Below are 49,812 nucleotides of genomic sequence, written 5' to 3' on the forward strand. Positions count from 1 at the left end.
CGGGCCATGGCGAACCAGCGGCACGCCAGCCTGAGGCGGCTGGCCCGCAGGGCGGCGCCAGGATGACAAGTGCAGGGCGTTGTCTGGCGGGGCGAGTTCTGCCAGGGCTTGTTGGGGACGGTGGGCTGGCGTAGCGGCGTGCAACAGCACCATCGCGGTATTGAGCAGCAGATCGATCAGCGCCAGCTCGCGCGTGGTTGGGGCCGTGCTCTGCAGACCCGCCAGGTCCTGCTCCAGGCTGCTGACCAACACCAGCAGCCAACCGCTCAACATGGCCGGGCCGCGTGCCAGGGGCAACAACAAGGTGTTGAACAGCAACCAGGCGCCTTCCATCACAATGGCCCAGCGGCTTTCGCTGTTGGACACCGACGCGCGATCCGCCAGGTCCACCAACGCCCGTGCGGTGCTGCCGAACAGGTGGTTAGGCAGTTGGCCGTTGATCTGCGACTGCAGCCACTCTTCGGCGCCTTCATCGACGGCCAGCGACGCGGGCAGGGGCTGTTCAGGCGGGGCGAATTCATCCCCGGGCAGGAAGCGAATGATGTGCGGCTCGGTGAAGCCGCCGTGGTCGTAGACCGGCCGGGCCCTGTCGCTCAGCCAGGTCAGTACACTGGTCTGCAACTCTCCGGGGGCGGCCAGCGCATTGAGCAAGGCCTGGCGTGTCGGGTATTGATACAGGGCATCGGTATACAACGGTCGATACAGCAGGTGCGGGCCAGTGCCTACGTCGCGGGGTTCGATGATGAAGAAATTGTTCACAGTGTCCGGCGCGGCACCGGTCTTGCGGCACAGGGCCAGAGGGCGCAGCACGATCTCCTGATCGTCAACGACTCTGTCTGCCGGGTTTTCGCTCATCAAGGCTTTTACATACCGATAGCCGGTGGTGGTAACGCCGTATTGCTGCCTGATCGCATACTCCAGCGCGAGCATCGGCAGGTGGACCTTGAGTTCCGTGGTAAACAGGTGTTCTCGTCGGCGCGCCTCTACCGTGTCGGACAGCAGCAACTCCTTGATCTTCTCTGGGTAGCTGGTGCCAATGTCGACGCGCTGGATCAAGCCGTGGCTGCCCAACAGGTAGTCTTCGCTCAGCCAGGCGGGAAGCGTCGCGGTGCTTTTGGAGGACAGCGTCAGTGTGCCTTTGGGCTTGCCGGCGAGATTCTTCAAGGCCAGTTCCGTCAGTGACAGACGCACATGGTCGATAATGCCGGTGGTGCCTGGATAACCGGCCGCTACGGCGAAGTCCAGCATCAGGTCATCGGGGTCGTAATCCCCATGGTCGGTGTGCATCTGCGTGCGCAATGCGTCGCGGCTGAAAGTGTGGATGTTTTCAATGCCCTCGTTGAATGAGCGGCCCTGGTTGTTTTTCAACACCTGCGCCATATCTTGCAGATGGCGGTGGTAGGCAAAACGGTCATCGGCCTTGGCTTGCTTGAGCCATCCGGGCAGTTGGTGATCGATCTCTTGCAACTGCGCCGCCGGTGCCTCGGGCAGTTGGGTAAAAAGCACAGCGGGGTCGGTGAGTTTATCCAGGGTACGCGTGAGCACTTCTTCGCCTTGACCTTGAAATGACACGCTCGCCAGGTCCTCCAGTTGCTGGTTGAGAATCAGCCCGGCCTGTTGTTCGAACACGTTGCCGTCGGGTTCATTACGCCGCCAAGTGAGGCTGTCGAACTGGAACCGGGCCTGCATCCGCGTGCCCCAGGTTTCACCAAAGGCATCCAGGCAATCAAACGACTCGACAGCGCCGGACACGCTGCACAGCAGCACCTGCCTGTCGCGTACCAGCAGCAGGTCTGGGGTCAGCAGGCGTTGTTCGTTTCCGCCTCTGGACAGCGTGGTCTCAATGAAATAGGCATACGTGGCGGGCGTGGAGCGGGGCAGGCGTTCCCGGCTTACGGGCCAGGTGGCGGCGGTTGCCAGCATGTCCCGTTGGGCGTCGCTCAAGGTGGAGGGGCGCGTGGCGGCTGCGCTCATTTGCCCTTGGAGAAACTCGCCAAGCCATTGCCAGCGGCTGCTGCCGTGGCTGTCGAGGGCGCTCCAGTAGTCCGCCAGGTCCTGTTGCCAATGCAGGTAAAGCGAGCCGGGTAACTCGTCGATGATGCGCGCAACCACCTGCATGTCGATGTCGGCCAGGCCGCTTCCGGGTGCGGGCGAGAGGTAGTACGGCATTTCGCCGCGGGGTTGCAGGTCCAGCAGCTGAGGGTTGAGCACATGCGCTATGGCGACGTTCACCAGCAGCGGGAACGCATAACTGCCGGTCACGGTGGGGCTGGCCAGCTTGAGCGTGAGCAGGTCCGGTTTCAGATCCGGGTAGCGTTCCAGAAGGCCCGTGCGCAGTGCCTTGAACAACACTGAAAATAGGCGCGGGCGAGTGGCGAAATGGGCATGGATGGCTTGGCTGGGCAACTGGCTCAGGGCCATGGGTTGAATGGGCATGACGAATTTCCTTTTTTTCTGTAGATAACCCGGCATTGGTGGGTTGCCAGGTCTGCGGACCGATGGTCGGTGCGCAACAGCAAACTCCATTCAGTCGTGATGGCCGCGGTAACGGGATACGCGCAGCGCTAAAACACGCCGGCACATATGCACCACCGATTGCGGTAAGCGTCGTGATGCTCTGTCACTCCCCTTTACCCGGAGCGACACCATGACTGATTCACCGCCCCTTTGCGCCGCTGGAAAACCACCCGCTGCCACCCGAAGTATTCATCGCGAGTTTATTGAAAAGACCGTGCCCCAATGGCTGGTGGACGCGACACCTGCCCGCAGGTCAGCGCTTGAAAACACCCCGTCGGTGTTGCCGCAGGAATACAAAAAGTTTTCGCCGGCACACCGCAAGGCCGTCAATGCGAGCGTCAAGGCCAGTGCGGCCGCCCAGGTCCAATTGGACAGCACGATGTCGACGTTCCTGGACGTCGATGCATTCGCCAGGCCGTTGCTGGTCAAAGCCTTGAAAGACCAGCACCAGGTAGAAGTCGATGTCGACAAGACCTTCCTGTGCCTGCGGCGCGCGCTGGCGGTCAGTGTGCTGGAGGTGGAAGTGGCGTCTTTCGAACTCCTCAAGTTATCGATGCTGCAAGCCGCCTTGCATAACTTTGAAGCCTGGGAGTGCGAAGCGGGTGCTTACCACAACACCTCGGGTTATGTGCTGGAAACCGCTACTGCCGGCAACTATGAGCCGACGACGGTCAACCTGACGGTCAGCCAGTTCATGACGTTATGCCGCAGCCTCGATATCGGGGCGCAGTATCAGATTTACCTGAAGGCGTTCTTTGCACCGGTCGACGCCAGCCCGATACCGCCCCTGCGCCAACACTTTATCGCCAGTCAGAAGGCAACCCTGCAGGCCGCCGCCGACTACGCCGTAGCGACCGGGGATATCGAGGTGGCGGATCACGCCATGATTGTCTCGGTGATCAATGGCAGCCTTTATCCCACGCTCGGCAACAAAAAGGTCTGGTTGCTCGACATGAGCCTGATGGGGAAAAGACTGACCGGCTGCGTCTATTTTGCAATCGGCGATCAGCACAGCGACGCGTTGATTCTCTATATCCCCCATGACCCGGCGCATCCGCTCAAACGCTACACCAAGCAACAAATGCGCAACGAGTTCAAACGCCTGTTCACCGCCCGCGCGGGCATGGCCGCCGACGACCCTGCACCAACGCCCTATCAGCAGTTTTTCAGCCAGTTCGTGGCTTATGACCAGCGGCCGCGCTACTTCAGCCAGTTCACGCAAAAGTCTGCCGACTCACCCGTTGATCCGTTGAGCTCGCCTTGGCGATCGGCGGTGGAATTCCTGCTCGGGTTGTCAAAGATCTTGCGTATTAAAGAACTGCCGCCTGCAAAACCGGCAAAGATGGAGCCGGTAGCCGACCCTTACCTTGCACCCGGCAGCATGATGCCGTTTCGCAGCGGTGGTACTTATTCCGGCCTGCTCGACCTGTGGCCCTTTCTCTATGAAAAGCACCGCGACAAGGTGCTGGCCGACGCCCGCGCCCACGCGGTGCCGACTGCCGACGTCGACGTCAAGGCGCGGGAGGCCAAACTGGCACACTTGCTGGAAGTCGGCATGCTCGCGCTCAACCTGGTGTCTATGTTTGTGCCGGTGCTGGGCGAGGTCATGCTGGCGGTGATGGCCGAGCAATTGCTCTCCGAGACGGTGGCAGGCTCGATCGAGTGGGCCGAGGGCGACAAGCTCGCAGCCAAGGAACACCTGATCGATGTGGCTGAAAACCTGGCCCAGATTGCGCTGATGGCGGGTGTGGGGACGGCCGTGAGCCGGTTCAGGGCCGCCAACGCAGTGCCGGTGCTCGAAAACCTGAGCCCCGTCACCCTGCCCAATGGTGAAACCCGCCTGTGGAAGCCGGACCTGACGGGCTATGAAAGCCCCGAGACGCTGGATGCCGGCACGGCCCCCAACGCGCTGGGGCAATACACGCTCAATGGCAAGACCTATATGCGCCAGGGCGGTCAGCTCTACGAGCAGGTGTTTGATGAGTCGATCCAGCGCTGGCGGATCAAGCACCCGACCAATGCCGACGCCTACCAGCCGGTGCTGCACAGTAACAACCGTGGAGCCTGGCGCCATAGCTTGGAGCGGCCGCTGGAGTGGGACCGCCTGACGCTGTTGCGGCGCATGGGCCATACCACCGAGGGCTTTTCCGATACCGAGCTGATCAAGGTGGCGGATGTGAGCGGCGTCAGCGACAACGCCCTGCGCAAGATGCACATGGACCACGCGGCACCGCCTCCGGAACTGACGGATGCCATGCGCCTGTTCAAGGCCGACGCAGACAGCGGCCAGGTGATCGAACAACTGCGAGGCAGCCAGCCGATCGATGAGCGTTATCTGTTTGCGTTGCCGCTGGTGGCCCAAATGCCCCGCTGGCCAAAAGGGCGCGTGCTTGAGGTGTTCAAGGGGGCAGAGCTCTCCGGTGACTCGTTGAAGTACGGTTCCGAGCACGCGCCGCGTGGCGCGGTTGCCAAGACGCCGATCCAGATTACCCGCGCCGATGTCCTGGGCGGGCGATTGCCGGCGGTCATTCTGGCGGCATTGGAGGAGCCGCAAGTGAACTACCTGCTGGGCAGAGAGAGCGCGCGCGTGCGTGACTTGAGGCCGCAAGAGCTTGGCAAGCAACTCGCCGACTTTGCCCAGGCCCGCAAAGCCGCCATTTTCGACAGCCTCTACGCCGGCACCGAGCCGATGGACAGCCAGGTTCGCCGGCTGCAGCGTGTCTGTCCGGGGCTCAGCGAGGCTGGCGCCCAAGACGTGCTGGCCGATGCCCGCCCCGATGACCTTGAGCAACTGCACGCCACCGGCCGGGTGCCGTTGACCCTGCTGGAGGAGGCCCGCTGGTACGCCCGGCAAGGCCGCCAGACCCGCGCGTATGCCGGGTTGCGCAGCGAAACCATGGCCTTGAGGGACAGTCGCCGGTTGGCGTTGCATACCCTGGAAAAGCTACCGGGTTGGCCGCAAACGTTGCGCCTGGAGATTCGCGAAGACAGTGGTAGCGGCCCCTTGCTGGACAGCATCGGCAGTGACTCGGCACGAGACAAGAGGTATCTGGTGAAAAAAGGCCCGCGCTTCCAGGCGTTCAATGAACGAGGCGAGGAACTCAATAGTCTGCCCACACAGGGCGATAATTTTTATGCTTCGTTGATGCATGCCATGCCCGATGAGGCGCGGCAGGCGCTGGGTGTACCGCACGTAGGTCAGAGCGCGCAACTGCAAGAAAAAATCATCGAGGCTGCCGACCTTCATCGCAGTGAAACAGCGCAATTGCTGGAGCCGCAACGGCAGTGGTTCAAGCCGCCTGTGCGGATCAATGACAAGCAGGTGGGGTATTACGCCAGTGGGCGTAGTCCAGGCCTGAGAGCCAACCTTGCGGCGCGAGCGAGAGCGCTTTATCCGGAGCTGAGCGATGAACAAGCCACGGGTTATATTCGGCAGTTGCAACAGAGCAAGACCGACAGCGCCATACTCACCCTTCTGCAAAACCGCGGGCGCGAATACGCAGCGTTTGCCTCGGCACTCGACCAATGGGTAGGCCAGCCCCCGGTGGCGGCTGATCCATTCAGTGGCACACCCGACAGCTCGGCGTATCGGCACAAAACTCAAGTGGCGCAAATGTTCAAGGCGCTGTGGGGGCGCGCAGCGCTGGCTGGGGAAGTGAGCTTTTCCGATCGTCTGGCCATTATGATCAATGAGCCTTTGCCGCCCCTGACCACTGATTTTCCCCATATCCGTGAATTGTCGGTGGGTGGGCGCGGTATGAACGATGCCAATGCCGATAGTTTTCTTGCGCGCTTTCCTGACGTTGAAACCCTGTCCATTGGTGAAAACGGCCGCGTATGGAACGCAAGCCTGCTCGGCAGGCCGTCTCTGACAACGGTGCCCGTGGCCGTGAGCGCGATAGCGAAACTCAAAAGCCTGACGTTCAAGGCCGATGCGGGGACGTTGGCTGCGGACTTTTCCTCAAAACTCAATGCACTGACTGCGCTTGAGGAACTGCATATTCATTGCACCGGGTTTTCCCCTACCGCACTCAATAAACTCGATTTGTCCGCGTTGGTAAAGTTGAAAAAATTGCAGTTTGACGCGCCTCATACGCTGTCGCAGTGGCCTGCCTACGTTGAAGGTTTTACCCAGCTGGAGCGCCTGGACCTGACCAATACCAGCATTCGCGCACTGCCTGAGCGCCTGTATGACGGGCATGAAAAGCTGTGGGCCGGCCTGTCGCTGGACTGGTCAAAGTTCCCCCGCGAGGCGTTCAAGCCCGCGTATGAATACGTCAGAAACTATCGGGGAGGGAGCAGGCATTTGGCTGACTTGAACCAGATGGTCAGCGGCTACGCCTCGGGTGAGTTGCAAGCGCTGATGGGTTCCTCTCTGCAAACCACCGCGTTAAGCGAAAACATAATGGCGACCTGGGATACCCCTGAAACCAGGTTTGCCGCTATCGAGGCTCTGGGTGTCGAGCAAAGTGGGCTTTTCGGGGCGTTCTATGGCCCGGCGACCCCTGAGTTGCGTTTCAGGTCGCGTTTATCACCCTGGCAGTCGGGTCAAAATGCCGAGGTGATCAGCGCGCTTGAAACCAGCTGGCGCGGGGCAGTAGCCCAGCGCTATGGGGGGCAGGCGGATGTATCGGTGTTTGAATTGCCGGCGCAGGATGTGCAAGTGATCGCCCCACTTTACCCTGGGAAAGCCGTGACGCTGCCCGCTCTGCCGGCCGGGACGTTTTCCCATGTGCGCACGCTGCGCCTGGGTTGGTCGGGTGAGTCCACCGCGCAGACGCGCAGCTTCATCCGCGCCTTCAGTGGCACCCAAACCCTTGAACTCAACGGGCTTGGCTTGAGCGAGATACCCATTGGCGCAGATGATCTGCCCAATCTGAACCGCCTCGACCTGGCCAACAACGGCCTGGTGGCGACGCCCGCGGTCCAGGCGCAGCTCAATGGTCTTGGCAGCCTGGAGCTGTTGGACCTGGGCAATAACTCGCTCAATGGCCTGGATGTCAGCGCGTTGACGCAGCTCAAGGTGTTGAACCTGCGGGGCACGCGTTTGCAGGGCTGGCCAACCGGGGCCGAAACGTTGCCGCAATTGAACTGGCTCGACCTGCGGGACAACCAGATAGCGACATTGCCATCACCGGTACTGGCGAACGATGCGCTGTTGATGAAGGTCAACCTGGCCGGTAACCGGTTCAGCCCCACGGGTGAAGCCGCGCTGAAATCGGCGCGCCAGCGGGTTGAAAACGCCCAAGGCTTGCCCGAGGGTACGCTGCAGCGCTTTGAGCAGGAAGTGGTGCCGGCGGTCTTTGCACCGCAGGAGACCGATCAATCGATGGCTCGCTATTTGTTGCCATTGCCCGAGCCTGTCGCTGGCCCGCAAGGTGTCGCGGGGTATGCCAAACGTTTGCAGCAACTGCATCCGGCGCTGACCGAGGAGCAGGCCTTGCAACGGCTTGCGCAGCTGCGCAAAGACGGGATGAGCGATGCGCAAATCGATGTGCAGCTCAATAGCGGGTATGCGCAGTACGCGTCTCTGACCCGCCAGCTCAATGGCTGGCTGTATACCCGTGAGCTGCACGGCCCGGACGTGAGCGTGGTGGCCCAAGAGCGTCAGATGGTAGCGATCAAGATCCGCGAGTGCTGGCAAGGTGGCTTGGCGACCGAGCCCGCTGCTGAACTGAGTCTGCACGGCCTGCAAGCCGACACTCTGCCGGCATTAGACCTGCCGTTTGCCCATGTACAGACCCTGGACCTGACCGGTGTGCGGGTCTCGGCGCACGGCGCCGATGGCTTCCTCAACAGCTTCCCGGCACTGCGCAGGTTAGTCCTGGGCGGCAACGACCTGACGGCGGTGCCGCAGGCGGTGGCGCGGATGGACCAGCTTGAACAATTGGAGCTGTCGGCCAACGCCATCAGCGACCCCGAGCCGCTGTATCGCCAATTGGGTGGTGCGCGGTTGCGCCGGCTCGACCTGAGCCACAACAGCCTGAGTGAGTTCAGCACCCGTGCCTTCAGTGGGCTCCAGACCCTGGACCTGAGCTACAACGGCATTACACACTGGCCCGACGGCGCACTGGAGGCAACGCACCTGACGAGCTTGAACCTCAGTGGCAATACTCTCACGATGTTTCCGGATCGCTTGCTGGACGGTAATCACGATCCGTTGGTGCTCGGTCTCGACCTTACCGACAACCATCGGCTCTCACTCAACAGCTTCGAGCAGCTCAGGCACTACAGCGATACCCACCAAGGCGGTGGTGTGGCGGGGTTTACGCGCCACGACATTGACTCGCGGATTGCCGCCCTTGAAAGTGACTCCGAAGCAGACTCAAGCTCTGGTTCCAGTGATGATTCGGACGGTGACTCCGACGGTGATGGCGGGGAGCCGTTGGAAGTCATCCCCGACCTGACGGATGAGACGGGTGATGCGGCAGCGCAATCCTGGCTGGTGAACACGCCGGCCGCGCTGGCAGCGTCCAGGCGGCAATGGTGGCGGCAACTGGCCCAGGAGTCAGGCCATGGGCCGTTCTTTCATTTGCTTTCCCAGCTACGGTATACCCACGAGTACCGATACACCCGCGCCGATCTTACCCGGCGTGTCTGGGACGTGATCGAGGTCGCTGCCGCCAGTGCGCAACAGCGCAGGTCGTTGTTCCAAGCGTCGAAAACCCACAGCACCTGTATCGACGGGCGCATCCTTTCCTTCAGCGAAGTGGAGGTGCTGGTGTTCGAGGCGAGGGTGCTGGAGGGAGTGCCGGCGCACAATTTGAGGCTCAAAGGCCAGCGGCTGCTGGACTTGTCCCGGCAATTGTTCCGGCTCGACCAGGTCGACCTGTTGGCCGGGGCCAATGCCCGTGGGCAGGATCCGGCCGAAGCGCGTTTGGAGTATCGGATCGGCATGACCAGGGGGTGGCCTGATAGGCTGGAACTGCCAGGGCAACCCTCGTACATGGCGTTTGGCACGCCGCTCAGCGGGGCCGCGGTGACTGCGGCGCGCGCTTCGGTACTCGCGGCCGAAGCGTCCGATGGGTTTTATGAAAGCCTGATCGCTCGGGAGTACTGGCTCAATTACCTGCGCGAGCGCTATCCCGACGCGTTCGAGGCCCTTGAGCAAAACGCGGCCACGCGCCAAGGGGCGCTGGAAGACGAGCACAGTGCCAGGGAGCTGGGCACCGAGAGTCAGGAACGCTACATCGTCGCGTTGAACCTGTTGGAGATCGAGCTGGGTAGCGCACGGGCACAGAAACTGCTTGAACTGTCGCGCAGGGAAGTCGCGGATCTGTCGGCGGGCAGGGTGGCAACATCACCGCCGGGCTCTGGGTCGCCCAAACCCGGTCCTTCCTCGCGCCCGTAACTCATCAGGTGCCACTGCCCGCAGTGCGAGTTCGTCGTGCGGGGCAGTGGCGGGCATTCAGCTGGGTCAGCGTTCCAGGCCAAGGAACCCCTGATGGCCCAGGGACGCTTTGATCCTGCTTAGTTGTCATACCCCAGGTTCGGCGCCAGCCAGCGCTCGGTCACGGCCAGGTCCTGGCCTTTGCGGTTGGTGTAACTGGCCACCTGGTCCTTGTCGACCTTGCCCACGGCAAAGTACTGCGCCTGCGGATGGGCGAAGTACCAGCCGCTGACCGCCGCCGCCGGGAACATCGCGTAGTGCTCGGTGAGGAACACGCCACTGCGCCCGGCGTGCATTTCGCGAGCCTCGGGGTCGAGCAGTTGGAACAGCTGGGCTTTCTCGGTGTGGTCCGGGCACGCCGGGTAACCGGGGGCAGGGCGGATGCCGCTGTATTGCTCTTTGATCAGCGCATCGTTGTCCAGCTGTTCGTCCTTGGCATAACCCCAATGCTCTTTACGCACTTGCTGGTGCAGCCATTCGGCGCAGGCTTCGGCCAAACGGTCGGCCAGGGCCTTGACCATGATCGAGTTGTAGTCGTCGCCGGCGTCCTGATAGGCCTTGGCGACCTCTTCGGCGCCGATACCGGCGGTGGTGATAAAGCCACCAATGTAGTCGGTCACGCCGCTGTCTTTAGGCGCGACGAAGTCGGCCAGGGAGAAATTCGGTTTGCCGTCGGTCTTGATGATCTGCTGGCGCAGGTGATGCAATTTGGCGATCGGCTGGCCGTCGTCACCGTAGACTTCCAGGTCATCGTCCTGCACCTGGTTGGTCGGCCAGAAACCGAATACCGCACGGGCGCTGATGAGCTTTTCATCGATCAGCTTCCTGAGCATTTCCCGGGCGTCGGCGTACAGCGCGGTAGCGGCTTCGCCCACCACTTCGTCGGTAAGGATGCGCGGGAATTTGCCGGCCAGGTCCCAGGAGATAAAGAACGGCGTCCAGTCGATGTAGTCGGCCAGGACATCCAGGTCGATATTGTCCAGCACCTTGGCGCCGGTAAAGCTCGGTTTGATCGGGGTGTAGCTGCTCCAGTCGAACTGCGGCTTCTTGGCAATCGCCGCCGGGTAGCTCAGGCGTTCAGTGCGGGCGCTGCGGTTGGAGGTGCGCTCACGCACGTCGATGTATTCCAGGCGGGTCTTCTCGACGAAGCCAGCCTTCAGTTCCTTGGACAGCAATTGAGTGGCCACGCCCACCGCACGGGAGGCATCGGTGACGTAGATCACCGCATCATTGCTGTACTTGGGCTCGATCTTCACCGCCGTGTGCGCCTTGGAAGTGGTGGCGCCACCGATCATCAGCGGCAGGTGGAAGTCCTGGCGCTGCATCTCGCGGGCCACGTGGACCATCTCATCCAATGACGGTGTGATCAGACCGGACAAGCCGATGATGTCGCACTTCTGCTCCTTGGCGACTTGGAGGATCTTCTCGGCGGGCACCATCACGCCCAGATCGACAATGTCATAGCCGTTGCAGCCGAGCACCACGCCAACGATGTTCTTGCCGATGTCGTGCACGTCGCCCTTGACCGTGGCCATCAGGATCTTGCCCTTGGCCTCCGGCTTGTCGCCTTTTTCCAGCTCGATGAACGGGATCAGGTGGGCCACGGCCTGTTTCATCACCCGGGCCGATTTCACCACTTGTGGCAGGAACATCTTGCCGGCGCCGAACAGGTCGCCAACGATGTTCATGCCGGACATCAGCGGGCCTTCGATCACCTCGATCGGCCGCGCGAACGACAGGCGCGACTCTTCGGTGTCTTCAACGATATGGGTGGTGATGCCCTTGACCAGTGCGTGTTCCAGGCGCTTGTTGACGTCCCAGCCGCGCCACTCTTCGGTCTCGGCTTCCTTGACGCTGCCGTCGCCTTTGTACTTGTCGGCGATGGCGAGGAGGGCGTCGGTGCCGTCCGGGGTGCGGTTGAGCACCACGTCTTCCACGGCATCGCGCAGTTCGGCCGGGATCTGGTCGTAGATCTCCAACTGGCCGGCGTTGACGATGCCCATGGTCAGGCCGTTGCGGATCGCATACAGCAGGAACACCGAGTGGATCGCCTCACGCACCGGGTTGTTGCCACGGAACGAGAACGACACGTTGGACACGCCGCCGGAGGTCAGCGCATACGGCAGCTCGTCACGGATATAGGCACAGGCGTTGATAAAGTCGACGGCGTAGTTGTTGTGCTCTTCGATGCCGGTGGCGACCGCGAAAATGTTCGGGTCGAAGATGATGTCTTCCGGCGGGAAGCCGACTTCATTGACCAGGATGTCGTAGGAGCGCTTGCAGATTTCTTTCTTGCGCGCTTCGGTGTCGGCCTGGCCGGCTTCGTCAAACGCCATCACCACCACGGCGGCGCCATAGCGCTTGCACAGCTTGGCGTGGTGAATGAACTGCTCGACGCCTTCCTTCATGCTGATCGAGTTGACGATGCCCTTGCCCTGGATGCACTTGAGGCCGGCCTCGATCACTTCCCACTTGGAGGAGTCGATCATGATCGGCACGCGAGAGATGTCCGGTTCACCGGCAATCAGATTGAGGAAGGTCACCATGGCCTTCTTCGAATCGAGCATGCCCTCGTCCATGTTGATGTCGATCACCTGGGCGCCGGCTTCTACCTGCTGCAGGGCGACTTCCAGGGCTTCGGTGTAGTTGTCTTCGCGGATCAGGCGGGCGAACTTGGCTGAACCGGTAATGTTGGTGCGCTCGCCGACGTTGACGAACAACGAGCTGCGATCAATCGTGAACGGCTCCAGGCCGGACAGGCGGCAAGCCTTGGGAATGTCCGGGATCGGGCGCGGCGCATAGCCGGCCACGGCCCTGGCGATGGCTTCGATATGGCCTGGCGTGGTGCCGCAGCAGCCGCCGACGATATTCAGGAAACCGCTCTGGGCGAACTCTTCGATGACCTTGGCGGTTTCCGACGGCAGCTCGTCGTACTCGCCGAATTCGTTGGGCAGGCCGGCGTTCGGATGGGCGGAAACGTGGGTGTTGGCCTTGTTCGACAGCTCTTCCAGGTACGGACGCAGTTCGCTGGCACCGAGGGCGCAGTTCAAACCGACCGAGATCGGCTTGGCGTGGGCCACGGAGTTCCAGAACGCTTCGGTGGTCTGGCCCGACAGGGTGCGGCCGGACGCATCGGTAATGGTGCCGGAAATCATGATCGGCAGTTCGACGCCCAGTTCCTCGAACACACCTTGCACGGCGAAGATCGCGGCCTTGGCGTTGAGCGTATCGAAGATGGTTTCGATCAGGATCAGGTCGGCGCCGCCTTCGATCAGGCCCTGGGTGGCTTCGGTGTAGTTTTGCACCAGTTCATCGAAGGTCACGTTGCGGTAGCCGGGGTTGTTCACGTCCGGCGACAGCGAGCAGGTACGGCTGGTGGGGCCGAGCACGCCCGCGACAAAACGCGGCTTGGCTGGATTTTCCGAGGTCTTGGCGTCGGCCACCTTGCGCGCCAGGCGTGCGCCCTCGACGTTCAGTTCATAGGCCAGTTCCTCCATGCCGTAGTCGGCCATGGAAATCCGCGTGGCGTTGAAGGTATTGGTCTCGAGAATGTCCGCACCCGCATCCAGGTAGGCCTTTTCGATCCCACCGATCACATCGGGGCGGGTGAGTACCAGCAGGTCGTTGTTACCCTTGACGTCGCTCGGCCAGTCGGCGAAGCGTTTGCCACGGTAGTCCTGTTCCTCGAGCTTATAGCTCTGGATCATCGTGCCCATGCCACCGTCCAGGATCAGGATACGTTCCTTGAGGGCGTGGTGAAGGGCTTGCAGACGAGCGCTACGATCGGACATGGGACTACTCTGGTCAGGCATTACGGAGGGCATGAATGATAACAAACCTGTGCAGGATTTGAGCATGTCGGGTTCTGCATGAATATCGCTCATGTTGCAGGCAGTCATGGCTCGGTAGAATCACCGCCACTTTCAGACTGCACGCCTTGAATCGGGACCGGATACATGTCACTTCGTTTAATTGTCAGCGCCGTTCTGGCTTTGATAGCCAGTACGGTGCAGGCAGATGCTGTGCCGGTAAACCGCTCCGCTTCGGCGATTTCCTACACCCGCGACATCCAACCGATCTTCACCGAGAAGTGCGTGGCGTGCCATGCCTGTTACGACTCCGCCTGCCAGCTCAACCTGGGCAGCGCCGAGGGCGCGACGCGGGGCGCAAGCAAGATGCCGGTGTATGACGGCGAGCGCAGCACCGCCGCGCCGACCACGCGGTTGTTTTATGACGCGTTCGGCAAACAGGCCTGGCAGCAGAAGGGCTTCTATTCAGTGCTGGATGCCCAGGGCAGCCAGGCCGCTTTGATGGCGCGCATGCTGGAACTGGGCCATAACGCGCCGCTGCAACCCAATGCCAGGCTTCCCAATGAGATCGTGCTGGGCTTGAACCGCGCCAATATGTGCGCGACGCCGGGTGAGTTCAGTGCCTACGCCGGTAGTCACCCCAGGGAAGGCATGCCGCTGGCGGTCACCGGCCTGACCGACCAGCAATACCAGACGCTGCAACGCTGGCTGGCCTCCGGCGCGCCGCTCGACGAGCAAAGCCTGGCCCCCAGTGCCAAGGAAGCCTTGCAGGTACAGCAGTGGGAAAACCTGTTCAACCAGCCGGGCGCTCGGGAAAGCCTGGTGGCCCGCTGGTTGTTCGAGCATTTGTTTCTCGCCCACCTCTATTTCGAGAACGGTGAGCCGGGGCATTATTTCCAATGGGTTCGCTCACGCACGCCGAGCGGCCAGCCCATCGATCTGATCGCCACGCGGCGCCCCAACGACGACCCCGGCACCCAGGTGTACTACCGACTGTGGCCGGTGCAGGGCGTGATCGTGCATAAAACTCATATCACTTACCCGTTGAGCGCCGCGAAAATGGCGCGCATCAAGGCGCTGTTCTACGCCGGTGACTGGCAAGTGACAGCCTTGCCGGGCTACGGCCCCGGCAGTCGAGCCAACCCGTTCGCCACCTTCGAAGCCATCCCGGCCAAGGCCCGTTACCAGTTCATGCTGGATAACGCCGAATACTTCGTGCGCACGTTCATACGCGGCCCGGTGTGCCGTGGGCAGATCGCTACCGACGTGATCCGCGATAACTTCTGGACGTTGTTCCAGGACCCGGACCACGACCTGTACATCACCGATGCGCGCTATCGCGGCCAGGCCACGCCGCTGCTGGCCATGCCCGGGCAGAACGATGACGTGGGCAGCGTGCTGAGCCTGTGGCTGGCTTATCGCGACAAGCGCAATCAATACGAAGCCCTGCGCCGTGACAACTATGCGCACTTGCCGGCGCCAGGCTGGTCGACGCTGTGGGCGGGTAATGACAACGCCTTGCTAAGCATCTTCCGCCATTTCGACAGCGCCTCGGTGAACAAGGGCCTGATCGGCGAAGTCCCGCAGACGCTGTGGCTGTTCGACTACCCGCTGCTGGAGCGCACCTATTACCAGTTGGCGGTGAACTTCGACGTGTTCGGCAACGTGTCGCACCAGGCCCAGACGCGCTTGTACTTCGACCTGATCCGCAACGGCGCCGAGCAGAACTTCCTGCGCCTGATGCCGGCCGATACCCGCGAGGACTTCCTTGATGACTGGTACCAGAACAGCGGCAAACTCAAGCTGTGGCTGGACTATGAAGCCATCGATGACGACACGCCGAGCGGGCTTGACCTGAATGAAGAAGACCCTAAACGCGACTTTGCCAATCAACTGCTGAGCCGCTACGGTACCCTGAACGTCAGCCCCGATCCGATCAACCGCTGCACCGGGGCCTATTGCTCGCGCGCCGGTATCGACCCGGCCTTGCAGGACGCCGAACAGGCGCTGAGCCGCCTGACGTCGCGCCCTGCGGCAGGGCTCAAGGTGATCGACCAATTACCGGAGGCCACCCTGCTGCGCATCGAAACCGCCAGTGGTCAGCGGGTGATCTACAGCATGCTGCGCAATCGCGCCCACAGTAACGTGGCGTTCCTGTTGGGTGAGGCGTATCGCTATCAGCCGGGGTTGGACACCCTGACCATCTACCCGGGTGTGCTCAGCAGCTACCCGAACTTCATGTTCAACATCCCTGCCCAGCAAGTGCCGGAGTTTGTTGCGGCGATGGAAAAAGCCAAGGATGCCAAGCGCTTCGAGCAGATTGTCGACCGCTGGGGTATTCGTCGCAGTCACCCGCAGTTCTGGCAGTACTTCCATGACTTGTCGCACTACATCCACGACACCACGCCGGTAGAAGAGGGTGTATTGGACATGAACCGCTACGAGAACCTCTGAAGTGGCGACCGGGGCGATCAGATCGGTCCCCCCTATGGGCGATGGCCTTGGGGTTTTATGTACTTCCAGTATTCTCGCCCGTAGTCCATCAGCAACTCCGTGCCGGCAGGAATATCCTTCCACGCGAGCAGGAACACCATGTACTTGCCTACATGTAAGGCTGCCACATTTTCGATACCGACGTCGGCGATGCGCGGTACGTTGACCGCGTTAATCAGGCTGAGGATATTGCTGTTGCCGTGACCGCTGATAGACGCCCCTTTGGTGTTCGTCTGGAATAGATAAGTACCGACTGCCACCCTGCCTTTTTCCATTACCTCGGCAGCAATCGAAGCCTTGTTCAAGTGCAACTTGCCGGTGTAGGGGCCGAGGACATCGAACCGTTTGATATCGCTCTTGGCGACCACCGATAAACCCCGTTCCGAGCCCTCATCGAGCTTCTTGACCTCAAGCAATCGATCGAGCGTGCGATGGTGATTACCTTCCCTGGCGATCCATTCGCGGATGCTTTTGGTTGCAGCCTTCTTGATCTCGATATGTTGGCGGCCGTTGAACTCATCAAAAAATTGATTGGCCTCGGTGATCTTGATTTTTTCAGGTGGGCCTTCGAGATCCTGGGTCAGGCTGCGCCGCACATCGTTCGGGTCCTGCAGGATCGGTGCATTATTGTTGATTCTGTGATCGTAAGAGCCGGTGATAGACGTGGATCGGTGCCGTGAGGGGGGCGTATCGTCTTCCAGTCGCGGCCGCTTCGAACTGCCCGGCTGGGGCGGGGCAGTTGGGCGTTTCCTGGCGATCGGCTCGTCTACGATGTCTCTTGAGCCGAAAACCCGCATTTCTCTTCCCACACGGGTCAGGCTGCCGTTGTCGTTGACATAGGTGCTCCAGATCACCGGGTTGAGATCGTTTGCTTCAACAAATGTGGCCATGGAAGAGCTTGAATTATTGGCGTTGTAGAGGGTGTACCACGCTTGCAGATGGGTGTGGCTCACCGGGGTGAACTGCGCGCCGCTGGCATGTTTGGCGAGTACCTTTCCGGCTGCCCGATAGCTGCCATCCAGGTTTACATACTCTGCAAAGGCTCTTGGGTCGAGGTTGTGGTCGGCGGCGAATCCCTCGAGGGTGAGCGTGTTGCGTTTTTTCTGGGAGGTCGTGCGCCAACTTTCCAAATGATCGAAGGTTACCTCCGTGCGGGCGGTGCCTGCTCGGTCCAGCATCGTGAGCCCACGACTCGCCAGGTTGTCGCCGGTATGCACAAACTGCCTGAATGCGTTGGGGTCCAGGTTGTAGGTCCGCACAAAATCATCCATGGTTTTTTTCAGGGCGTTTTCACTGGCTTGCGTCCAATTCAACAGGACCGAGGGCGTGACGAAGTCGGGCTTTTCCGGAGCGCCGCCGGTGACTTTGATCAGGCTTGAATACCAGTGCCCCGGCTCTACGGACGATAGAGTGATCGACAAGTCCCGGTTGCTCTTGGGGTTGACCAGCACCACGGAAAAACTGTTGTCGGCGCCGGCGGCGGTCTCCTGGATAAAACCATAGGAGTTGTCCCGCACCTGATATACCGAGATCGTACCTTTGTCATCGATATTGCAGATGAACCGTTGGTTGTACTCGGCACGGAAAAAGATCCCGCGGGAATCGGGCTTGAGCCCTGCAATCCAGCGAGGGTCCACGGCGTATTTGCGGATCAGCGGGTTGCTGTTGCTGATAACCGTGACCGGCTCGCGAAACCGTGGCCCGAAAACGCGGTTGGAGCCGGCGTCAATCAGCCGATAATCCGCAGCCTCCAGGGTGCCGACATTGCGCATGGGGATGTTGGGGCAACCGTCCACCGTGAACAAGCGGTCGCCGGCCTGGCGCGGTGACCAGATGCGCGGGTCGACGGATATCATGTGGCGGGCTGCGACACTCCCGTCGCGCAACTGCGCGATCCCCTTGCTTGCCTGGCGCAGGGCTGCCGTGCCGAGATTGATCAGGGCGAATCGCCCCAGGTTCAATACCGCGACCACCGCACCCAGGGGGTTGAGTTCCTGCAATGTGGCGGTGATCAGCTTTCTGGTCAGCGTGGACAAGTGCGGCAATGCAAGGCGGATACCGGCCTTGCCCGCCTGGACCACGACGCGCGTGCAGCCGGCAATGTATTTACCGATGGGCACACCGAACGACACGATATCGGTAAAAAGGCCGAGCCCACCTGACTCGATACGCTGGGGATCGCCTGAGGCCAGGTCGTCGATAGCGCCCCAGAACGGCACGAACATTTTTCCCCAGTACGAGATGTCTTCAAAAAAGTCACGGCCGATATCCATGGCCCGTGTGGCTTTACGGGTTTTCTCCAAGAGGATCTTTTCATCGCAAAAGAACAACTCACGCGCGATCATCTCTGCCAGTGCCTCGATCCGTGGCGATTGGCGGATATTGGCGGCCAATGACAGGGGCTGCCGAGGGGGCAGCGGCGGTGGGACCTGTGGCGCTTGCTGATCGTGGGGCGCGATGAGCGCTGGCATCACCTGCCCGACTTGCTCGACGATCAGGGTGGCTGTCTGGCCTGGCTCAGGCTTCACGGCGTCCTGATAAGCTTTCCAGTCGAATGGCAGTTCGGTGCCTTTTCTGAAGCGGCCTCGGCTTGAGCGGCTGGTCCCGCCAACACGTTCAACCTTTACCTCGCCGCCCACCCACAGGTTTTTGAGGTCTTCGCGCACGCGAACAATGCCGGCGTTCGGGAAAACCTCGATGTAGCGCAGGGTGTAGGGGTGGTCAGCGCACGCCAGACGCAAGATAAACCCCGAGCGCCCGCGAACGGCGTCAGTGTTGTGCTTGTCTTCATGTTCGACCTGGACGTCATGCAGGGGTTTGCGCAATGAATAAACGGTGATTTCGTCACGGTCGCTATTGCCCGGCCATAACGGCGCAAACTGCGCCAGCAAGCCTTTGATCAGGGTTTTGTAGGCCGCTCTTGGGATGTGCAGGTAGTCATTGAAAGCCTGGTCAAACTCAGCGTCCGAGTTGAAGCGAAAACGACTGGGTGGTTGCAGCGCGAGGTCTTGCGCCGCCTTAATCATCTCGCTTTCATGCTGTTCCAGGGCGGCCAATGCGTGTTCGATGTCTTGGGTGGAGTAGCCGTACCGGCTTACCGGCAGTAGGCCAGTTTCTACTGCCCAGGTGAGCGTCGGTTGGATTTTCGCGGCAACCACCCGTGTTTGTTGTGCTGGTTCGTCGGCATACACACGAAGGAACTCACCCGGCAGATTGAGCAGTCGCTCGAATGTCATATGCCGTGATGAGCCTGGGGCAACGGACTCGGCCAGGATAAACCCGCTTTTGAAGTTGACCCATGCGCTGGAGGTGCCGTAGGGCAACTCATCTGGAATGCCCTCGACCCATATTTCACTGGGAATATTGGCCTTGAGCACGCAGACGGCCAGGCGCGCCGTCGATGGATTGAGGTCCAATGAGCGCTCGTACTCCTTGATCAATGACTGACGAATGACCCCATAGTTGACTGCCGGCGGGATGAACGCTTTGAGTTCGTTGTCGTTGAGTGAGTGGGCGTCGGGCGTGATCGTCAGCCAGAGTGCGCGCCAGAGCAGTTTCACTTTGACGGCTTGCGGGCACTCTTGGTCATCGCCGGCACCATACCAGTCCAGTGCCGCGGCGATGGATTGGCCCACTGCCAGGTTTTCGCGGGTATTGAGCAGCTGTTCCAGGAGGACGGTGGGGGTGGTGTCTAGCGCTGCTTGTTGTGCCGGGGTCAACTGCTGGGGGACTACCTGTGCGAACAACGACCGGGCATTGTCGCGCTCGAGGTCGCGCACGATGTGCTTGATGATCTTGTCGTCCTCTGGTCCTAGCAAGTGTTCCAGGTCGCTGACATGGCCATCGTGACCCAGCCGGCAAAGCGCCCGATATTCCTGCAGGTGGTATTGCACCGCCTTCCACTGGGCCATGGTAGTCGGGGCGGCGGGTATGATTGCGTAGTAGGCCAATACCCGATCAAGCCGAACTGAACCGTCGCTTTTGACGCCGTTGCCGACTTTGCGGTGGATGTCCAGCAGGACGTCGATCTGGTTGGCGAAGTAGAGCGGCGCTTTACGCAGCACCACTGGATGGCCTGCAATGTCGAACACTTCGGCTGGGGTGGGGATAGGTGATTTCGGCGTACTGAGTAGCTCGGACAGGAAGTCGTAAGGGAAATCGCCGAGCGGGGAGTTGTTGGGCGAGGGTTTTTCACTGAGGAACGTCTTGAAGTCGTCATCCTCTTCAAGGATTTTAAGCACGCGAAAAGCGGCTTTGCATTCGCGGCCCAGTGCGGAGTCTGCTGGAGGGTAGTAGTAAGACGTCAGAGCGTTCGCAAGTGTCGGGCCCTGGATCAGGCCCGCCAGATGGTCGAGCAGGTGATCGAGGTCCGACAGACGTGTAGGTGGACTCTTGGACATGAGTCGGGAAAGTGTGGGCTTCATTAAAACCTCGCGCGTGAGCAATTAGGATCGCGACGTCATGCTAGGCAGACTCACTCTCTCGCACGTGCTACATAGATAGGCATTGCTACAGGACTCGGCAGGGGCGCAGCGCCGGGATGCTTTTCCGACAAAAACACTCGGACTTTGTACCTGCGTAATAATTTGGCGTAAACTGCCCGCAAGCCTGTGAGGAGTTTCCATGACTGCCATAACCATTACCGACGCCGCCCACGATTACCTGGCTGACCTGCTGTCCAAGCAGAACACCCCGGGTATCGGCATCCGCGTCTTTATCACCCAGCCCGGTACCCAGTACGCCGAGACGTGCATTGCCTACTGCAAGCCGGGGGAAGAGAAACCTGAAGACACCGCCCTGGGGCTGAAAAGCTTCACCGCGTACATTGATGCCTTCAGCGAAGCCTTCCTCGATGACGCCGTGGTCGATTACGCCACCGACCGCATGGGCGGCCAGTTGACCATCAAGGCGCCGAACGCCAAGGTGCCGAATGTCAACGCCGACAGCCCGGTCAACGAGCGCATCAACTACTACCTGCAAACCGAGATCAACCCGGGGCTGGCCAGCCACGGCGGCCAGGTGAGCCTGATCGACGTCGTGGATGACGGTATTGCCGTATTGAAATTCGGTGGTGGTTGCCAAGGCTGCGGCCAGGCGGACGTGACGTTGCGCGAAGGTATCGAGCGGACCTTGCTCGAACGCATTCCCGAGCTCAAGGGCGTACGTGACGTGACCGACCACACGCAGAAAGAAAACGCCTACTACTGAGTAAGGTGTTCACTGCGACGAAAAACGGCGCCCCGTGAGCGCCGTTTTTTCTGCTTGAAATTCAGTCGGTTGTGATACCTATCTAACAATAAGGATCAAGTGTGGGAGGGGGCTTGCCCCCGATAGCGGTGTGACGTAGAAACTCAAGGTCGGTATAGATGCACATGTCCCGCCCGATACAGTGAAGACTCACTGAACGTGTCACTGGCCAGCACCCGCCCCACCACAATCAGCGCCGTACGTCGAAAGCCTTTGGCCTCGACCTTCCGGGCAATATCACTCAGCGAACCCACCACCCAGTCCTGATCCGGCCACGTCGCGCGGTGCACCACGGCGATCGGGCAATCGGCGCCATAGTGCGGCAGCAGCTCGGCGACGATCTTCTCCAGGTGATTGACCCCCAGGTGAATCGCCATGGTCGTGCCGTGGCGGGCCAGGCTGTCGAAGTCTTCACCGGCGGGCATGCTGGTTTTATCGGCATAGCGGGTCAGGATTACGCTCTGGGCGATATCCGGCAGGGTCAGCTCGGTTTCCAGCAACGCCGCGCAGGCTGCCACCGCCGTGACGCCGGGTATGATCTGGAACGCAATGCCCAACTCACGCAAGTGACGGATCTGTTCGCCAATCGCTCCATACAGGCTTGGGTCGCCGGAATGCACACGCGCCACATCGTGGCCGTTGGCGTGGGCCGTTTTGATCAAGTCGATGATCTGTTCCAGGTGCAGTTCCGCGCTGTTGACCACCTGCTGCGCCTGATGGCCTTCCAGTACCGCTGCGGGCACCAGCGAGCCGGCGTAGATGATCACCGGGCAACTGCGGATCAGCCGCTGGCCTTTGACGGTGATCAGTTCCGGGTCGCCGGGACCTGCGCCGATGAAGTAAACGGTCATGCAAGATTCCTGTTGGAGTGCGCACGAGCATGAACAATGCTCAAGATCGGGTGGGGTGATTATCCGGGTTAGCGTCGACGCCGGCCAATGCAAAGGTGGCCTGCGCGCTTTTGCGGCAAGTGATCAGCAGCCGGACAGGGGCGCTGGCGAGCTGCTCGGCCAGGGCCAGCGCGGCGCTTTCGGCAACCCCATGACACTGGGTATGGGCAAAAGCGACGGCGGATTTGTGGCTCAGACGTTCCTCATAAGCGCTCAGGTGCGCGGCACTGAAACACAGCAGTGGCACGTTCAGTATCCGAGACAGTGCCAAAAGCCCTGGCTCATCCTGCTTGCGCTCAATGCTTGCCAATGCGCTCAGGTGCTGACGGTCGATTCCGGCCTCGGCGAGGGCACTGTCAACCAGCGCCAGCAGGGCCTGGGCACTACAGCCTCGCTGACAGCCCAGGCCGACGACCAGGGTCATGCCGGGTATGAACCGTCGCGGTGCCGGCGGAACAGCCAGGCGCTGATCAAGCCCAGGGCCAGCCAGAACGCAACGTTGGTCAACTGCGAAGCGATCTTGAACTGCGCTTCCAGGGCTTGCGGTGCCAGCATCGAATGCACCTCGGGTTGCGGTGCGCCGATCACGTGGGGCACCACAAGAATTGCCACACCCAGAACTTTCAGCCACCCGTTGCGCCCGAACACCAGCAACGCAATTGCTGCAGCCGTCGAGGCGGCGGTGCCGACCCACCAGATCTGGCGCTGTGCCAGGTCTGCGGCGGCGGTACCCGGCAACTCCGGTGGCAGGCCCAAGGTGGGGGCGAGCACAAAGGTCGCGTAACCGGCCAGCCCCCACAGCAAACCTTGGGCGGTGCGAGTGGGGGCACGCAACGTGTAGAGCCCGGCCAGCATCAGCGCAAACCCGACCGCTACCACCAGGTTGCCGCCGGTGGTGGACAGCACGCGTTGCCAGCCGTCCTGCGGCTCCCAGGCCTGGGCGTCATGGGTGTGTGCAGGCGCGCCTGCGGTGTGCTCATGGGTGACTTCGGTGGCCGATGGGGCCTTTTCGAAGGTTTCCGCCTGCAAAATCAGTGGAGCGACCCACAAGCTTTGCAGCAGCGTCAGCAACAGGGCAGCCAGAAGGCCGGTGAAGCCCGCAGTTTGCGCGATACGCTTGATCATCTCGGCAGGCCTCAGTGGCACGGGAACGCGGCGCTGTGCCGGGTATCATGGGCGGCGTTGTGCACCGCCTCGATATGCGAGAAACCGGCGAAGTACACCAGGCACGCGCCGAGGATCGACGCGCCGATGGCGGCGCTCAGGCGTTGGCTCAGGGTAGAGGTGCTGCTGGCGGTGTGCGAGGTACTGCTGGTGATCGACATGGCGCGTCCCTTCAGGTGTCTTGAGTGAAACGAGCGCATGAGAACCCCGCGAGCCGGGCACGCAGGGTTCTGAACAGCGCCCGCCCACCGCGGGTTTGTTATCTGAATTTTTCGGGCCGGTCTCCGGGCTTGCGAGGGGACGGCTCTGGAAAGAGTCGGCCTGACAAGCGTCTCCTTCCCATGCACAGGCACAGTGGATTTGACGCTTCGCTCGCTTACCGTTGCGGGGGCAGCACCGGACTGTTCATGCCTCTGATCAATCAAGGCATGGGTCACCGGTTTCCCGTTTCACCCTGTGAAGGGCACCCGAAACAAGATGCATAGGAAAACACGGGCCAGACCTGGGCGTCAATTGAGGCACAGGTTGGCGCAGCGCTCAGTGCTGCTGGGCAACCAATAGGCAATATCCTTAATTGGTTAAGGGCGTGCTCATGCTTTATTTTTATTGTCGCGTGTTGGAAGGTGGCCCCTGGAAGTTGAAGTGTCATTCGGGGTAGGAGGCTTATTTATGACGTATGTATCTCGACGTGTTTTTAATCCGGGTAATGTGTCCGAATATAGTCATCAGCTGCAACACGGCTGCGCACCCGACGACCAACAGCGTCCAGGCGCCAACGCCCCCGCGCTTTGGGACACATCCTTGCGTGTCGACGATCCCTACTATCGCGCAGGCTCCGGTAAACCCTCGTGGTCTACGGAGGCGATGGCGCGCAACATTGACAGGAGGGGGCGTCGGTTGACAGACAGCAATCGCGATGGCGTCGTGCGGGTCGGTTATACGTTTAATGAAGTTGCATCACAGGAAAGCAAGTTTAACGAAACACAAAAAGCACAGGCCAGACGTTCAATGCAATCCTGGGCGGATGTGGCGAATATCAAGTTTGAAGAAGATGCTGTTGACGCTGAAGCGCGGCTGCGGTTCGTCAACAGTGACAACCAGCAGCCACCGGTGGCGGACGGCTTGTTCTCGAGTTATCAAGGACGGGTACGGGTTAACCCCGACTATTCGGATAACCGCGCGCCGGCAGTCAACAGCTTCGCGCGCCAAACGCTCACTCACGAGATCGGACACACATTGGGCGCCGCGCATACGGGCAATTATGATGCGTCGTGGGGGCCTTCCAACTATGCAGACCACGCCGCCTACGCACAAGACAGTCGGGGCCACTCCGTCATGAGTTATTTTGCGCCGGGCAATACCGGTCAGGACTTCAAGGGCCAACATGCCTCGTCGCCGTTGATGGCTGACATTGCCTGGTCTCAGCGGGTCTATGGTGCCAATCACCAGACCCGTAACACCGATACCACCTACGGGTTCAACTCCAATACCCAGCGAGACGACCTGTCCTTGAGTTCATCGCGCAACCGTGCTGTCTTTTGCGTCTGGGATGGGGGTGGCAACGATACGTTGGACTTCTCCGGATATCATCAGGACCAGGTGATCAACTTGCGTGCCGAATCCTTCTGCGACGTAGGGGGAATGAAGGGCAATGTGTCCATCGCCAAGGGCGTTGTCCTGGAAAACGCCATCGGTGGTTCGGGCAATGACGTGCTGATCGGAAATGACGCCGACAACCGCCTCAAAGGCGGCGCCGGGGCGGACCGCATGCGCGGCGGTGCGGGCAGCGATACGTTTGTATACGACAATGCCGGTGATTCGACGTTGTACGCCCCGGACCAGGTGACCGACTTTGTCAGTGGTCAGGACAAAATCGATATTGGCGCGCTGTTGCGCAAACATGACATCCGTTCGCTGACATTCGTCAGCCAGTTCACCGGGCGGGCAGGCGAGGTGGGCGTGGGCTACGATCCGCACACGAACGAGTCGTGGGTCGTACTCGACTTGACCGGCAATGGCGAGATTGACCTGTACCTCGAGAGCCAGGGGCAAATACTGCATACCGATATTGTTGGCGATGTACCTGTCAGCTATCACTACGCCTGAACCTTCCATCGCGGCTACGGGACATTGACCGCAGACCGCGCACTGCGTAGCCTTGCCTGCTCGAGGTTCTTCGGCTGCGGCCGAAGCTAAGAAGGGAACGCGGTACAAGCCGCGGCTGCCCCCGCAACTGTGAAGGGTTCACCTGACTGCAATGCCACTGCCGATACGGCGGGAAGGCGCAGCCGGCGCCGGTCGCAAGACCCGCAAGCCCCAAGCCAGGAGACCTGCCTCGCAATCGATTTTTCAATTCAACCGGGCGGGGTGATCCGGTGACGAAACCCGCTGCTGCGCGCCGCCGCAGGGCCTGTCGTCCCGTATGCCCGCCCCAAAGGGCATCCGATGAAAACACTGGCCAAACTCCCCGTCACCATCGTTACCGGCTTTCTCGGCTCGGGCAAGACTACGTTGCTGCGTCATATGCTCGACAACGCCCAGGGCCGTCGCATTGCCGTGATCGTCAACGAGTTTGGCGAGCTGGGCATTGACGGTGAAATCCTCAAGCAGTGTTCCATCGGTTGCACCGAGGAAGAAGCCAATGGCCGCGTGTACGAACTGGCCAACGGTTGCCTGTGCTGCACCGTTCAGGAAGAGTTCTTCCCGGTGATGCGCGAACTGGTGGCCCGACGCGGCGACCTTGACCACATTCTCATCGAAACCTCGGGCCTGGCCTTGCCCAAGCCATTGGTCCAGGCCTTCCAATGGCCGGAAATCCGCAATGCGTGCACCGTGGACGCGGTGATTACCGTGGTCGACAGCCCGGCCGTGGCTGCCGGCACCTTCGCCGCGTTTCCGGATCAAGTCGATGCCCAGCGCAAACTCGACCCGAACCTGGACCACGAGTCGCCTTTGCACGAATTGTTCGCCGACCAATTGGCCAGCGCCGACCTGGTGATCCTCAACAAATCCGACCTGATCAGCGCCGAAGACCTGGCCCGCGTGCGCCTGGAAGTCGCTGAAGAGCTGCCGCCGGCGGTGAAGATCATCGAAGCCAGCAGCGGTCGCCTGCCGTTGGACGTGCTGATTGGCCTGGGTGCGGGCTCGGAGGAGCACATTGATGCTCGCCACAGCCATCATGATCATCACCACGACGGTGAGGACCCCCTTAATCACGACCACGATCACGACGCCTTCGACTCGATCTCCATCGACCTGCCTCAAGCAGACGAAGCCCTGTTGCTCGACGCCCTGACCCAACTGGTGGTGCAGCACGGCATCCTGCGCGTCAAAGGTTTCGCTGCGATCCCGAACAAGCCGATGCGCCTGCTGATCCAGGGCGTGGGCACGCGCTTCGACAAGCACTTTGACCGGGCCTGGGGCTTGGAAGAAGCACGCACCACGCGCCTGGTGCTGATCGGCCAGGAACTGGATGCCGCCGGCCTCGAAGCGCAACTGCGCGCTGCCCTCAGCGTTTAACCATGCACCTGCTCAGGACCCAGCCCGGTGGTTTCGTCGCGGACGACACTATCGCCGACCTTGGCCAAACCCCTGCCGAACTGGTGATCCTGTGCAGCGGCGATTCCAGCCTGGCGCTGCTCGCCGAAGCGGCGCAGCAGTTGCCCGAGGATTACCCCAGCCTGCGCCTGGCCAACCCGATGCAGGTGCAGAACCACGCCTCGGTCGACCTGTACGTCGATGAGGTGCTGCGCCACGCCAAGGTCATCCTGATTTCCTTGCATGGCGGCATCGGTTATTGGCGCTACGGCATCGAGCGCCTGGTGGAACTGGCCGAGCGCGGCGTCACGCTGATCCTGATGCCGGGGGATGATCGTCCGGACCCGGAACTCAGCGGCCTGAGCACCGTCGCCGCCGAACAGCGCGAGCGTCTGTGGCACTTTTTGCGCCAGGGTGGCCTGGGCAATGCGCTGGACTTTTATCACTGTCTGGCCAGTGCCCATCTGGGCCGCGACTATGCCTGGGCCGAGCCGCAAACCTTGCCGCGTACGGCGATCTATCACCCCCACAGAGCCAATGCCCGCCTCAATGACTGGCAGGCGGATTGGCGCGCCGACGTCCCCGTGGCTGCGGTGCTGTTCTACCGCTCCCACTTGCAGGCGGCCAATACCGGGTTTATCGATGTGTTCTGCCAGCGCTTGCAGGCAGCGGGCCTGAACCCGTTGCCCATCGCAGTGGCCAGTTTGAAAGAGCCCGGTTGCCTCACGGTGGTCGAGGACCTGTTGGACGAGGTGCAAGCCGCGGTGATACTCAACACCACAGGCTTTGCCCAATCCAGCCCGGAAGCACCGCACCTGCGCCCGTTTCGGCGCAATATCCCGGTAATTCAGGCGATCTGCGCCCAGGATAACCAACCCGGCTGGGAAGCCAGCGCACAAGGGCTCGGCCCCCGCGACCTGGCGATGCATATCGCCTTGCCAGAGCTGGACGGGCGCATCATCAGCCGGCCGATCAGCTTCAAGGACCTGGCCTGGCGCAGTGAGCGCAGCCAGTCGGACGTGGTCTGCTACCGCGCCGCGCCCGAGCGCATGGATTTTGTCGCCGAACTGGCGCGCCGCTGGGTCGAGCTGGCGCGACTGCCGAATGCGCACAAGCGTGTCGCATTGATCCTGGCCAATTATCCAACCCGCGACGGCCGTATCGGCAACGGCGTGGGCCTGGATACGCCGGCGGCAGCGCTGAACATCCTGCGCGCGTTGCAAGCCGAAGGGTACCCGGTGCCGTCCACCTTGCCGGACAGCGGCACCGCCTTGATCCACGCATTGCTGGGCGGCGTCACCAACGACCTGGACAGCCTCGACCTGCGCCCGTGCCATCAAAGCCTGGGCCTGGACGACTATGAAGCGATGTTCCAGCGCCTGCCTGAAGTCAATCGCCAGGCGGTGATCGCGCGTTGGGGCGCACCGCATCAGGACCCGATGTGCCGCGACGGCCGCCTGATGATCGCCGGCCTGCGCCTGGACCAGACCTTCGTCGGTATTCAACCGGCGCGGGGCTATCAGGTTGATCAGAGCGCGGTGTATCACGACCCTGACCTGGTGCCGCCCCACGGCTATCTGGCTTTCTACTTCTGGCTGCGCCGAACCTACGGCGCGCATGCGCTGATTCATGTGGGCAAGCACGGCAATCTCGAATGGCTGCCCGGCAAGGGCGTGGGCCTGTCGGAAAACTGCTGGCCGGACGTGCTGCTCGGGCCGCTGCCGAATATCTACCCCTTTATCGTCAATGACCCGGGCGAGGGCGCCCAGGCCAAGCGGCGTACCCAGGCGGTGATCATCGACCACCTGATGCCGCCCCTGACCCGCGCCGAAACCTACGGCCCGCTACGCGACCTGGAATTGCTGGCCGACGAATATTACGAAGCGCAGCTGCTCGACCCGCGACGCGCGCTGGAATTGCAGAAAGACATCCTCAAGCTGGTGCGCGAAACCCGTATCGACCAGGAACTGGAACTGGAGCTGGACGGCGAGGCCGATGCCGACATCTGGTTACCGCGCCTGGACACTTACCTGTGTGACTTGAAGGAATCACAGATCCGCGACGGCCTGCATATCTTTGGCGAGTCGCCGGCGGGGCGCTTGCGTATCGATACCTTGCTGGCCTTGCTGCGCATTCCCCGTGGCGATGGCCGTGGCGCGCAATCGAGCCTGTTGCGGGTGTTGGCCAAAGCGTTCGAGCTGGGTTTCGATCCGCTGGACTGTGCGCTGTCAGAGCCGTGGACCGGGCGTCAGCCGGAAGTGTTGCGCAAGCTCGACGCACAGCTGTGGCGCACCGCCGGTGACACCCGCGAGCGCCTGGAGCTCTACGCGATGCGCTTGATCGAGCAGGCGCTGGAGGGGCCGCTGGAGCAGTTGGAGGAAGCCGGCTGGGAAGAGGTGAAGGCGGTGGTCGAAAGCTTGCGCATTGTCGTGGCGCCGCGCCTGGATGCCTGCGGCCCGGCAGAAATGCGCGGCCTGCTGGACGCCCTGGGCGGTCGCTTTGTGCCGGCCGGTGCCAGTGGCGCGCCGAGTCGCGGGCGCCTGGATGTATTGCCCACGGGGCGCAATTTCTTCACCGTGGATGTGCGCAACCTGCCGACCACCACGGCCTGGCGCATCGGGTTCCAGTCGGCCAATCTGCTGCTTGAACGGCACCTGCAGGACCACGGCGATCATTTGCGCCAACTGGGCCTGTCGGTGTGGGGCACTGCCACCATGCGCACCGGTGGCGACGATATCGCCCAGGCCATGGCGCTGATGGGTGTGCGCCCGGTATGGGCCACCGGCAGCCAGCGCGTGGATGACTTCGAGATTCTGCCGATCAGCCTGTTGGACCGTCCGCGTGTCGACGTGACGCTGCGCGTCTCCGGCTTCTTTCGTGACGCGTTCGCCAACCTGATCCGCCTGTTCGATGCGGCGGTGCAAGCGGTGGCGGCCCTGGACGAGCCGGATGACATGAACCCGCTGGCCGCCAAGGTGCGCAGTGAGCGCCAAGCGCTGCTTGAGTCGGGCCTGGACGCAGCGTCCGCGGCGAAACAGGCCGGTTGGCGCATTTTCGGCGCCAAGCCAGGCGCCTATGGCGCGGGCGTGCAGGGTGCGATTGACGGTCGCCTGTGGCAAAGCCGCGAGGACTTGGCCGAGGTGTACCTCAATTGGGGTGGCTACGCCTACGGCGGCGCCGACGAAGGCACCGCTGCCCGTGGGCAATTCGCCCAGCGCTTGAGCCAGGTGCAGGCGGTGCTGCAGAACCAGGACAACCGCGAGCACGACGTGCTCGACTCCAATGATTACTATCAATTCCAGGGCGGCATGCTCGCCGCCGTGGAAACCCTGAGCGGCGACAAGGCCGCCAGCTATCATGGCGATCACAGCCAGCCGGACCTGCCGAAAATCCGCACCTTGAAGGAAGAGCTGAATCGGGTAGTGCGTTCCCGTGCGGCCAACCCGAAGTGGATCGAAGGCGTGAAGCGTCACGGCTATAAAGGCGCGTTTGAAATGGCTGCGACCGTGGACAACCTGTTTGCCTTCGACGCCACCACCGCGTTGATCGATGATCACCAATACGCGCTGCTCGCCGACGCCTACCTGCTCGACCCTGACACCCGCGCGTTTGTGCAACAGCACAACCCCGACGCCCTGCGCGACATGACCGAGCGCATGCTCGAAGCCCAGCAGCGCGGCATGTGGCAAGCGCCCGGCGCTTACCGCGAAGCGTTGGAAAACCTGTTGCTGGATATGGAAGAAGACAGTTGATGACCGATATTGCGCATTTCCCGCTGGCCGCCGTGGTCGCTGCCGATGAGCTGAAACTGGCGCTGTGCCTGAACGCGATCGATCCCAGGATCGGCGGTGTGCTGATCGAAGGCCCGCGCGGCATGGCCAAGTCCACCCTGGCCCGTGGCCTGGCGGACCTGCTCGCCAGCGGGCAGTTTGTCACCTTGCCCCTGGGCGCGACCGAGGAGCGCCTGGTCGGCACCCTGGACCTGGACGCCGCGCTCGGCCAGGGCCGTGCACAATTTTCCCCCGGCGTGCTGGCCAAAGCCGATGGTGGCGTGTTGTACGTTGATGAAGTCAACTTGCTGCCTGATCATTTGGTCGATCTGTTGCTTGATGTGGCTGCCAGCGGCACTAACCTGATCGAACGGGATGGCATCTCCCATCGGCATGCGGCGCGTTTTGTGCTGATCGGCACGATGAATCCGGAAGAGGGAGAGCTGCGCCCGCAGCTGCTCGACCGCTTTGGCTTCAACGTGGCCTTGAGCGGGCAGACGTTGCCGGCCGAGCGTGGGCAGATCATTCGTCGTCGCCTGGATTTCGACAGTGACCCCGTCGCGTTCTGTGAACAGTGGGCGCTGCCGCAAGCCGCTTTGCGCGAACGCTGCACCCAGGCGCGCGCGCGCCTTGACAGTATCGAGCTGGATGACCGTGCCCTGGAGCAGATTACCCAGCGCTGCTTTGCCGCAGGCGTGGACGGGATGCGCGCCGACCTCGTGTGGCTGCGCGGCGCCAGGGCGCATGCCGCCTGGCGCGGGGCCGGCGCTATCGCCGAGGAAGATATAGACGCGGTCGCGGAATTTGCCTTGCGTCATCGACGCCAGGAGCAGGCACCGGCGGCCAGTCCGCCCAACCAGGCCCAAGCCCCCCAACCCTCGGACCCCTCGCCGGGCCAGGGCCAATGGGGCGATATGCCCGCGCCGGCCCTGCCCACCGGGCCCCGCCGCGATGTTCCCGCCTGGCCAAAAAAGCCCTAGGCATTCGCCCTCGACCTGACGCGGGGGCGGATGCCCGACCCAAGGCAGGGCGGCTGGATAATGGCAGGCAAGGCAAGGCGCGCAGTGCGCGCCAGGGCCAAATCAACTGGCCGGTCACCTTGCTCGGCGGCAGGCCGCAAAGCCGTGAAGATTTACGCTGGCAGGTGCGCAGCCGCTCTGCCCAGGAGCTGTGGCTGGTGATTGTCGACGCCTCGGCCTCCACCCGGCGGCACCGCGCGTTGAGCGATGCCAAGGGCCTGCTGGCGCAGGTGTTTGATGACGCCTACCGACAACGTGCGCGCCTGGCTTTGTTGACGGCCAGCGGGCAAGCGCCGAAGTGGCAGGTGCAAGGCTTGAAAGCGGCAAAAAGCCTGGCAGACTGGCTTGAGCCGCTCGGCGCCGGTGGCGGTACGCCGCTGCTGGCAGCCTTGACCGAGGCCGGGCATTGGTTGGTGGCACGGCGCAAGCGTTATCCGGCAGAGCTGCAGCGCTTGCTGGTGATTACCGATGGGCGGCTCAAGGTGATTGATGGGGTGCCGCTGCTGGCGTGCCCGGGATTGCTGGTGGATATCGAGCGCGGGCCGATCCGGTTGGGACGGGCGCGAGAGCTGGCTATTGGGTTGCAGCTGGATTATCGGCATATCGATGAATGAGTAGTGCCTGGCCAGCCGCCATCGGGGGCAAGCCCCCTCCCACAAGGGAAACGCATTCCAAATGTGGGAGGGGGCTTGCTCCCGATGGCGGCCTCCAATACACCACAGATTTATCAGACTGCCCCACACACATCTGGAATGCGTTCCCCTGTGGGAGGGGGCTTGCCCCCGATGGCGATCTTGAATACACCGCAGATTATCAGCCCGCCCCCGGTACATTCGGCCAAAGATCGGCGACTAAAAACAGCCGCTCCGCTTCCTCCCACTCTTCACCGCTCTGCACCAGCCGCACCAGCAATTGCGCTGGCGCCATCGGGTCCAGGTGTGCCAGCCAGCCGCCCATCTGCTCCTCACTCCACACCTCAGCCGCGGGGTAATGCGCCGGTGCCAGCCACGCATGCCGGGGCAGGGGTTGCCAGCGGCCGACGGGGCGGGTGCTCACAAATTCCGGCCAATCGCGCTGATGCAACCAGCGCCCACGCAGATGCTGTGGGTGGGCGCCCACGGGCGAGTCGGCCTGGCCCGGCCACGGGTAAAGCAGATACCCGCCCAGCCACAGGTGCGCATCGAACTGCTGGATATCCAGCGCCGCCAGCGCTTCGCGGCTCTCCGGGCGTGCCGAGATCGGTAATTGATGCTGGGCCAGGTGCGCCAGCTTGCGGTCCAGCCGGTCATGGCAGCCGGGGCCGAGCCATTGCGCGGTGTCCTGGCCGTTGCCGTCCTGTGGACCAAGATAGAGCTTGATCGCCAATTCCAGGTGATGCACGCCGTCGCGGTCGCGCAGCAGCATATCCAGCTCGCCCAGGGTGTGCCCGGCACGGCGGATCGGCAGGTTGGCCGCCAGCAGCTCGACGCCGGGTGCATGCTGCACGGCGAACTGCCACAGGCGCTCATAGTAGAGCCCCAGGCGCCGGGTGCGCGCCAGGCTCAGCCAGTGCTGCAGCGCGCGGCTGTCCTGATCGAGCGCACGTAACCAGGCGTCGAGTACTTGCGGCGCCTGTACCCAGTCACTGCCCGCCAGCGGGTGGCGTTGCGGCCACGGCGTCTGTGCGAGCATCGGTGGGGCGAGCATCACCCACGCCAGGTCGCGCACCTCGGGGTGGCGCAGTTGGCGGGGCAGGGCGTGCAGATCAGGGAACAGAGTCATGGTGCGAGCATAGCCTCTTGAGTCGCGTGCAGGTGCCTGGGAGCCGCCTGAGAACCATTGTCATCGCAGCCCGGCGGCGACAAAGGATTTTGCCTGACGCGGCCTTTCGCCCATAATCCTTTCTTTTTGCCACACCCCTATGCCCGCAGGAGCCCCATGGAGCAATTTCGCAATATCGGCATTATCGGTCGCCTGGGCAGTACCCAGGTGCTGGACACCGTCCGCCGGCTGAAAAAATTCCTGCTGGAACGCCACCTGCATGTGATCCTCGAAGACACCATCGGTGAAATCCTGCCGGGCCACGGCCTGCAGACCTCTTCGCGCAAAATGCTCGGCGAAGTGTGCGACATGGTCATTGTGGTCGGCGGTGACGGCAGCCTGCTCGGCGCGGCCCGTGCCCTGGCGCGGCATAACGTGCCGGTGCTGGGGATCAACCGTGGCAGCCTGGGGTTTCTCACCGATATTCGCCCCGACGAGCTGGAAGTCGAAGTGGCCAAGGTGCTCGACGGCCACTACCTGGTGGAAAACCGCTTCCTGCTGCAGGCCGAAGTGCGCCGCCACGGCGAAGCCATCGGTCAGGGCGATGCCCTCAATGACGTGGTGCTGCATCCCGGCAAGTCCACGCGAATGATCGAGTTCGAGCTGTATATCGACGGCCAGTTCGTGTGCAGCCAGAAGGCCGACGGCCTGATCGTCGCCACGCCGACCGGCTCCACCGCGTATGCGCTGTCGGCGGGTGGCCCGATCATGCATCCCAAGCTCGATGCCATTGTGATCGTGCCGATGTATCCCCATATGTTGTCGAGTCGGCCGATTGTGGTCGACGGCAACAGTGAGCTGAAGATCGTGGTGTCCAAAGACATGCAAATCTATCCGCAAGTCTCCTGCGACGGGCAGAACCATTTCACCTGCGCCCCCGGTGACACCATCACCGTGAGCAAAAAGGCACAGAAGTTGCGCTTGATCCATCCGCTGGACCACAACTACTACGAAGTGTGCCGCACCAAGCTGGGCTGGGGCAGCCGCTTGGGGGGTGGAGGCGACTGATGCTCGATCCCGCGCGCAGCTACGACCTGATTGGTGACGTGCACGGTTGCGCCCACACGCTGGAGCACTTGCTCGACCGGATGGGTTACCACAAGCAGGGCGGCACCTGGCGCCATCCGTCGCGCATGGCGGTGTTTCTCGGCGATATCATCGACCGTGGGCCACGCATCCGCGAAGCGCTGCACATCGTCCACGACATGACCGAGGCCGGCCAGGCGCTGTGCATCATGGGCAACCATGAGTTCAATGCGCTGGGTTGGACCACGCCGGCACCGCCGGGCAGCGGCAAGCAGTTCGTGCGCGAGCACAACCCGCGTCATGCGCGGTTGATCCAGGAGACACTGACCCAGTTCGAACAGCACCCGGCCGACTGGCACGACTTCCTCGGCTGGTTCTATGACATGCCGCTGTTTGTCGACGCCGGGCGTTTCCGTGTGGTGCATGCGTGCTGGGACGAGGGCTTTATCCAACCGCTGCGCGCGACCTTCCCGGATGGCTGCATCGATCAGCACTTCCTGCAGGCCGCCGCCGTACCGGGCAGTTTTGCCTGCAACGCATTCGATCGCCTGTTGCGCGGCACCGACATGCGCCTGCCGCACGGCCTCACCCTGACCGGTGGCGATGGCCTGACGCGTTCGTTCTTCCGCACCAAATTCTGGGAAGACGACCCGAAAACCTACGGCGACATCGTGTTCCAGCCCGACGCCTTGCCCGAGCCCGTGGCGCGCACGCCGTTATCCTCCACGGAAAAGAACACCCTGCTGCGCTATGGCGTCGACGAGCCGTTGTTGTTCGTCGGTCATTACTGGCGCAGCGGCAATCCGGCGCCGATCCGCCCGAACCTGGCCTGCCTGGACTACAGCGCGGTGCTGTACGGCAAGCTGGTGGCGTATCGCCTGGACCAGGAAACCCGACTGGATCCGCATAAATTCGTCTGGGTCGACGTTGAGCGACCTGAGGTTATTCAATGAGTACCGTGGCTGTATTGCGCCTGCCCCTGAGTGTCGATCTGGGCGGTTTCGTCAAATTGCTGCACCGCATGCAGGTGCCCCATCGCGTCAGCGAGGAAGCGGGCGAGCAAGTGCTGTGGGTGCCCGAGAGCATCAGTGACGACGTGCGCGTGTTGTACCAACGCTTTCCCGCCGGCGACCCGGACCAGCAACTGGATATTCCCGAGCAGGCACCGGTTGCGCGCCCCAGCTTTATCCAGCAGGTCCGGCACAGTCCGGTCACGGCACTGGTGCTGCTGGCAAGCCTGATCGTTGGCGCGGTGACGCTGCTCGGCGAAAATCTGCAGACCATGGCCTGGCTGACGTTCCTGCCGTTCCGGGTGCTGGGCGAGTACATCCAGTTCACGCCGTTGGCCGACAGCCTGGCGTCCGGGCAGTGGTGGCGGTTGGTCACGCCGATGCTGATTCACTTCGGCATCCTGCACCTGGCCATGAACGGCATGTGGTACTGGGAGCTGGGCCGACGCATTGAAGCGCGCCAGGGCGGCATCAACCTGCTGGGCCTGACCCTGTTGTTCAGTCTGGTCTCCAATTACGCGCAGTACGCTTACGGCGGTCCGGGCCTGTTTGGCGGTTTGTCCGGCGTGTTGTATGGCCTGCTCGGGCATTGCTGGATCTTTCAGTTACTCGCGCCCAACCCGGCGTATCGCCTGCCCCGTGGGGTGCTGGTGATGATGCTGGTGTGGCTGGTGCTCTGCCTGTCGGGGCTGGTCTCGATGATCGGCTTCGGTGAAATCGCCAACGCGGCCCATGTGGGTGGCCTGGTTATCGGTTGCCTGACCGGCTTGCTGGGCGGGTTGTACAACCGCCGCAAATCGCCTATTTGATAAGGAAGAGCCTCATGTCCTCTTTTGCTGAAATGATCGAAAACATCACCCCGGACATCTACGAGAGCCTCAAGCTCGCCGTGGAAATCGGCAAGTGGTCCGACGGCCGCAAGCTCACCGCCGAACAGCGCGAGCTGTCGTTGCAGGCGATGATCGCCTGGGAACTGCAGAACCTGCCCGAAGACCAGCGCACCGGCTACATGGGCCCGCAGGAATGCGCGTCGAAATCGGCACCGGTGCCGAACATCCTGTTCAAGTCGGATGCGATCCATTGATTGAAATCGGTCGCGGTGCAGTCAGCAAAATGTCGGTAAAACTCGGTGAGCCGACCGTTCAGTACGCGTTTCGCCTTGGCGACACCGAGGTGCCGGTCAACCCGTTGATCGGCACCCATATTCGCCTGGAATACCTCGGTGCGATTCATTGCAGCCATTGCGGCCGCAAGACCAAAAACAGTTTCAGCCAGGGGTATTGCTACCCGTGCATGACCAAGCTGGCCCAGTGTGACCTGTGCATCATGAGCCCCGAGCGCTGCCATTACGACGCCGGCACCTGCCGCGATCCGGGCTGGGGTGAAACATTCTGCATGACCGACCATGTGGTGTACCTGGCCAATTCGTCGGGGATCAAGGTCGGCATCACCCGCGCCACGCAGTTGCCGACCCGCTGGCTCGACCAGGGCGCCAGCCAGGCGCTGCCGATCATGCGTGTGGCCACGCGCCAGCAGTCCGGCTTTGTCGAAGATCTGTTTCGCAGCCAGGTGGCCGACAAGACCAACTGGCGTGCGCTGCTCAAGGGCGACGCGCAGTCCGTCGACCTCAAGCAGGTACGCGATGAACTGTTTGCCGCCTGCGCCGAAGGCTTGCTCGGTTTGCAGGAACGCTTTGGCCTGCAGGCCATCCAAACCATTGCCGACGTCGAGCCGATCGAGATCCGCTACCCGGTGGAGCAGTATCCGGCCAAGATCGTCAGCTTCAACCTGGACAAGAATCCGATTGCCGAAGGCACGCTGCTGGGAATCAAGGGCCAATACCTGATCTTCGACACCGGCGTGATCAATATTCGTAAATACACGGCCTACCAGCTCGCCGTGCATCAGTAGAAGGATGCCACCCATGCGCACCGAACAACCGAAGATGATTTACCTGAAGGACTATCAGGCGCCGGACTACCTGATCGACGAGACGCACCTGACCTTCGAGTTGTTCGAGGACCACAGCCTGGTCCACGCGCAACTGGTGATGCGCCGCAATCCCGAGCGCGGCGTCGGTTTGCCGCCGCTGGTGCTGGATGGTCAGCAACTGGAGCTGCTGAGCGTGAACCTCGCCGATCAGGCGCTGACGGCGGCTGACTACCAGTTGACCGACAGCCACCTGACCGTGCAGCCCAGGAGTGAAACCTTCACCCTCGACACCACGGTCAAGATTCACCCGGAAACCAACACCGCCCTGGAAGGCCTGTACAAGTCCGGCGGCATGTTCTGCACCCAGTGCGAGGCCGAGGGTTTTCGCAAGATCACTTACTACCTTGACCGCCCCGACGTGATGAGTGTGTTCACCACCACGGTGATCGCCGAACAGCACCGCTACCCGGTGCTGTTGTCCAACGGCAACCCGATTGCCAGCGGCCCCGGCGAAGACGGTCGGCACTGGGCGACCTGGGAAGACCCGTTCAAGAAACCCGCCTACCTGTTCGCCCTGGTGGCCGGTGACCTGTGGTGCGTCGAAGACAGCTTCACCACCATGACCGACCGCGAAGTCGCGCTGCGCATCTACGTCGAGCCGGAAAATATCGACAAGTGCCAGCACGCCATGACCAGCCTGAAAAAATCCATGCGCTGGGATGAACAAACCTACGGCCGCGAGTACGACCTCGACATTTTCATGATCGTGGCGGTGAACGACTTCAACATGGGCGCCATGGAGAACAAGGGCCTCAATATCTTCAACTCCAGCGCTGTGCTGGCCCGCGCCGAAACCGCCACCGACGCCGCACACCAGCGCGTCGAGGCCATCGTCGCCCACGAATATTTCCACAACTGGTCGGGTAACCGCGTGACCTGCCGCGACTGGTTCCAGTTGTCGCTCAAGGAAGGTTTCACCGTGTTCCGCGACTCGGGCTTCTCCGCCGACATGAACTCGGCCACGGTCAAGCGCATCCAGGACGTGGCGTACCTGCGTACCCACCAGTTCGCCGAAGACGCCGGCCCCATGGCCCATGCGGTACGCCCGGAGAGCTTTATCGAGATCTCCAACTTCTACACCCTGACGGTTTACGAAAAGGGCTCGGAAGTGGTCGGCATGATCCACACCTTGCTCGGCGCCGAGGGCTTTCGCAAAGGCAGCGACCTGTATTTCGAGCGCCATGACGGCCAAGCCGTGACCTGCGACGACTTCATCAAGGCCATGGAAGATGCCAACGGCGTCGACCTCAGCCAGTTCAAGCGCTGGTACAGTCAGGCCGGAACGCCGCGTTTGGCGGTGAGCGAGTCCTACGATGCGGCGGCCAGGACCTACAGCCTGACCTTCCGCCAGAGCTGCCCGCCAACCCCGGACAAGGTGGAAAAACTGCCCTTCGTGATCCCGGTCGAGCTGGGCCTGCTGGACGGGCAGGGCGCCGCCATCCCCCTGCGCCTGGCCGATGAGCCGACGGTTGGCGCTCCCTCACGAGTGATCTCGGTGACGCAAGCCGAGCAGACGTTCACCTTTGTCGATGTCGCTGAAAAACCGTTGCCTTCCCTGCTGCGCGGTTTCTCGGCGCCGGTGAAACTGAGCTTCGCCTACACCCGCGACCAACTGATGTTCCTGATGCAGCACGACAGCGACGGGTTCAACCGCTGGGATGCCGGCCAGCAACTGTCGGTGCAGGTGTTGCAGGAACTGATCGGCCAGCATCAGGCAGGGCAACCGCTCAAGCTCGATCAGCGCCTGATCGACGCGCTGCGCACGGTATTGAGCGACGAAAGCCTGGACCAGGCCATGGTCGCCGAAATGCTCTCGTTGCCGAGCGAAGCCTACCTGAGCGAAATCAGCGACGTGGCGGATGTGGAGGCCATTCACGCCGCCCGTGAATACGCCCGCAAGCAACTGGCCGAGAACCTGTTCGAAGGCCTGTGGCTGCGCTACCAGGCCAACCGTGAGCTGTCCAGGCAAACGCCGTACGTGGCCGAGGCCGAGCACTTTGCCCGGCGTGCCCTGCAGAACATCGCGTTGTCGTACCTGATGCTCAGCGGCAAGCCAGAAGTATTGACGGCCACCCTGGATCAGTTCGACACCAGCGATAACATGACCGAGCGCCTGACGGCCCTGGCCGTGCTGGTGAACTCGCCGTTCGAAGCGGAAAAAACCCAGGCACTGGCGGTGTTCGCCGAGAACTTCAAGGACAACCCGCTGGTCATGGACCAATGGTTCAGCGTGCAGGCCGGCAGCACCCTGCCGGGCGGGCTGGCGCGGGTCAAGGCGCTGATGGAGCACCCGGCGTTCACGATCAAGAACCCGAACAAGGTGCGCGCACTGATCGGCGCTTTTGCCGGGCAGAACCTGATCAACTTCCATGCGGCGGATGGTTCGGGCTACCGTTTCCTGGCGGACCTGGTGATCCAGCTCAATACGCTGAACCCGCAGATTGCTTCACGCCAATTGGCACCCTTGACGCGCTGGCGTAAATACGACGCCGCCCGGCAGGCGCTGATGAAGGCGGAGCTGGAGCGCATTCGTGGCTCGGGCGAGCTGTCCAGCGATGTGTTCGAGGTGGTCAGCAAGAGCCTTGCCTGACAATGTGGGAGGGGGCTTGCCCTGATGCCAGTCTGTAGGCGCGAGCTTGCTCGCGAAAAACTCACAGTCACCGCGTTCATTCAGAAAGCACGCGTTATCGTTGACGTTTTTCGCGAGCAAGCTCGCTGCTACAAAAAGCCAGGGCAAGCCCCCCTCCCACAGTGATCAGAACGGGATTACTGACGTGCCGCTTATTGGGCAAGGGGCGTGAGCACCTCGGCCTTGTCATCCAGCACCATTACCACCAGCAGTTTGGCGGGCCGGGTCTGGCTGGCGTTGCTCGACTCGAAGTGCCGCGAACCGGCGGGCTCGTAGAACGAATCGCCGGCCTTGTAGGTAATGGCTTTCTCATCGTTGACCCGTGAGGTTATTTCGCCTTCCAGTACATAAGCCACGGCGGTGCCGGTGTGGCTGTGGGGCACGGTGGCCTGGCCGGGAGCGTAGTCCACGGTGAGCATGATGGTTTTCTTGCCGGGCACGTTGGCCAAGGCGTGTTCCTGCAGCACCTTGAGCGTTTCCTGGTGGTACACCGGTTCGTGGGCGTAAGCGTTGAGCGAGGCCAGTATCGCGGCGGTGGCGAGCAATCGTTTCATGAGGCGTTCCATGGCGTTCGAGACCTGTTCACCCTACGCTCTGGAGCTGGGTCGACCAATGACCAATCCTGCGCAAAAGCGCCTAGCCAATCTGCCGCAGAATGTCGCGGACCTTGTCCAGCGCCGGGTCGATATCGAGGGTTTCGATGGCGCCGAAGCCGAGAATCAGCCCGGCGCGTGGCGCAGTGTCGTGAAAAAACACATCCAGGGGGTACAGCCCCACCTGCGCCTTGCGCGCCAGTTGCATCAGCAACGGGATACCCACCGGCACCTTGCACAGCGCGGCCAGATGGAACCCTGCCACCGTCGGCACCGCCTCGAACCAGGGCGACAGGTCTCCCGCCAGGCGCTGCAGAATCCGTTCGCGGCGCCCCGCGTACACGCTGTGACAGCGGCGAATATGTTTGAGCAGGTAGCCCTCGCTGATGAACTTGGCCAGCGCCCATTGCGGCAGGGTAGAGCTGTGCTGGTCGGTCAATTGCTTGGCCTTGAGTACTGCGCCATGGATCGCCGGCGGCAGTACCGCGTAGCCCAGGCGCAACTCCGGCAACAGGGTTTTGGAAAAGGTCCCGACGTAGGTCACCACGCCTCGCGTGTCCATGCTTTGCAGGGAGTCGGTGGGGCGGCCTTCGTAGCGGAACTCACTGTCGTAGTCGTCTTCGATGATGATTGCGCCGAGCGCGATGGCGCGGTCGAGCAGGGCTTCACGCCGCGCCGGGCTCATGGGCATGCCGAGGGGGAACTGGTGCGACGGCGTCACATAGATCAGGCGGGTGCCATCAGGGATCCGGTCGACCTGTATGCCCTGTGCATCGACCGGCACGCTGGCGACCCTGGCCCCCATCGCCACGAACAACTGGCGCGCGGGGCTGTAGCCGGGGTCTTCCATGGCGACGATGCTGCCTGGCTCCAGTACCACGCGGGCGATCAGGTCCAGCGCCTGTTGCGCGCCATTGGTCACCACGATGTCCCCGGCGCGACCTTTCACCCCGCGGGAAAAGGCGATATGCCCGGCGATGGCCTCGCGCAGCGCCGGCAAGCCTTCCGGTTGACTGTAGAAACCACTGTTCTGGGCGATCTTGCGCAAGGCATCCAGCGTGCAGCGTCGCCATTCTTCCTGGGGAAATTGATTGCGCGTGGTTGCCCCGCCGATGAATTCGTAGCGCAGGATCTCGTCACTGGCGGGATGATGCATGGGCGAGGCCAGTGCGGCCCATCTGCCCAGGTTGGCGGCGCAGGCCAGGTCGGTGGCGGTCTGCACGCGGTCAGGCTGAGGTGCCCACGCATTGACGAAGGTGCCCCGGCCAATCCTGCCGACCAGCAGGCCTTCATAGGTCAAGGTGGCGTAGGTGTCCGACACGGTTTTGCGCGAGACGCCCAGTTGCTCGGCGAGCAGTCGGCTGGGCGGCAATTGCGCGCCGGCTGAAAGGCGCCCGCAGGTGATGGCTTCGCGCAGTTGCTGGTAAAGCTGGGCAGCCAGGTCCTTGCGGCCGTTGATGACGAGGTGCAGTTCCATGTTTCATCCCGGGACAGATCGATCTGCGCCAAGGTTACGCGCAAATCGATCTGAAGAAACCAGGCGGGGTCAGGACAGGAAACCGCCGTCCACATTCAGCGACACCCCGGTGGTGTAGCTGGACGCATCGCTGGCCAGGAACAACACGGCGCCGGCCATTTCGCTGGGGTCGGCCACGCGCTTGAGCGGGATCTGCGCCAGGGCCATCTTCAGGATCGCGTCGTTCTTGACCAGCGCCGAGGCGAACTTGGTGTCGGTCAGGCCCGGCAGCAACGCGTTGCAACGGATGCCGAACGCGGCGCATTCCTTGGCGAACACCTTGGTCATGTTGATCACGGCGGCCTTGGTCACCGAATAGATGCCCTGGAATACACCTGGGGAAATGCCGTTGATCGAGGCCACGTTGATGATGCTGCCGCCGCCGTTGTCGCGCATCAGCTTGCCGGCTTCCACTGACATGAAGAAGTAGCCGCGGATGTTCACGTCGACGGTCTTCTGGAACGCCCCGAGGTCGGTGTCCAGCACGTTGCAGAACTGGGGGTTGGTCGCGGCGTTGTTGACCAGGATGTCCAGGCGGCCGAACTGTTCACGGATGCCGGCGAACACCTGGGCGATCTGTTCCATTTCACCGATATGGCAGGCAATCGCAGTGGCCTTGCCGCCGTCGGCGATGATCGCGTCGGCAACGTGCTGGCAACCTTCCAGTTTGCGGCTCGAGACAATCACGTGGGCGCCTTGCTGGGCCAGCAACTTGGCGATGGCCTCGCCGATGCCGCGGCTGGCGCCGGAAACGAAAGCAATCTTGCCGTCGAGGTCGAACAGGTGGGTCTTGGACATGAGCGGTTCCTTGTGATTGTTGTCAGAGGGCGGATTTGCCGATGACCGCCAGGCTCATCTGCTCCAGCAGCGTGTTCATGTGGATGAACTGGGCAAAGCGTTTGTCCTGGGTCTGACCGTGGAAGAAACGGTAATAGATCTGCTGCACGATGCCGGCCAGGCGAAACAGCCCGTAGGTGTAGTAGAAGTCGAAATTGTCGATGCGGATGCCCGAACGTTCGGCGTAGTAGTCGACGAACTGGCGGCGGGTGAGCATGCCGGGCGCATTGCTCGGCTGGCGCCGCATGAGTTGCACGGGCGCAGGGTCGGCGGCTTCGATCCAGTAGGCAAGGGTGTTGCCCAGGTCCATCAACGGGTCGCCGAGGGTGGTCAGTTCCCAGTCCAGCACACCGATGATCTGCATCGGGTTGTGCGGGTCGAGGATCACGTTGTCGAAACGATAGTCGTTGTGCACGATGCTGGAGGTCGGGTGGTCGCCCGGCATCTTGTCGTTGAGCCAGGCGCGCACGGCTTCCCAGCGCGGGGCATCGGGGGTCAGGGCTTTTTCGTAGCGCTCGCTCCAGCCACGGATCTGACGCTCCACATAGCCATGCGGTTTGCCCAGGTCGGCCAGGCCGCAGGCGTTGTAATCGACCTGATGCAGTTCGACGAACTTGTCGATAAAGCTTTTGCACAGGGCTTGGGTGCGCGTCGCGTCCAGGCCCAGCTCGGCGGGCAGGTCTGAACGCAGGATGATGCCGTTGACGCGCTCCATCACGTAGAACTCCGCGCCGATCACCGACTCATCGGTGCAATGCACGTAGGCCTTGGGGCAATAGGGAAAGCCGTCTTTGAGCTGATTGAGAATGCGGTATTCGCGGCCCATGTCATGGGCGGATTTGGCCTTGTGGCCGAACGGTGGGCGACGCAACACGAATTCCTGGTCCGGGTATTCCAGCAGATACGTCAGGTTAGAGGCGCCGCCTGGGAACTGGCTGATCTTGACCGTGCCGTGCAGGCCGGGAATATGGGCCTTGAGGTAGGGATCGATCAGGCTGGCATCAAGTTCTTCGCCGGGGCGAATCTGGGTCGATTGGTCGTTAAGCGCCATGCTTATCCCTTCTGCTTATTCTTAAGGCCTTGGACTATTGGCTAATCTAATGTGGGTCGCCGCCCAGCGACAAGGTCGGGACGGCTTAATAGGTCTGCGTGTTGAAGCAGGATCAGCGTGCCTGATCGGTCATTTATCGGGCGCCGGCAAGGCTACCGGCGTAAGTACCGGGCGACCGGCAAAGTATTCCACCAGATTGTCCGCGACCCGTTGCACGGTATCGTGGGTCGCTTCCGGCGACAGGCCGGCCACATGGGAGGTCAGCACGGTGTTGCTCAGGCGCTTGAGTGCGTCAGGTACCTTGGGTTCGTCGTCAAATACATCCAGCGCGGCGCCGCCGATGCGCCGCTGTTCCAGCGCAGCTACCAGGTCGGCGGTAACCACGACGCTGCCGCGGCCGATGTTGACCAAAAAGCCATGCGGCCCCAGGGCGTCGAGGGCGTGACGATCAATCAGGTGCCGAGTGCTGGCGCCGCCGGGCGTGGCCAGGATCAGGAAATCCGAGGTGCGCGCCAGTTCCACGGCGGTTGCACAATAGGTGTAGTCCACGTCATCGCGAGGTTGGCGATTGTGGTAACTCACTTCCATGCCAAAGCCCAGCGCCGCGCGCTTGGCGATCTCCAGGCCGACCGCGCCCAGCCCGAGAATGCCCAGCTGCTTGCCGCCCAGGGACGGGCGCATCACCTTCGGCCATTCGTGGCGGCGCACGGCGGCGTCAGTCTGGGTGATACCGCGCACCAGCGACAGCAGCAGCGCCATGGCGTGGTCGGCCACCGACGGCGCGTTCACGCCTGCACCGTTAGTCACCACAATTCCACGGTTGGCCGCTGCCTGCAGGTCAACATGCTCGTAGCCTGCGCCGATCACGCAGATGATCTCCAGCAGCGGCAGCGCGGCGATTTCTTCGGCATACAGCCCCAGTGGCCCACGGGTCAAAACAGCCTTGATCTGCCCGCCGTGAGCCTTGATCGCCTGCGCGCGTTCAGCGGGCGTGGGCGCCAGGATTACATGGAAATCATTGCTCTCGATGATTTGCAGGTATTCGTTGATGGTTTCAACCAGGACCAGAACGGTGGTGGGCATGGGCAGCTCTCCGGTGAGTTCGATGCCCGGATTATGCTGCATTTTCGCTGCATGAAATGCCGCAGGCCTGAGAAAGCGCCACTGATTTTGCGAAAAGTACGAGCGTCCCGGCGATTGCGAGACGCTGTTTACGCGCGCTGATTATTTGGCGGACGTGGTTTTTCGTACCTTGCTCTGTTCTGCCTCTACGATGTCCATGTAATCGTAGGTAGGAAAGAACTCCGTCCTGAACGGCCCCCACGCAGAGCGCTCGATCGCAAGATTCACTTCGCGCAGGCGTGAGGCGGGGAAGCGTAGAACGATGACGTGACCGATCCCCATGGCAATGTTCCAACTGACAATTTCTACCCCTTCAGGAGGAAACACTTTGAAGAATTCCTGCTCGGTGAGTTTCGCTCTTATTTCGTTCAAGTTGCGAGATTGATCATGCTTAAGAAAGACGGTCAACATGACGGCATTGTCAGCACTGGCGGCGACAGGTTTCCCAGGGGCGGAAGCCTGTGCATGAACGCCGGTTGAAACAAGGGTAGATAGCAGTAAAACAGAAGTTAATAAAGGCTTTAATAGTGCTTTCATTGGGTGAGGCCTTTTATGGAAGTTGTCTTTAGTCGTGGAGTTCACGGTTTAAGGCTGGGTGTTGGAGTGGTTTTTATTGAGCCTGTATAAGGCGCATGCACAACATATATTCGAACCAGTGGGTTGGAATCGATCATGTCGCGCGGCACTTCTCGGGAATAAGTGAATTCTTGAGTGTTCAGCGTCTCAAGTTTCCGGACAATGGTTCTTGTTGTCCCTTTATCGGGTATCAGGATATGGCTTTTTTTGTCACCGGTTACCATGAAGTAACCGCCCCCGCCGTTCTCGTACTTGGACAGCCCGGTATCGCTGTAGAAAAATTCATAGCGATTACGGTCAGGGTCCCACAGTGATAGGCCGACCACGCCTGGGTACTTGTCCTTCACGTCGATGTCCGGCGCACCCTCTACATAAACTTTTGTCGTCAGCCAGCGGGGGGATGTAGCCAGGGCCCTGGCGTCGGAGTGTTCGGCTGTCGACTGTGCCTGGCTGGTAAGTGGGGTGATTATTCCAACGAAAAGTAACAGGGTAAACAGTAGGTTGTATTTTTTCATGGAGTCGCTCCCGACGGATTCAGTGTTCGCTTTGTTGTCATTGTTTCAGAAAGACTGGTTGTTCGCGCTGGGTTGGAATATAGGCTTAACACGATGAGCGCTCAATATCTGGGCAAATCCTTGTAACAAAGGCGGCGGCTAATAAATTTATAGGGAGTGCGACGATGAACTATATGTAGGAAATAACTTACTTGGAGTGGTTAAATTAAAATAATAGTGGGTACCTGTCAGTGGATTGCAGTCGCAGAACATTGAGCGACTGGGCTGATTTAAACAGATCGAGTTGTGTGAGCGTGCCCATTTTCATCGCGCGTTACACCAGGCTGGCGGAATCGACGAATGAGGCGGGCAGCTCAGCGTGGCAGGTATGGCCTAAGCTCGACATCGACGACCAAAAGCCGCTCTCAAGCCTCTGCACTGCCTCGCCACTCCTCAGCTAAGCCTTTGCTTATTCTCAATAATCCCGGACAATCGCGCCCCTGTTGAGGTCGGGGCGCTGCCTGTCAGGTTTTTCTGACTCGTCCCGGCCGTGTGAATGCGGAGATCCGACCGGATGAATGATCAGGCCAATAGCGTCAACGATCGCTATGCAACGACACCTGCAACGCTCACTAGCTGGAGCCGCCAGGACACCACCTGGATGCTTGGGCTGTTCGGCACCGCCATCGGCGCCGGCACTTTGTTCTTGCCGATCAACGCGGGCCTGGGGGGCTTCTGGCCGCTGGTGATCCTGGCGCTGCTGGCCTTCCCGATGACATTCTTTGCCCACCGTGGGCTGACCCGTTTCGTCCTGTCCGGCCGTGAAGGCTCCGACATTACCGACGTGGTCGAAGAACATTTCGGCCTCAAGGCCGGCGCCCTGATCACCTTGCTGTACTTCTTTGCGATCTTCCCGATCCTGCTGATCTACAGCGTGGCCCTGACCAACACCGTCAGCAGTTTCATGGAACATCAATTGCACATCATGCCGCCGCCGCGGGCAGTCCTGGCGTTCGTACTGATCCTGGGCCTGCTGGCGGTGGTGCGTTGCGGTGAACAGGTGATCGTCAAGGCCATGAGCCTGATGGTGTATCCGTTTATCGTTGCCTTGCTGTTCCTTGCCGTTTACCTGGTGCCGCATTGGAATGGCGGCATCCTCAGCACCGCCAGTCAGATCCCGGCGCCGTCGGCGCTGCTCAACACCTTGTGGCTGGCAATTCCGGTGATGGTGTTTTCGTTCAACCATTCGCCAATCATCTCGGCCTTTGCGGTGGACCAGAAGCGCCAGTACGGCGCACATGCCGACGAGCGCAGTTCACAGATCCTGTGCCGCGCGCACCTGTTGATGGTGGCGATGGTGCTGTTCTTTGTGTTCAGTTGCGTGCTGACCCTGTCCCCGGCGCAGTTGGCCGAGGCGAAGGCGCAGAACCTGTCGATCCTGTCGTACCTGGCCAACCATTTCGATAACCCGACCATTGCCTTCGCCGCGCCGTTGATTGCGTTCGTGGCGATTGCCAAGTCGTTCCTGGGCCACTACATCGGGGCCAGCGAGGGCCTCAAGGGTCTGGTGCTCAAGACCGGTCGTCGTCCGGCAGCCAAGTCGCTGGACCGCATGACCGCCGCCTTCATGCTGGTGGTGTGCTGGATCGTCGCCACGCTGAACCCTAGCATTCTCGGCATGATCGAGACCCTGGGTGGGCCGGTGATTGCGTCGATCCTGTTCCTGATGCCGATGTACGCCATCCGCAAGGTGCCGGCCATGGCCAAGTACCGTGGGCAGGCGTCGAATGTGTTTGTCACGGCGGTGGGGTTGGTGGCGATTACGGCGCTGGTGTATTCGCTGATTGCTTAAGGTCTGACACAGTCTTCAAGCACTACAGAGATTCAAATGTGGGAGGGGTCTTGCCCCCGATGCGGTGGTTCAGTCAATTCATAGGTGACTGACATACCGCCATCGGGGGCAAGCCCCCTCCCACATGTGTTTTGCGGTGTTGCTGATACTTTGTTCCAGGCATAAAAACGCCGCGTACCTTGCGATACGCGGCGATCTGTTCAAGAGTACAGAGATTCAAGTGTGGGAGGGGGCTTGAACTGGCCTAATGATTTTGGACACTTCAATCGGGCGCTATGATAGCGCCCAAATCTGAGGTGTTTGGTTATGCGTAAATCTTATTCGAGTGAGTTCAAGCTCAAGGCTGCCAGCATGGTGTTGGATGAAGGTCAGCCGGTTACCGAGGTGTGTGCCACCCTGGATATCGGCCCCACAGCCCTGCGCCGCTGGGTCGATCAAGTGCAAAAAGAACGCTTGGGCTCGACCCCGGTAGGGGCCAAGGCGATTACTGCTGATCAACGAGAAATCCAGAGGCTCAAAGCTCTGCTCAGAGAGAAAGACCTGGATATCGAAATTCTAAAAAAGGCCAGTGCTCTCCTGCTTTTGGACGCCAAAGATCATTCACGTTGATCGATGAGCTGGACGAGCAGTACGGCGTTAAAAGGTGTTGCCAGGCGTTTGGGGTCAACCGCAGTAGCTTCTACGCCTGGCGCCAGCGCCAAGGCAGAGCAAATCCTGAGAGGGATAAGCTCAAAGCCGCGCTGGTCAGGCACCACAAGGCGTCCAGAGAGTCGGCCGGTGCACGTACGTTGTCCAAGGAGCTACAAGCCAAAGGGCATCGTATCGGGCGTTATATGGCTCGCAGTTTGATGCGCGAAGCTGGCATCGCCAGCCGTCAGCGCAGGCGCCATAAGTACAGGTCGCCGGGCGTGGAGGCCTTGGTGGCGCCGCACGTGCTCAAGCGAAAATTTGATGTGACGGCGGTTAATCAGGTGTGGTGTGGCGACGTGACATATATCAAGGTCGGCAAGCGGTGGATGTACTTCGCCGCCGTTCTGGATTTGTACGCTCGCAGGATCGTGGGCTGGTCGTTCTCGATGATTTCTGATGCCAACCTGACCTGCGAAGCGCTACGCATGGCGGTTGAGCTACGCGGCCATCCCCAGGATGTGTTGTTTCATTCTGACCAAGGTTGTCAGTACACCAGTCATAAATTCCGAAACGAGCTGCTGAAACAGGGGTTTAGGCAGAGTATGAGCCGTAAAGGCGAATGCTGGGACAACGCCCCGATGGAGCGTTTCTTTGGCAGCTTGAAATCAGAGTGGGTGCCTGAAACGGGCTACAAACTGGAACATGAGGCCCGAGCAGACGTGCAGCGCTATGTCTCGCGCTACAACATCAGCAGGCCTCATAGCTACAACGACTACCGGTCGCCGGTCGTGAAGGAAAGGTTGGCGGCGTGAACCTTAATCAGTGTCCAAGATTACTTGACCAGTTCA

The 49,812-nt window shown here is 61.4% G+C and carries 32 protein-coding genes and 2 riboswitches; of the genes, 17 read left to right on the top strand and 15 right to left on the bottom strand.

Annotated features, from left to right (window positions below):
• The coding region (locus BFQ04_RS03700; RefSeq protein ID WP_371914480.1) for a dermonecrotic toxin domain-containing protein at positions 1-2,436 on the bottom strand (2,436 nt) is incomplete at its 3' end.
• A 211-nt stretch (positions 2,437-2,647) separates the two neighbouring features.
• Between BFQ04_RS03700 and BFQ04_RS03705 the strand changes: the two genes are divergently transcribed.
• Complete coding sequence (locus tag BFQ04_RS03705) at positions 2,648-9,868, top strand: NEL-type E3 ubiquitin ligase domain-containing protein (protein ID WP_065949637.1); 7,221 nt, start codon at positions 2,648-2,650, stop codon at positions 9,866-9,868.
• Between the two features lie 119 nt (positions 9,869-9,987).
• Here BFQ04_RS03705 and metH read toward each other — a convergent pair whose 3' ends face one another.
• Positions 9,988-13,698, bottom strand: a complete 3,711-nt coding sequence (metH, locus tag BFQ04_RS03710; protein WP_065949638.1) for a methionine synthase — start codon at positions 13,696-13,698, stop codon at positions 9,988-9,990.
• A gap of 165 nt (positions 13,699-13,863) precedes the next feature.
• Between metH and BFQ04_RS03715 the strand changes: the two genes are divergently transcribed.
• Entirely contained in the window at positions 13,864-16,170 is a 2,307-nt protein-coding gene (locus BFQ04_RS03715; protein WP_065949639.1) for a fatty acid cis/trans isomerase, read from the top strand.
• Positions 16,171-16,202: 32 nt separating this feature from the next.
• Here the strand turns inward: BFQ04_RS03715 and BFQ04_RS03720 are convergent, their stop codons facing one another.
• Complete coding sequence (locus BFQ04_RS03720) at positions 16,203-20,633, bottom strand: SET domain-containing protein-lysine N-methyltransferase (RefSeq protein WP_065949640.1); 4,431 nt, start codon at positions 20,631-20,633, stop codon at positions 16,203-16,205.
• Between the two features lie 199 nt (positions 20,634-20,832).
• Here BFQ04_RS03720 and nfuA point away from each other — a divergent pair, with 199 nt between their 5' ends.
• Positions 20,833-21,417: a Fe-S biogenesis protein NfuA gene (gene nfuA, locus BFQ04_RS03725; RefSeq protein ID WP_003190728.1), complete on the top strand. Its 585-nt coding sequence runs from the start codon at positions 20,833-20,835 to the stop codon at positions 21,415-21,417.
• 143 nt (positions 21,418-21,560) lie between these two features.
• On the opposite strand, the gene cobM is transcribed toward nfuA, so the two are convergent.
• The 4 genes from cobM to BFQ04_RS03745 are packed head-to-tail and all read right to left on the bottom strand — an operon-like array spanning position 21,561 to position 23,671.
• A complete protein-coding gene (gene cobM / locus BFQ04_RS03730) occupies positions 21,561-22,307 on the bottom strand; it encodes a precorrin-4 C(11)-methyltransferase (protein WP_065949641.1) in 747 nt (248 codons plus the stop codon).
• Positions 22,308-22,347: 40 nt separating this feature from the next.
• Entirely contained in the window at positions 22,348-22,770 is a 423-nt protein-coding gene (locus BFQ04_RS03735; protein ID WP_065949642.1) for a cobalamin biosynthesis protein, read from the bottom strand.
• Complete coding sequence (locus BFQ04_RS03740) at positions 22,767-23,471, bottom strand: CbtA family protein (RefSeq protein ID WP_065949643.1); 705 nt, start codon at positions 23,469-23,471, stop codon at positions 22,767-22,769. The genes BFQ04_RS03735 and BFQ04_RS03740 overlap by 4 nt, the downstream gene beginning before the upstream one ends.
• A gap of 11 nt (positions 23,472-23,482) precedes the next feature.
• Entirely contained in the window at positions 23,483-23,671 is a 189-nt protein-coding gene (locus BFQ04_RS03745; protein WP_065949644.1) for a CbtB domain-containing protein, read from the bottom strand.
• A 96-nt stretch (positions 23,672-23,767) separates the two neighbouring features.
• A riboswitch (cobalamin riboswitch) is annotated at positions 23,768-23,996 on the bottom strand.
• Between the two features lie 183 nt (positions 23,997-24,179).
• On the opposite strand from BFQ04_RS03745, the gene BFQ04_RS03750 reads away from it, so the two are divergent.
• The 5 genes from BFQ04_RS03750 (at position 24,180) to BFQ04_RS03770 (ending at position 32,450) form a co-directional block, all read left to right on the top strand.
• A complete protein-coding gene (locus tag BFQ04_RS03750) occupies positions 24,180-25,616 on the top strand; it encodes a M10 family metallopeptidase C-terminal domain-containing protein (RefSeq protein WP_175413242.1) in 1,437 nt (478 codons plus the stop codon).
• A 46-nt stretch (positions 25,617-25,662) separates the two neighbouring features.
• Positions 25,663-25,863: riboswitch (cobalamin riboswitch) on the top strand.
• A 92-nt stretch (positions 25,864-25,955) separates the two neighbouring features.
• On the top strand, positions 25,956-27,029 hold the full coding sequence (cobW, locus tag BFQ04_RS03755) for a cobalamin biosynthesis protein CobW (protein ID WP_065949645.1): 1,074 nt from the start codon (positions 25,956-25,958) through the stop codon (positions 27,027-27,029).
• 2 nt (positions 27,030-27,031) lie between these two features.
• Positions 27,032-30,799: a cobaltochelatase subunit CobN gene (cobN, locus tag BFQ04_RS03760; RefSeq protein ID WP_065949646.1), complete on the top strand. Its 3,768-nt coding sequence runs from the start codon at positions 27,032-27,034 to the stop codon at positions 30,797-30,799.
• Complete coding sequence (locus tag BFQ04_RS03765) at positions 30,799-31,797, top strand: ATP-binding protein (protein WP_065949647.1); 999 nt, start codon at positions 30,799-30,801, stop codon at positions 31,795-31,797. The genes cobN and BFQ04_RS03765 overlap by 1 nt, the downstream gene beginning before the upstream one ends.
• Positions 31,798-31,850: 53 nt before the next feature.
• Positions 31,851-32,450, top strand: coding sequence for a vWA domain-containing protein (locus BFQ04_RS03770; RefSeq protein WP_065949661.1), 600 nt, complete (start codon positions 31,851-31,853; stop codon positions 32,448-32,450).
• Between the two features lie 199 nt (positions 32,451-32,649).
• Here BFQ04_RS03770 and BFQ04_RS03775 read toward each other — a convergent pair whose 3' ends face one another.
• Positions 32,650-33,597 (bottom strand): DUF1853 family protein, encoded by a 948-nt coding sequence (locus tag BFQ04_RS03775; protein ID WP_065949648.1) that lies wholly within the window; start codon positions 33,595-33,597, stop codon positions 32,650-32,652.
• A 156-nt stretch (positions 33,598-33,753) separates the two neighbouring features.
• Between BFQ04_RS03775 and BFQ04_RS03780 the strand changes: the two genes are divergently transcribed.
• From BFQ04_RS03780 to pepN, 6 genes are read left to right on the top strand one after another with little or no spacing between them, the layout of a single operon-like run.
• A complete protein-coding gene (locus BFQ04_RS03780) occupies positions 33,754-34,644 on the top strand; it encodes an NAD(+) kinase (protein WP_057725186.1) in 891 nt (296 codons plus the stop codon).
• Complete coding sequence (locus BFQ04_RS03785; RefSeq protein WP_371914482.1) at positions 34,641-35,615, top strand: metallophosphoesterase; 975 nt, start codon at positions 34,641-34,643, stop codon at positions 35,613-35,615. Before BFQ04_RS03780 ends, BFQ04_RS03785 begins: the two co-directional genes overlap by 4 nt.
• Positions 35,612-36,481, top strand: coding sequence for a rhomboid family intramembrane serine protease (locus BFQ04_RS03790; protein ID WP_065949650.1), 870 nt, complete (start codon positions 35,612-35,614; stop codon positions 36,479-36,481). The genes BFQ04_RS03785 and BFQ04_RS03790 overlap by 4 nt, the downstream gene beginning before the upstream one ends.
• A gap of 14 nt (positions 36,482-36,495) precedes the next feature.
• The gene (locus tag BFQ04_RS03795) at positions 36,496-36,756 is read left to right on the top strand and encodes a YeaC family protein (protein WP_065895393.1); all 261 of its coding nucleotides are present in this window, start codon (positions 36,496-36,498) and stop codon (positions 36,754-36,756) included.
• Positions 36,753-37,583 (top strand): DUF2797 domain-containing protein, encoded by an 831-nt coding sequence (locus BFQ04_RS03800; RefSeq protein WP_065949651.1) that lies wholly within the window; start codon positions 36,753-36,755, stop codon positions 37,581-37,583. The genes BFQ04_RS03795 and BFQ04_RS03800 overlap by 4 nt, the downstream gene beginning before the upstream one ends.
• 13 nt (positions 37,584-37,596) lie before the next feature.
• Complete coding sequence (gene pepN, locus BFQ04_RS03805) at positions 37,597-40,254, top strand: aminopeptidase N (protein WP_065949652.1); 2,658 nt, start codon at positions 37,597-37,599, stop codon at positions 40,252-40,254.
• A 191-nt stretch (positions 40,255-40,445) separates the two neighbouring features.
• On the opposite strand, the gene BFQ04_RS03810 is transcribed toward pepN, so the two are convergent.
• From BFQ04_RS03810 to BFQ04_RS03840, 7 genes are all read right to left on the bottom strand, one after another.
• Positions 40,446-40,847, bottom strand: coding sequence for a cupin domain-containing protein (locus BFQ04_RS03810; protein WP_065949653.1), 402 nt, complete (start codon positions 40,845-40,847; stop codon positions 40,446-40,448).
• Positions 40,848-40,929: 82 nt separating this feature from the next.
• Positions 40,930-42,363 (bottom strand): MocR-like pyridoxine biosynthesis transcription factor PdxR, encoded by a 1,434-nt coding sequence (locus BFQ04_RS03815; protein ID WP_065949654.1) that lies wholly within the window; start codon positions 42,361-42,363, stop codon positions 40,930-40,932.
• 69 nt (positions 42,364-42,432) lie between these two features.
• Positions 42,433-43,200, bottom strand: coding sequence for an SDR family oxidoreductase (locus BFQ04_RS03820; RefSeq protein WP_065949655.1), 768 nt, complete (start codon positions 43,198-43,200; stop codon positions 42,433-42,435).
• Between the two features lie 22 nt (positions 43,201-43,222).
• On the bottom strand, positions 43,223-44,290 hold the full coding sequence (locus BFQ04_RS03825) for a phosphotransferase family protein (RefSeq protein WP_065949656.1): 1,068 nt from the start codon (positions 44,288-44,290) through the stop codon (positions 43,223-43,225).
• A 129-nt stretch (positions 44,291-44,419) separates the two neighbouring features.
• Positions 44,420-45,373, bottom strand: a complete 954-nt coding sequence (locus BFQ04_RS03830; protein WP_065949662.1) for a 2-hydroxyacid dehydrogenase — start codon at positions 45,371-45,373, stop codon at positions 44,420-44,422.
• A 141-nt stretch (positions 45,374-45,514) separates the two neighbouring features.
• On the bottom strand, positions 45,515-45,949 hold the full coding sequence (locus tag BFQ04_RS03835) for a hypothetical protein (protein ID WP_065949657.1): 435 nt from the start codon (positions 45,947-45,949) through the stop codon (positions 45,515-45,517).
• A gap of 41 nt (positions 45,950-45,990) precedes the next feature.
• Positions 45,991-46,503 carry a DUF4822 domain-containing protein gene (locus BFQ04_RS03840; RefSeq protein WP_065949658.1) on the bottom strand — a complete coding sequence of 171 codons (513 nt, stop codon included), beginning with the start codon at positions 46,501-46,503 and terminating at the stop codon, positions 45,991-45,993.
• Between the two features lie 553 nt (positions 46,504-47,056).
• Here BFQ04_RS03840 and BFQ04_RS03845 point away from each other — a divergent pair.
• From BFQ04_RS03845 to BFQ04_RS03855, 3 genes are all read left to right on the top strand, one after another.
• On the top strand, positions 47,057-48,334 hold the full coding sequence (locus BFQ04_RS03845; protein ID WP_065949659.1) for a serine/threonine transporter: 1,278 nt from the start codon (positions 47,057-47,059) through the stop codon (positions 48,332-48,334).
• 306 nt (positions 48,335-48,640) lie between these two features.
• Positions 48,641-48,943 (top strand): transposase, encoded by a 303-nt coding sequence (locus BFQ04_RS30285; protein WP_065949522.1) that lies wholly within the window; start codon positions 48,641-48,643, stop codon positions 48,941-48,943.
• A complete protein-coding gene (locus tag BFQ04_RS03855) occupies positions 48,940-49,776 on the top strand; it encodes an IS3 family transposase (protein ID WP_065949523.1) in 837 nt (278 codons plus the stop codon). Before BFQ04_RS30285 ends, BFQ04_RS03855 begins: the two co-directional genes overlap by 4 nt.
• Positions 49,777-49,812 lie beyond the last annotated feature (36 nt).

It is taken from the genome of Pseudomonas sp. 37 R 15, assembly GCF_900004865.1.
GTDB classification, from domain to species: Bacteria; Pseudomonadota; Gammaproteobacteria; order Pseudomonadales; family Pseudomonadaceae; genus Aquipseudomonas; species Aquipseudomonas fluorescens_AM.

Excerpts from the sequence above, each read along its gene's own strand:
- BFQ04_RS03765 (WP_065949647.1), top strand. The coding sequence starts at position 30,799 with ATGACCGATATTGCGCATTTCCCGCTGGCCGCCGTGGTCGCTGCCGAT.
- cobN (WP_065949646.1), top strand. The coding sequence starts at position 27,032 with ATGCACCTGCTCAGGACCCAGCCCGGTGGTTTCGTCGCGGACGACACT.
- BFQ04_RS03825 (WP_065949656.1), bottom strand. The coding sequence starts at position 44,290 with ATGGCGCTTAACGACCAATCGACCCAGATTCGCCCCGGCGAAGAACTT.
- pepN (WP_065949652.1), top strand. The coding sequence starts at position 37,597 with ATGCGCACCGAACAACCGAAGATGATTTACCTGAAGGACTATCAGGCG.
- BFQ04_RS03810 (WP_065949653.1), bottom strand. The coding sequence starts at position 40,847 with ATGAAACGATTGCTCGCCACCGCCGCGATACTGGCCTCGCTCAACGCT.
- cobM (WP_065949641.1), bottom strand. The coding sequence starts at position 22,307 with ATGACCGTTTACTTCATCGGCGCAGGTCCCGGCGACCCGGAACTGATC.
- BFQ04_RS03815 (WP_065949654.1), bottom strand. The coding sequence starts at position 42,363 with ATGGAACTGCACCTCGTCATCAACGGCCGCAAGGACCTGGCTGCCCAG.
- BFQ04_RS03820 (WP_065949655.1), bottom strand. The coding sequence starts at position 43,200 with ATGTCCAAGACCCACCTGTTCGACCTCGACGGCAAGATTGCTTTCGTT.
- BFQ04_RS03790 (WP_065949650.1), top strand. The coding sequence starts at position 35,612 with ATGAGTACCGTGGCTGTATTGCGCCTGCCCCTGAGTGTCGATCTGGGC.
- BFQ04_RS03845 (WP_065949659.1), top strand. The coding sequence starts at position 47,057 with ATGAATGATCAGGCCAATAGCGTCAACGATCGCTATGCAACGACACCT.
- nfuA (WP_003190728.1), top strand. The coding sequence starts at position 20,833 with ATGACTGCCATAACCATTACCGACGCCGCCCACGATTACCTGGCTGAC.
- BFQ04_RS03835 (WP_065949657.1), bottom strand. The coding sequence starts at position 45,949 with ATGAAAGCACTATTAAAGCCTTTATTAACTTCTGTTTTACTGCTATCT.
- BFQ04_RS03830 (WP_065949662.1), bottom strand. The coding sequence starts at position 45,373 with ATGCCCACCACCGTTCTGGTCCTGGTTGAAACCATCAACGAATACCTG.
- BFQ04_RS03750 (WP_175413242.1), top strand. The coding sequence starts at position 24,180 with ATGACGTATGTATCTCGACGTGTTTTTAATCCGGGTAATGTGTCCGAA.
- BFQ04_RS30285 (WP_065949522.1), top strand. The coding sequence starts at position 48,641 with ATGCGTAAATCTTATTCGAGTGAGTTCAAGCTCAAGGCTGCCAGCATG.
- BFQ04_RS03780 (WP_057725186.1), top strand. The coding sequence starts at position 33,754 with ATGGAGCAATTTCGCAATATCGGCATTATCGGTCGCCTGGGCAGTACC.
- metH (WP_065949638.1), bottom strand. The coding sequence starts at position 13,698 with ATGTCCGATCGTAGCGCTCGTCTGCAAGCCCTTCACCACGCCCTCAAG.
- BFQ04_RS03740 (WP_065949643.1), bottom strand. The coding sequence starts at position 23,471 with ATGATCAAGCGTATCGCGCAAACTGCGGGCTTCACCGGCCTTCTGGCT.
- cobW (WP_065949645.1), top strand. The coding sequence starts at position 25,956 with ATGAAAACACTGGCCAAACTCCCCGTCACCATCGTTACCGGCTTTCTC.
- BFQ04_RS03795 (WP_065895393.1), top strand. The coding sequence starts at position 36,496 with ATGTCCTCTTTTGCTGAAATGATCGAAAACATCACCCCGGACATCTAC.
- BFQ04_RS03715 (WP_065949639.1), top strand. The coding sequence starts at position 13,864 with ATGTCACTTCGTTTAATTGTCAGCGCCGTTCTGGCTTTGATAGCCAGT.
- BFQ04_RS03705 (WP_065949637.1), top strand. The coding sequence starts at position 2,648 with ATGACTGATTCACCGCCCCTTTGCGCCGCTGGAAAACCACCCGCTGCC.
- BFQ04_RS03720 (WP_065949640.1), bottom strand. The coding sequence starts at position 20,633 with ATGAAGCCCACACTTTCCCGACTCATGTCCAAGAGTCCACCTACACGT.
- BFQ04_RS03735 (WP_065949642.1), bottom strand. The coding sequence starts at position 22,770 with ATGACCCTGGTCGTCGGCCTGGGCTGTCAGCGAGGCTGTAGTGCCCAG.
- BFQ04_RS03775 (WP_065949648.1), bottom strand. The coding sequence starts at position 33,597 with ATGACTCTGTTCCCTGATCTGCACGCCCTGCCCCGCCAACTGCGCCAC.
- BFQ04_RS03745 (WP_065949644.1), bottom strand. The coding sequence starts at position 23,671 with ATGTCGATCACCAGCAGTACCTCGCACACCGCCAGCAGCACCTCTACC.
- BFQ04_RS03840 (WP_065949658.1), bottom strand. The coding sequence starts at position 46,503 with ATGAAAAAATACAACCTACTGTTTACCCTGTTACTTTTCGTTGGAATA.